This is a genomic window from Ralstonia sp. ASV6, from assembly GCF_016429285.1.
Taxonomy (GTDB): domain Bacteria; phylum Pseudomonadota; class Gammaproteobacteria; order Burkholderiales; family Burkholderiaceae; genus Ralstonia; species Ralstonia flaminis.
The window spans coordinates 1-45,868 of the sequence record NZ_JAELUI010000031.1 but is presented as its reverse complement, the minus strand read 5'-3'; the positions used below and the strand labels follow the sequence as shown (position 1 = coordinate 45,868).

General features: G+C 65.4%; 44 protein-coding genes. 17 read left to right on the top strand and 27 right to left on the bottom strand.

Translation table 11 applies throughout. The features are described from left to right. Together JHD73_RS08400 and JHD73_RS08395 are read left to right on the top strand one after the other, a co-directional pair. Positions 1–703 (top strand): 3-hydroxybutyryl-CoA dehydrogenase (locus JHD73_RS08400; RefSeq protein WP_199029672.1); only part of this gene is annotated, 703 nt, incomplete at its 5' end. A 151-nt stretch (positions 704–854) separates the two neighbouring features. Next, positions 855–1,712, top strand: coding sequence for a PhzF family phenazine biosynthesis protein (locus JHD73_RS08395; RefSeq protein WP_199029670.1), 858 nt, complete (start codon positions 855–857; stop codon positions 1,710–1,712). Here JHD73_RS08395 and JHD73_RS08390 read toward each other — a convergent pair. After that, on the bottom strand, positions 1,709–2,245 hold the full coding sequence (locus JHD73_RS08390; protein WP_199029668.1) for a GNAT family N-acetyltransferase: 537 nt from the start codon (positions 2,243–2,245) through the stop codon (positions 1,709–1,711). The genes JHD73_RS08395 and JHD73_RS08390 overlap by 4 nt on opposite strands. Continuing rightward, positions 2,242–2,829 (bottom strand): helix-turn-helix domain-containing protein, encoded by a 588-nt coding sequence (locus JHD73_RS08385; protein WP_199029666.1) that lies wholly within the window; start codon positions 2,827–2,829, stop codon positions 2,242–2,244. The genes JHD73_RS08390 and JHD73_RS08385 overlap by 4 nt, the downstream gene beginning before the upstream one ends. A gap of 188 nt (positions 2,830–3,017) precedes the next feature. On the opposite strand from JHD73_RS08385, the gene JHD73_RS08380 reads away from it, so the two are divergent. From JHD73_RS08380 to JHD73_RS08365, 4 genes are all read left to right on the top strand, one after another. Next, the gene (locus JHD73_RS08380) at positions 3,018–3,401 is read left to right on the top strand and encodes a BlaI/MecI/CopY family transcriptional regulator (protein ID WP_199029664.1); all 384 of its coding nucleotides are present in this window, start codon (positions 3,018–3,020) and stop codon (positions 3,399–3,401) included. Next, positions 3,398–5,176, top strand: a complete 1,779-nt coding sequence (locus JHD73_RS08375) for a M56 family metallopeptidase (protein ID WP_199029662.1) — start codon at positions 3,398–3,400, stop codon at positions 5,174–5,176. Before JHD73_RS08380 ends, JHD73_RS08375 begins: the two co-directional genes overlap by 4 nt. A gap of 191 nt (positions 5,177–5,367) precedes the next feature. Further along, on the top strand, positions 5,368–6,189 hold the full coding sequence (gene blaOXA / locus JHD73_RS08370; RefSeq protein WP_199029660.1) for a class D beta-lactamase: 822 nt from the start codon (positions 5,368–5,370) through the stop codon (positions 6,187–6,189). 7 nt (positions 6,190–6,196) lie between these two features. Then, complete coding sequence (locus JHD73_RS08365; RefSeq protein WP_199029657.1) at positions 6,197–7,339, top strand: acyltransferase; 1,143 nt, start codon at positions 6,197–6,199, stop codon at positions 7,337–7,339. A 54-nt stretch (positions 7,340–7,393) separates the two neighbouring features. On the opposite strand, the gene JHD73_RS08360 is transcribed toward JHD73_RS08365, so the two are convergent. Next, complete coding sequence (locus tag JHD73_RS08360; protein ID WP_199029655.1) at positions 7,394–8,296, bottom strand: LysR substrate-binding domain-containing protein; 903 nt, start codon at positions 8,294–8,296, stop codon at positions 7,394–7,396. Between the two features lie 97 nt (positions 8,297–8,393). Here JHD73_RS08360 and JHD73_RS08355 point away from each other — a divergent pair, with 97 nt between their 5' ends. Beyond that, positions 8,394–9,086 (top strand): hypothetical protein, encoded by a 693-nt coding sequence (locus tag JHD73_RS08355; protein ID WP_233176845.1) that lies wholly within the window; start codon positions 8,394–8,396, stop codon positions 9,084–9,086. Positions 9,087–9,099: 13 nt separating this feature from the next. Here the strand turns inward: JHD73_RS08355 and JHD73_RS08350 are convergent, their stop codons facing one another. Then, positions 9,100–10,542, bottom strand: a complete 1,443-nt coding sequence (locus tag JHD73_RS08350; RefSeq protein ID WP_199029653.1) for a DUF1254 domain-containing protein — start codon at positions 10,540–10,542, stop codon at positions 9,100–9,102. Positions 10,543–10,770: 228 nt separating this feature from the next. After that, positions 10,771–11,754, bottom strand: a complete 984-nt coding sequence (locus JHD73_RS08345; protein WP_199029651.1) for a nitronate monooxygenase family protein — start codon at positions 11,752–11,754, stop codon at positions 10,771–10,773. 153 nt (positions 11,755–11,907) lie between these two features. On the opposite strand from JHD73_RS08345, the gene JHD73_RS08340 reads away from it, so the two are divergent. Beyond that, a complete protein-coding gene (locus tag JHD73_RS08340) occupies positions 11,908–12,834 on the top strand; it encodes an alpha/beta fold hydrolase (protein ID WP_199029648.1) in 927 nt (308 codons plus the stop codon). 18 nt (positions 12,835–12,852) lie between these two features. Here JHD73_RS08340 and JHD73_RS08335 read toward each other — a convergent pair whose 3' ends face one another. Genes JHD73_RS08335 through JHD73_RS08325 form a run of 3 tightly spaced genes read right to left on the bottom strand, consistent with a single transcriptional unit; the run spans position 12,853 to position 16,558 of the window. Beyond that, a complete protein-coding gene (locus JHD73_RS08335; protein WP_199029646.1) occupies positions 12,853–13,536 on the bottom strand; it encodes a Fe2+-dependent dioxygenase in 684 nt (227 codons plus the stop codon). Beyond that, the gene (locus JHD73_RS08330; RefSeq protein WP_199029644.1) at positions 13,527–14,279 is read right to left on the bottom strand and encodes a tetratricopeptide repeat protein; all 753 of its coding nucleotides are present in this window, start codon (positions 14,277–14,279) and stop codon (positions 13,527–13,529) included. The genes JHD73_RS08335 and JHD73_RS08330 overlap by 10 nt, the downstream gene beginning before the upstream one ends. Beyond that, complete coding sequence (locus JHD73_RS08325; protein ID WP_199029642.1) at positions 14,279–16,558, bottom strand: TonB-dependent siderophore receptor; 2,280 nt, start codon at positions 16,556–16,558, stop codon at positions 14,279–14,281. The genes JHD73_RS08330 and JHD73_RS08325 overlap by 1 nt, the downstream gene beginning before the upstream one ends. A 274-nt stretch (positions 16,559–16,832) precedes the next feature. Between JHD73_RS08325 and JHD73_RS08320 the strand changes: the two genes are divergently transcribed. The 8 genes from JHD73_RS08320 to JHD73_RS08285 all read left to right on the top strand — a co-directional run bounded on the left by JHD73_RS08320 (position 16,833) and on the right by JHD73_RS08285 (position 27,943). After that, positions 16,833–17,612, top strand: a complete 780-nt coding sequence (locus JHD73_RS08320) for an enoyl-CoA hydratase/isomerase family protein (RefSeq protein WP_199029640.1) — start codon at positions 16,833–16,835, stop codon at positions 17,610–17,612. A 1-nt stretch (position 17,613) separates the two neighbouring features. After that, positions 17,614–19,386: an acyclic terpene utilization AtuA family protein gene (locus JHD73_RS08315; RefSeq protein WP_199029638.1), complete on the top strand. Its 1,773-nt coding sequence runs from the start codon at positions 17,614–17,616 to the stop codon at positions 19,384–19,386. A 14-nt stretch (positions 19,387–19,400) separates the two neighbouring features. Then, on the top strand, positions 19,401–20,555 hold the full coding sequence (locus tag JHD73_RS08310; protein WP_199029636.1) for an acyl-CoA dehydrogenase family protein: 1,155 nt from the start codon (positions 19,401–19,403) through the stop codon (positions 20,553–20,555). Positions 20,556–20,567: 12 nt separating this feature from the next. Further along, positions 20,568–21,461, top strand: coding sequence for an SDR family oxidoreductase (locus JHD73_RS08305; protein WP_199029634.1), 894 nt, complete (start codon positions 20,568–20,570; stop codon positions 21,459–21,461). Further along, positions 21,448–23,067: an acyl-CoA carboxylase subunit beta gene (locus JHD73_RS08300; RefSeq protein ID WP_199029632.1), complete on the top strand. Its 1,620-nt coding sequence runs from the start codon at positions 21,448–21,450 to the stop codon at positions 23,065–23,067. The genes JHD73_RS08305 and JHD73_RS08300 overlap by 14 nt, the downstream gene beginning before the upstream one ends. Positions 23,068–23,131: 64 nt before the next feature. Next, positions 23,132–24,289 (top strand): acyl-CoA dehydrogenase family protein, encoded by a 1,158-nt coding sequence (locus JHD73_RS08295; RefSeq protein WP_199029630.1) that lies wholly within the window; start codon positions 23,132–23,134, stop codon positions 24,287–24,289. A 3-nt stretch (positions 24,290–24,292) separates the two neighbouring features. Further along, complete coding sequence (locus tag JHD73_RS08290; RefSeq protein WP_199029628.1) at positions 24,293–26,287, top strand: biotin carboxylase N-terminal domain-containing protein; 1,995 nt, start codon at positions 24,293–24,295, stop codon at positions 26,285–26,287. 69 nt (positions 26,288–26,356) lie between these two features. Continuing rightward, the gene (locus JHD73_RS08285; RefSeq protein ID WP_199029626.1) at positions 26,357–27,943 is read left to right on the top strand and encodes an AMP-binding protein; all 1,587 of its coding nucleotides are present in this window, start codon (positions 26,357–26,359) and stop codon (positions 27,941–27,943) included. Positions 27,944–28,064: 121 nt separating this feature from the next. Here JHD73_RS08285 and JHD73_RS08280 read toward each other — a convergent pair whose 3' ends face one another. The 7 genes from JHD73_RS08280 to JHD73_RS08250 all read right to left on the bottom strand — a co-directional run bounded on the left by JHD73_RS08280 (position 28,065) and on the right by JHD73_RS08250 (position 34,561). After that, complete coding sequence (locus tag JHD73_RS08280) at positions 28,065–28,730, bottom strand: TetR/AcrR family transcriptional regulator (RefSeq protein WP_199029624.1); 666 nt, start codon at positions 28,728–28,730, stop codon at positions 28,065–28,067. 70 nt (positions 28,731–28,800) lie between these two features. Next, on the bottom strand, positions 28,801–29,754 hold the full coding sequence (locus tag JHD73_RS08275; RefSeq protein WP_199029621.1) for an MBL fold metallo-hydrolase: 954 nt from the start codon (positions 29,752–29,754) through the stop codon (positions 28,801–28,803). A 12-nt stretch (positions 29,755–29,766) separates the two neighbouring features. Next, positions 29,767–30,033, bottom strand: coding sequence for a DUF1289 domain-containing protein (locus tag JHD73_RS08270; protein WP_199029620.1), 267 nt, complete (start codon positions 30,031–30,033; stop codon positions 29,767–29,769). A gap of 10 nt (positions 30,034–30,043) precedes the next feature. Further along, positions 30,044–30,544 carry a YbaK/EbsC family protein gene (locus tag JHD73_RS08265; protein ID WP_199029618.1) on the bottom strand — a complete coding sequence of 167 codons (501 nt, stop codon included), beginning with the start codon at positions 30,542–30,544 and terminating at the stop codon, positions 30,044–30,046. A 22-nt stretch (positions 30,545–30,566) separates the two neighbouring features. Then, positions 30,567–31,496: a hydroxymethylglutaryl-CoA lyase gene (locus JHD73_RS08260; RefSeq protein WP_199029616.1), complete on the bottom strand. Its 930-nt coding sequence runs from the start codon at positions 31,494–31,496 to the stop codon at positions 30,567–30,569. A gap of 1 nt (position 31,497) precedes the next feature. Continuing rightward, entirely contained in the window at positions 31,498–32,439 is a 942-nt protein-coding gene (locus JHD73_RS08255) for a glyoxylate/hydroxypyruvate reductase A (protein ID WP_199029614.1), read from the bottom strand. A 97-nt stretch (positions 32,440–32,536) separates the two neighbouring features. Further along, positions 32,537–34,561, bottom strand: coding sequence for an acetyl/propionyl/methylcrotonyl-CoA carboxylase subunit alpha (locus JHD73_RS08250; RefSeq protein ID WP_199029612.1), 2,025 nt, complete (start codon positions 34,559–34,561; stop codon positions 32,537–32,539). A 474-nt stretch (positions 34,562–35,035) separates the two neighbouring features. Here JHD73_RS08250 and JHD73_RS08245 point away from each other — a divergent pair, with 474 nt between their 5' ends. Then, positions 35,036–35,200, top strand: a complete 165-nt coding sequence (locus JHD73_RS08245) for a hypothetical protein (protein WP_199029610.1) — start codon at positions 35,036–35,038, stop codon at positions 35,198–35,200. A gap of 237 nt (positions 35,201–35,437) precedes the next feature. On the opposite strand, the gene bioB is transcribed toward JHD73_RS08245, so the two are convergent. From bioB to JHD73_RS08185, 12 genes are read right to left on the bottom strand one after another with little or no spacing between them, the layout of a single operon-like run. Then, a complete protein-coding gene (bioB, locus tag JHD73_RS08240; protein ID WP_199029608.1) occupies positions 35,438–36,520 on the bottom strand; it encodes a biotin synthase BioB in 1,083 nt (360 codons plus the stop codon). Between the two features lie 42 nt (positions 36,521–36,562). Then, complete coding sequence (locus JHD73_RS08235) at positions 36,563–37,366, bottom strand: enoyl-CoA hydratase/isomerase family protein (protein WP_199029606.1); 804 nt, start codon at positions 37,364–37,366, stop codon at positions 36,563–36,565. Beyond that, positions 37,363–38,310: a prolyl oligopeptidase family serine peptidase gene (locus JHD73_RS08230; RefSeq protein ID WP_199029604.1), complete on the bottom strand. Its 948-nt coding sequence runs from the start codon at positions 38,308–38,310 to the stop codon at positions 37,363–37,365. Before JHD73_RS08230 ends, JHD73_RS08235 begins: the two co-directional genes overlap by 4 nt. Positions 38,311–38,339: 29 nt before the next feature. After that, on the bottom strand, positions 38,340–39,947 hold the full coding sequence (locus JHD73_RS08225; RefSeq protein WP_199029602.1) for a carboxyl transferase domain-containing protein: 1,608 nt from the start codon (positions 39,945–39,947) through the stop codon (positions 38,340–38,342). Between the two features lie 27 nt (positions 39,948–39,974). Further along, on the bottom strand, positions 39,975–40,412 hold the full coding sequence (locus JHD73_RS08220) for a YchJ family protein (RefSeq protein WP_199029600.1): 438 nt from the start codon (positions 40,410–40,412) through the stop codon (positions 39,975–39,977). Further along, positions 40,412–41,110, bottom strand: a complete 699-nt coding sequence (locus JHD73_RS08215) for an HAD family phosphatase (RefSeq protein WP_199029598.1) — start codon at positions 41,108–41,110, stop codon at positions 40,412–40,414. Before JHD73_RS08215 ends, JHD73_RS08220 begins: the two co-directional genes overlap by 1 nt. After that, positions 41,107–41,517 (bottom strand): rhodanese-like domain-containing protein, encoded by a 411-nt coding sequence (locus JHD73_RS08210; RefSeq protein ID WP_199029596.1) that lies wholly within the window; start codon positions 41,515–41,517, stop codon positions 41,107–41,109. Before JHD73_RS08210 ends, JHD73_RS08215 begins: the two co-directional genes overlap by 4 nt. Positions 41,518–41,535: 18 nt before the next feature. Continuing rightward, on the bottom strand, positions 41,536–42,141 hold the full coding sequence (locus JHD73_RS08205; RefSeq protein WP_199029594.1) for a 2-hydroxychromene-2-carboxylate isomerase: 606 nt from the start codon (positions 42,139–42,141) through the stop codon (positions 41,536–41,538). 41 nt (positions 42,142–42,182) lie between these two features. Then, positions 42,183–43,313, bottom strand: a complete 1,131-nt coding sequence (locus tag JHD73_RS08200; RefSeq protein WP_199029592.1) for an acyl-CoA dehydrogenase family protein — start codon at positions 43,311–43,313, stop codon at positions 42,183–42,185. Positions 43,314–43,319: 6 nt separating this feature from the next. Beyond that, entirely contained in the window at positions 43,320–43,556 is a 237-nt protein-coding gene (locus JHD73_RS08195) for a helix-hairpin-helix domain-containing protein (protein WP_233176844.1), read from the bottom strand. Beyond that, the gene (locus JHD73_RS08190; protein WP_199029590.1) at positions 43,550–44,263 is read right to left on the bottom strand and encodes an SDR family oxidoreductase; all 714 of its coding nucleotides are present in this window, start codon (positions 44,261–44,263) and stop codon (positions 43,550–43,552) included. Before JHD73_RS08190 ends, JHD73_RS08195 begins: the two co-directional genes overlap by 7 nt. A gap of 16 nt (positions 44,264–44,279) precedes the next feature. After that, positions 44,280–45,461, bottom strand: coding sequence for an acetyl-CoA C-acetyltransferase (locus JHD73_RS08185; protein WP_199029674.1), 1,182 nt, complete (start codon positions 45,459–45,461; stop codon positions 44,280–44,282). Positions 45,462–45,868: the final 407 nt, after the last annotated feature.

Below are 45,868 nucleotides of genomic sequence, written 5' to 3'. Positions count from 1 at the left end.
CCGCCTCATCAAGAAGGACAAGCTGACCGAAGCCGACAAGAACGCCGCACTCGCGCGCATCCAGGGTTCAACCAGCTATGACGACCTCAAGCGCGCCGATCTCGTCATCGAAGCCGCCACCGAGAACTTCGACCTGAAGGTCAAGATCCTCAAGCAGCTCGAAGCGGTGGCCGCACCGCACGCCATCGTCGCGTCGAACACGTCGTCCATCTCGATCACCAAGCTGGCTGCCGTGCTGCAGGATGCGAGCCGCTTCATCGGCATGCACTTCTTCAACCCGGTGCCGATGATGGCGCTGGTGGAAGTCATTCGTGGGCTGCAGACGAGCGATGCCACGCACGCGGCTGTCGAGGCCCTGTCGAGGCAGCTCGGCAAGACGCCGATCACGGTTAAGAACAGCCCGGGCTTTGTGGTCAACCGCATCCTGTGCCCGATGATCAACGAGGCGTTCTGCGTGCTGGGTGAGGGCCTGGCGAGCCCGGAAGAAATTGACGAAGGCATGAAGCTCGGCTGCAACCACCCGATCGGGCCGCTGGCGCTGGCCGACATGATCGGCCTGGATACCATGCTGGCCGTGATGGAAGTGCTGTACACCGAGTTTGGCGACCCGAAATATCGCCCCGCCATGCTGATGCGCGAGATGGTGGCTGCCGGCTACCTAGGCCGCAAGACCGGGCGCGGCGTGTACGACTACCGCAAGTAAGCGGCGAGCACCGACGGTTTTCGCGCTGTCCGCCAACTGTCCGGTCGGATTCGCGTGAAGTGTCCGCAAGTGTGCATGGAGACGGTGCGGCGGTGCGTTGATGATGACGCATCGCCACACCGCTTTTTTCTTTCACACACCGGACACCGCCATGCCGCGCTACGCCTTCCGCCTGCTCAACGTCTTTGCCGAATCCACCTTTGGCGGCAACCAGCTCGCCGTCTTTGAAGACGGGCGCGGCCTGGACGATGCCACCATGCAGGCCATCGGACGCCAGTTCAATCTGTCCGAGATCACCTTCATCTTTCCCGATGACACGGATGGCGCCACGGCGCGTTTCCGCATCTTCACGCCCGATTACGAGATGCCGTTTGCGGGGCACCCGTCGCTTGGCACCGCGCAGGTGGTGCGCGAACTCTATGGCCCCGGCAATGAGCTGACGCTGCGTTGTCAGTCGGGCATCGTCTCGCTGACGGCACAGGACGAAGGGTGGTCTCTGGTGCCGCCGCGCTCGGGCGGGGTCAGCACGCGGGAGGCGGACCCGGCCATCGCTGCCATGCTGGGCTTGGAAGCGGACGCGCTGGCCGGCCCGCCGCTGTGGGTCGACGTTGGCATCGAGCAACTGATGGTGCCGGTCAAGCGCCGTGCCGATGTGGAACGTGCGCGCCCGAATCCTTCCGCGTTCGATGCGTGGCCGCGCAGCAATAACGACGGGCGCAACGCTTACGTCTTCACCATGCCCGAACCCGGCAGCAATGATCCGGTGGTGTCGCGTTTCTTCTTCGAATACGGTGTCGGCTTGTGGGAAGACCCAGGCACCGGCTCGGCTTGCGCCAACCTGGGTGGGTGGCTGCGCGCGACAGGTCATACGCTGCCGGCGAGCTACCGCATCGAGCAGGGTGCGGCGGTGGGGCGGCCGTGTCACCTGACGCTGAAAGTCGATGCCGACGGCACGATCCACGTGGGTGGCCGTGTGATCGAAATCGGCCGCGGTACGCTCAACATTTAAGCGGCGTCCAACTGCTTGCAGAAGAACGTCGTCCCGCAGAAGGCGCCGTCGGGCATCAGCGCGTAGTTGGGCACCGTGCCCACGCGCTGCCACCCGGCACGGGCGTACAGGCGTTCGGCATCGCCGCCGGTGACGGTGTCGAGTACCAGCACGGTCTTGCCTTCGGCGCGGGCAGCTTCCTCTACCGCCGCCATCAGTCGCTGCGCCACGCCTTGCCGGCGAGCGCGGCGGTGCACGAGCATCTTGGCCACGTCTGCGCGGTGCGGCTGGTTTTCAGGCTGCGCTAGAACCAGCTGCACGGTGCCGAGCACGGCGCCGTTCGCATCTTCGGCGATCAGCAACGCGCGCTCGTGACGGGCGACGCCTTCAGCCACGTTGCGCCAGAACGCCTGCGCCTTGTCATGCGACAACGGCCACATGAAGCTGACTGACGCACCGCCCTCCACGCAATCGACCAACACATCGGCCAGCGCGGAGATGCAGGCGCTCGCTTCATTGGCGCCCACGCGGCGCACGATGACGGTGTCGATCATTTGGTTCTCCAGCCAACCGATGCGACGGTGGTGAGCGCCACGAGATAGCGCGCCGGCCGTTGCGTTGGGTTATGAAAGACGATGGGCCGGTCCAGCTGCATCGCCAGGCAATCGCCTGCGGCGAGGCGCCAGTGCGCGTCGCCCACGGTCATCTCCATCGTGCCTTCGACGATCCACACCTGTTGGTAGACCTCGGTATCGCGCACGCCAGTGTCGTAGGCCACGCGCTGGCCGGGCGGGAAGTGCACCTCCACCAACTGGATGGGCGAACGCGCGGCCGGTGAGAGGTTGCGGCGTACGTAGCCCGAGCCCGGGTCGGTCCACTCGGGCTGATCGGCTGCGCGTGCTACGGGCGAGGGCTCGGCAGCCGGCGCCGCACCTTCTTCGAACAGGGAGGCGAGCGTCACGCCCAGCGCAGAGCTGAGCCGGTCGAGTACGGCAGCCGTCGGGCTGCTCTGCCCGCGTTCGATCAGGGAGATGGCCGAGCGGCTGACCTGGCTGCGTTCTGCCAGGGCGTCGAGCGAGAGGCCCTGGGCGTCGCGCAGTTCGCGCAGTCTATGGGCGATACGGTGGTGGATATCCATGCTGCCAGTTTAATGGAAATTTCTATCCAGTAAACTGGAATTTGAGGGTGACCGGCTTCGCCTACGGCCGTCAATTGCCGTGAGGTTCTGTACGAGAAATCGTGCGGGAAGTAGACAGGATTTTCTAGACAAGTTTTTCTAGAAAAGTTAGTCTACGTGCCGATCTCCCGCAGAACCGACGTATCGTCATGACCAAGACCTCGCCGCGCATCAAGCCCACCACTGCCGAGTTGAACCTCCTGCGTGTGCTGTGGCAACTGGGGCCCGCCACGGTCAAGCAGGTCCATCAGGCGGTGCAGACCGAGAAACCGGAGACGACCTACGCTGCGGTGCTGCGCCAGTTGCAGATCATGCATGCCAAGGGGATGCTGGTACGCGACGAGCGTGAGCGTTCGCACGTGTACGCGCCGGCGCAGCGCCAGAACGTTCTGCAGAGCGGTCTGCTGAACGAGTTCATCAACAAGGCGTTTGCGGGCTCCGGCAAGGCGCTGGTTCTTGCGGCGTTGCGCGGGCATGTCACCAAGGAAGAGCGTGCCGAGATCGAAGCGTTGCTGCGCGAGGAAGACCTATGAGCACAACGCTTGCCATCCTGGTGCCGGCAGTGGGCTGGGCGCTGCTGCACTTTCTTTGGAAAGGCGCGCTGCTGAGTCTTGCTGCCGCACTGTTCCTGCGGTTGACGCGAGGCGGTCGTCCGCAGGTCCGGTACATCGTGTTGTGCACGGCGCTGGTGCTGTGCGTGCTGGTGCCCTTCGTCGACGGCTATCGCGAGTTCACGGCAATGACTGCCGCCACGGCCACCGTCGACCCGGTGCCGGTGATGCCCATCTGGGTGCCCCAGCCCGCAGCGCCCGCCTTGCTGGAAGACCCGATGCTTTGGGTGGTGGTGGCATGGCTGTTCGGTGTCGGCCTGATGATGGTGCGTGTGGTCGTGGGCCTGGCCTGGGTGCATCGGCTTGCGCATGCCTCGCAGGCCTGTGCCAACGATGCGTGGCAAGCCTGTGTGTCCGCGCTTGCGCAACGCTGTGGAATCCGTCGCCCGATCCGGGTTCGGGTGGTGCCACATCTGCCCAGTCCGGTCGCTGCCGGTTGGTGGCGGCCCGTCGTGCTGGTGCCGGCTTCACTGTTGACGCAGATGCCACCGGACCTGATCGAAGCGTTGCTGGCGCACGAGGTCGCGCACATCCGGCGTTTCGACTATCTCGTCAACCTCATGCAGCGGGCAATCGAGGCATTGCTCTTCTATCACCCTGGCGTGTGGTGGTTGTCCGGGCGCATCCGCGTGGAGCGGGAGCTGATTGCCGATGAGCTTGCCGCGAGCCTGACCGGCAACCCGCGGCACCTGGCGCTGGCGCTCAATCAACTGAGTCAGCAGCAGGGCGTGGAGGCTGTCCCTGCGGGCGCGGCAGTGTGGGCGCACGGCGGCGTGCTGTCCGAACGCATCCGCCGGCTCGTCAGGCCGCAACAGCCCGCCGGATGGGCTTCGGTTGGCTTGACCGTAGCGCTGGGTGCCGCGCTGGTCGTGTCGGCGGTTGTCGTGCCGCAGTACGTTGGCGCCGCCTTTGCCCGCGAGGCGCTGTCGGTGTCGGATGACGCGCAGCGCATGCTCGCCCATGCTTCGGCCATCGGCAAGGTCGAAGCGCTTGTCGGCCTGATCCAATCCAAGCATGTCTACGTGGTGGAGGACGGCAGCGGCAAGGTCTTGCTCCAGCGCGATGCAGACAGCGTTGTCCCGATCGCATCGTTGACCAAGCTGATGACCGCCATGGTGGTGCTGGATGCGCGGCCCGAGTTGAATCGCGTTGTGCAGATCGCCCCGGCCGATGCGGGCACGCCGGCGTTGCGTCGTGCTGGTGTGCCTGTCGGGACAAACCTGGCCCTGCGCGACGTCATGCAGCTTGCACTCATGTCATCGGACAACCGGGCTGCCTATGCCCTGGCGCGAACCTACCCCGGGGGCGTGCCCGCGTTCGAGCGGGCATTGCAGGCGAAGATTGCCGCACTGGGGCTGACGCATACCGTGTTGAACGAACCGACGGGCCTGTCGGCGCACAACCGATCGACGGCCAGCGACATCGCCATCATCGCCAAGGCGGCGGCGGACTATCCGGAGATCCGCCGCGATACCACCTACGCAAGCGAGACGCTCCAGATCAACGGCCAGCCGGTTGAGTACCGCAATACCAATCCGTTGGTGGGGGTGCGCGGCTGGGACATCCAGCTCTCCAAGACAGGCTTTACCGATGAGGCTGGCCGTTGCCTGATCATGCAGATCCGGTCTGCTGGCACCAGCATCACGATGGTTCTGCTCAATGGGCACCGGGCGGTGACCGTTCCCACCATGTCTTGATCTGCACCCTGAGCGCCGCAGCACCCGCCTGAGCAGGTCGGTGTGCGTCGCGTTGTTCCCGTGTTTGCTTTCCTGTCTGGCCGATTGCGTTCGGTCGGAGGGGAGGCGTTCGTCTGAAGTTCTGACTGGCAACCCCGCCTCGTCCTCGCTGAAACGGCAACCGGATTGAGGCACCCTCAAGAGAGAAACGCATGAAACGCTGGTGTATCGCGGCGGCCGTCCTGGCCGTCAACCTGATGAGCCCGACGGCTCACGCTCGAACCCTCTGCACCGTCATTGCGGATGCGGCCTCGGGCAATGTCCTGGTGCAGGAGGGCGATTGCGCGACGCGCGTGACGCCGGCGTCCACCTTCAAGATTGCACTCAGCCTGATGGGGTTCGATGCCGGCATCCTCAAAGATGAACACACCCCCACGCTGGCGTACCACGATGGCGATGTCGCGTGGGGCGGCGATGCGTGGCGGCAGCCTACGGACGCCGCGCGCTGGATCCAGTACTCGGTGGTCTGGTTCTCGCAGCGGGTGGCTCAGTCGCTGGGCGACGCCCGCTTTCAGCACTACGCAGACGTGTTCGACTACGGAAACCGGGATGTGTCCGGCGAGCCCGGCAAGCACAACGGCACCTCCGGTGCGTGGATCAACTCGTCGCTGCAGATATCGCCACTGGAACAGGTGGCCTTCCTGCGCAAGGTCGCCAACCGCACGCTTCCGGTGAGCGCCACCGCACTGGACATGACCTGGCGCGTGACGGAGATCGCTGCACACCCTGATGGATGGACGATTCACGGCAAGACGGGTACGGGCTCGCCGGGGGCGCCGATCACACACGAAGGCAATTACGACCGCGAGCACGCCTACGGCTGGTTCGTCGGCTGGGCAACGAAGGGGCCGCGCACGCTGGTGTTCGCACGCCTGACCCAGGACGCGCAGGTGCAGCCGACGCCAGCCGGCATGCGCACACGCGACACGCTGCTGAGCGACCTGCCATCGCTGGTCGATGGCGTGACGCGATAGGACAACCATGCCCGCTGACATGCGCAATAGGCGGATCGACCTGATCCGTGGGGTCGCCATCCTGCTGGTCCTGTTTCATCACTTCAACATCGCCTATCGCTTGAGCGATACGTCACTCGCTGCGGTCTTCGGGCCGGAGCTTGTGCAGGCGGTGGCGCGCAATGGCAACTACGGGGTGACCATGTTCTTTGTGGTCTCGGGTTACCTGATCACCTCGAATGCCCTGCGCCGCTGGGGCCAGCTTGGCCGTATCGACGCGTGGGCGTTCTACGGGCTGCGCATCGCGCGCATTGTGCCGTGTCTGCTGTTGCTCCTCACCATCGTGAACGTGCTCGCGCTTTACGGCGTGGCAATCTTCCAGAACCACGTCGCCACAGGCGAGCCCGTTCCGCTATGGCACGTCAATCTGGCGAGCCTGACCTTCACCATGAACTTGCTGATTGCCAGGGTCGGATGGGTCAACTATCCGTTGGGCGTCTTGTGGTCGCTCTCGGTGGAAGAGGTGTTCTACCTCACGTTCCCATTGCTGTGTCTCGTGCTTCGGCGCGAGTCGCTGCTCTGCCTGTTCTGGGCAACGATCATTGCCGTCGGCCCGTTGTACCGGCTGACCCACCAAGGGGATGAGGCCGGATTTCTTTACGCGTACTTCGCCAGCTTTGACGGCATTGCCATCGGTTGCGGCGCCGCCGTACTTTCCAGGCGGTTCGCCCTGGCCGGCATGACGACCCGGTTCGCACAAACCGCAGTCGTGGCCTTGATGACGTTTCTCTATCTGTGGTGGCCGATTGCACAGAGCAACGTCTTGGGTGTGACGGCGATGGCGCTTGGTACTGCCGCCCTGCTATGGCCAGTGCAGCGTTCAACGGCCGATGATGCGCGGCGCTTCAACCGTGTCGGTGCAGCGTTGGCATGGTGCGGCAAGAACAGCTATGAGCTGTATCTGTTTCACCTGATCCCGCTGGCGGTGCTCAAAACGGGATTTCCGCGCGCCACGGTTTTAGGTGACGAGAAACTCGTGCTGCTGGCGGCGTTCATGCTGTTTTCGTTCTTGCTGGCTGCGGGCATTGCGCGGTACTACGCAGAGCCGCTCAACCGTGCCCTACGGCAACGTCTTCTGCAGCCGCGGCGCACGCAGTCCACCATCGGCTGAAGGACGGCGCATCACCCCGGCAATTGCGGTAACCGGGGTGAGCGTGGCGCGGGACTACGCGGGGGCATGCGCGTGGCCGGCGCGCTCGAACAGCCATGCCAGCAAGATGTTGAGCGACCGGTCGTCCGCGTTATCCCGATACAGGCAGTGAAACGGTGGCCCTTCCAGCTTGACCTCCGGAAACAGCATGACTAGACGCCCGTGGTCGACATCGTCCTGAATCACGGCCCGCGGGGCCAGGCAGATCCCCAGTCCACTTATCGCAGCTTTCACCAGCAGGGCGAATTCGTCGTAGAAGGGGCCGCGCAGGGTTTCGCCGACGGGAACCTCTGCCTGGTGAAACCAGTACTGCCATGCCTGGGGCAAGCCGGCGTAATGCAGCAGCGGTGCATGGCGCAAGTCTGATGGCGCGTGCACAGCCGCCAGCGCGGGATGATGCGGCGCGCAGACCGGCACGGCTACGTTGGCCACCAGGGGCTTCGACACGAACCCCCGCCGCCGTAACTCCGGCGTGTAGCGGCGGATGACCACATCGCTCGATTCATCGATGCGCTCCACGTCTGTGTCAGGCGTGGACACCAACTCAATCTCGATGCCCGGGTGCCGCACATGAAAGTGCGCCAGTTGCGGAAGCAGCCAGCCGTGGGCGAACGAGGACGAAGTATTGATCCGGATCTGGCGCCGGTCAGGCGCCTCGAACATCTGCTCCGTGGCCTCGGTCAGGCGCCCGATGCAACTTGCGACGTCCACCAGGTAATGCCGCGCCCGCAAGGTCAGGCGCAGGGATCGTCCATCGCGCTCGAAGAGCTTCTGTCCAAAGAACGTTTCCAGCACGCGGATCTGCTGGGCGATCGCGCTCTGCGTGACATTCAACTCTTCGGCGGCAAGGGTCAGGCTGTTCAGGCGCCCGGCGGCTTCAAAGCTGCGCAGGGCATTGAGAGGGGGGAGTCGGCGCATGGCGCAATGTCAAAGAACAGCTAAAGCGTCGTGGAAAAAAACTCGTTTGTGGCAATGAAGGCGGCTTTCTATCATAGGCGCCACATTGGATTGGAAGATGATGATTGCATTACCCAGCCTACTCAAGACATCGGTGCAGCGCTCTGCGTGGCGTTCATTTCCGTTCGGTTGCTGGATGCCGCTGTGGATGTCCCGGTGGATACGTCAAGCCAGTCGATACCTGGCGCTGGCCGGCACCATCTTGATGCTGGTCGCCTGCTCAGGCCCACCACCCAACGAGCGTGAGACCGGCAGCGGTGGAACGCTGGTGCGATACAGCTCGCGCCAGGTGAGTGTGGATCTGACCGATGCGGAGCAGCAGAGCCTGCGCACCATGCGCGACCGTACGTACGCCAATACCGCACCGGAGCGTGCACTGAGCGCCGTGGCCAAGGCGTTGACCGAACTCGGCTACGCACCGGTGTCGGTCGACAACGAAACCGGCCTGGTGGAAGCGGGGCTGAGTGACACGCTGGTGCCCAAGTGGCGCCAACTGCTACGCGGCGCGCTCAAGAACTACACCGGCATGTTTCCGGCCAAGCCGGACCACGAGCGCGTGTCGGCGGTCATCGCGGTCAAGGCGGCCACCGGCAACCAGGCGACGCTGGTGCGCGCCCGGTTCGACAGCACGGTCTGGGACAGCAACGGCGATGCGCGCACGAAGACCGTGCTGCAGCGGGAGGTCTACGACGGCTTCTTCGCAGGTGTGGACAAGGTGTTGTGCTCGGCTGCCTGCAAGGGGCAGCCTTAAGCGAAGCGGTGCGCTATTCCCGCCGCTGCACAGCTGGCGGCAGCCACGTCCCGTCCAGCGCAGCTTCCTTCGGCCACGTCAGCTGCATGCGCAGCAGGAAGGGCCCCACGGGCGGCGGCAGCCAGTTGTTGCGCATGCCCTTGGGCGGCGCACGCTGGATCAGGATGTCGAGCGAGCCATCGCTGTTCAGGCGCGGGCGATCGGCCTCGCTCAGCACGTTGCGCAAGCCCGGGCGCTCGGCGGTGCGGCGCGGTTGCTGCACGGCGGCCACGGCCCAGCCGGCGTTCTCGGGCGGGAGCTGGTTGCGGTCGAAATGCAGCACGTAGCGGTGCGTGCTGTCCAGCGGCAGGCTGTTGGCGTCGGCCGTAGCGGTGGCGATCAGCATGTCTTGCGGCACGTCGGTGCCGCCACCAGACCATGAGACGATGGCGCGCTGCGCATAGTCCAGTCCGTACGCGCCAATCATGCGCGGGATAAACCACCCGTTCTGCGTGATGGGCGGCTGCTTGGCCGCCATGGAGAGCGTCTCGCGTGCGGCGGTCACGCCGGCATCCATCACCTTCAGGCTGGTCGAGTCCACGGCCTTGGCATCAAACGGCGCGCCGGGCACGATGCCGAGGTTGCGCAGTGACGCCACCATCGTGGAGTCTGCCGCGTGCGGCGGATTGTCCTTGAGCAGTTCGGCAAACCGGGTGAAGTAGGCGTTGGCATCAAGCGCGGTCACACGGCGGCGCGCAGCACTCAGGCTGACGTCGATGTCGGCGGCGCTGGTTGCGTCAGCCTTGGCTTCTGCCTCGGTTTCGCGCGCGCCGGGTTTGCCGAAGGCATCCAGCGCCGTGATGCGGTAGCGATCCTGCACGCGCCGCGCGGCAGCCTCGTCGCGCTGGCCGGCGACCTGCGTGCGGGCAACGACCCATACCAGGTTCGTCGGCGCGGCAATCTGCTTGACGCCTGCCGGCAGCGTGCCTTCCCAGCCCGGTGGCGTGATGGCGTAGTTGGCCGCACGTGCCCCTGTGGTGCGGTTGCCGATGGATTCGAACACGTCCGTCCAGGCGTCGTGCACGGCCACCCAGATGTGGCGGCGGCCGACATCGGGCACGCTCAGCACGACGGGCCCGTTGCGCAAATCAACGAAGGCGCTGCTGGCGAGCACGTCCACCCGGGCGCGCACACCGGCGGGCAGGGCTTCGTCTTCCAGCGTGCGCTGGTGCATGAAGCGCCCATCCGGCGCAATGGCGGAGGTGACCTGCATCAGCGCATCCGTCATCATCAACGGAAACGCATACACATAGGCGGAGCGGACTTGGGCCTCACCGGCTTGCGGCAGGCGCAGTTCGTTGGCGGCGGCAGGGTCGGGGTTCTGGGTGGCGCAGCCCGTCAGGGTCAGGGCCGCCGCGCTCAGCGCCACGGCCGCCAGCCTTGTGAGCTGGCGCACGGGCGCATGGCAGTGCGTCATGGTGTTCTCCATCTTGTCGGTACGCGGCAACAGGAAACCAGACGCCTGTCGAACATCCCCCCAAGGATGCTTGCGCATACGGTTGCGCGGTCGCCCGTCACGACGCCGCGCTTGTTGTTGAGCATCTTCTGAATTTAGAAGTGCCGCCCTCGCAAGTCAATCGAAGTGCGGTGGGGTGCGCATGGTGGGGTGCGTGCTAGGGTGCTCGGTAAGTGCGTGCGGATGCGCCTACAGCCGCAGGTGCAGGGCAAGGCGCAACTTGGCGGCGTCGTACTCGGCTTTGAGCCGCATGACGATCTCGCCGGCGGGTGGCAGGTCGGCAATCTGGCCCACCCCCTGCCCCGCGCCCCAGATGTCTTTCCATGCCTTGGCGCGGGAACTGCCGTCGCCAAAGTTCATCTTCGATTTGTCCGCCTCGGGCAGGGCTGCGGGGTCCAGGCCCGCCAGCTCGATGCTCTCGCGGATGTAGTTGCCGTGCACGCCTGTGAAGAGGTTCGTGTAGATGATGTCGGACGCTGCTGCACGCACGATGGCCTGCTTATAGCTTTCCGCCGCATGCGCCTCCTTGCTGGCGATGAAGCGCGTGCCGATGTAGGCGAGGTCGGCGCCCATGGCCTGCGCGGCGAGGATGGCATCCCCCGTGGCGATGGCCCCCGACAGCGCGATCGGCCCGTCAAAGATGCGCCGCACTTCCCCCACCAGCGCAAACGGCGACAGCGTGCCGGCGTGCCCGCCTGCGCCCGCCGCCACCAGGATCAGGCCATCGACCCCGGCTTCCAGCGCCTTCTCGGCATGGCGCAGGTTGATCACATCGTGCAGCACGATGCCGCCATAGCTGTGCACGGCATCCAGGATCTCCTTGACCGGCGCGCGCAGCGAGGTGATGAAGATCGGCACCTTGTGCTTGACGCAGGTGGCCACGTCCTGCTCCAGCCGCGCGTTGGAGTGGTGCACGATCTGGTTGACGGCCAGCGGCCCCACCACAGCGTGCGGATGCGCGGCTCGGTGAGCAGCGAGGTCTTCATGGATTTGCGTGAGCCATTCGTCCAGCACCTCGGCCGGGCGCGCGTTGAGCGCCGGAAACGCACCGACGATGCCGGCCTTGCACTGCGCCAGCACCAGTTCCGGATAGCTGACGATAAACATCGGCGAGCCGATCACCGGCAGGGTCAGGTGTTGCAGCGCGGGCGGCAGATGCTTGGCGGCGGGCATGGCGTCTCCTGATGAGAGGAAGGCTGACAGCGGGGCAGACAGCGTTGTTCGATTATAGGAAGCGGGCGCCACGTGTTGCCGCCGAATGTGCCGGTAGCTTCTGCGCTAGCATGCGGAGCATTCCTTGCGCATCACAAACCACCGGAGACCTGCATGACCACGCTGCTTCCCATCGACGCCGCCACCGCCGCCGCAGATGCCGCGCTGTTTCCCGGCTTTCGCCCGTTCCGCCAGGCGGTCAATGGGGTGGAGATCGCCGGGGTGATCGGTGGCAGCGGGCCGCCGTTGCTGTTGCTGCATGGCCATCCGCAAAGCCATGTGATCTGGCACAAGGTGGCGCAGGCGCTGGCGCGCGACTACACCGTCGTCGCCACCGATTTGCGCGGCTATGGCGCGTCGTCCAAGCCGGCCGGCAGCGCCCGGCACGCGGAATACAGCAAGCGCACGATGGCGCAGGATCAGGTGGAGGTGATGCGCGCACTCGGCTTCGGCCGCTTCCGGCTCTGCGCGCACGATCGCGGCGCGCGTGTGGCGCATCGCCTGTGCGTCGACCACCCCGTGCATGTGGAGCGCGCCATGCTGCTCGACATTGCCCCCACGCTGGCGATGTATGAAAACACCGACATGGCGTTTGCGTCCGCGTACTGGCACTGGTTCTTCCTGATCCAGCCCTCGCCGTTTCCTGAGACGCTCATCAACGCCACGCCGGATTTTTACATCAGCAAGCTGATGGGCCTGCGCCACGCCGGGCTCGAACCGTTCGCTCCGGAAGCCATGGCCACCTACGCCGCCGCCATGCGCGAGCCGGCCTGCGTACACGCCATGTGCGAGGACTACCGTGCTGCCGCCACCATCGACCTTGAACACGATCGCGCCGACCGTGCTGCTGGCAAGCGCGTGAGCGTGCCGCTGCGTGTGCTGTGGGGCGAGCATGGGGTGATCCAGCGGTGCTTCAAGCCGCTGGAACTGTGGCAAGCCGTGGCCGAGAACGTGAGCGGCGGCACGGTGCCGTGCGGGCACTATGTGCCGGAGGAGGCGCCGGACGCGTTGCTGACGGAGATGCGTAGCTTCTTCGCTTGAGTGTGACTCGGCGGCGGACTAAGCCTCCGCCCACTCCCGCAACAGGTTGTGATACGTCCCCGTCAACGCAATGACGGACGAATCCTCTTGCCCCAGCAGCCCCATCAGCCGCTGCAGTTCGTTATCCATCTGGAACAGCAGCGCGCGATGCGCGTCACTGCGCACCATGCTCTGCAGCCAGAAGAACGAGCACACCCGCGCGCCGCGCGTGACCGGCGTGACGCGGTGCAGGCTGCTGCTCGGGTAGAGCACCATGTCGCCCGCGGCGAGCTTGACGCGGTGCTCGCCGAAGGTGTCGTCGATGACGAGTTCACCACCGTCGTAGTCTTCCGGCTCGGTCAGGAACAGCGTGCAGGAGAGGTCGCTGCGGATGCGGAAGTCGGTGCCACGCAGGTGGCGCACAGCGTTGTCGACGTGGTTGCCGAAGGTCTGGCCGCCGGCATAGCGATTGAACAGCGGCGGAAACACCTTGAGCGGCAGTGCGGCTGAGAAGAACGGCGTGTTGGCAGCAAGCGCGTCCTGGATGAAGGTGCCGACTTCGCGCGCGGCGGGCGAGCCTTCGGGCAACTGCATGTTGTGCTTCACCTGGCCCGACTGCGCGCCGGCGGTGACTTTGCCGTCAACCCACTCAGCGGCATCGATGATGGCGCGGCAGTGCGCCACCTGATCCTTGGTGAGAACGGCGGGAATCTTCAACAGCATGGCGATTCGGTTTCGAGAGCGCTGGCCAACGTGCGCAGGCGCGCATCGGGGTGGCCGGCAAGAAAGTCATGCGCCTTGGCGAGGAAGGCGGGTGTCGCGCTGCGCGGCACGGCGCGCATCCACGTACGGGCTTCGTCGGCCCGATCGGTGAGGGCGAAGAGCCGTGCTGCGTTGAACTGGCCACGGAAGTCACCGCCCTCGGCGGCACGCAGGTAGCAGTACAGGGCCATTCCCAGGTCGGCCTCGACTTCCCAGCCGTCTTCATAGAAGCCGCCGACCACGTTGATCGACTTGGCGTGCCCCTGTGCAGCGGCTGCCTGGAAGAGGCCGAAGGCTTGGGCACGGTCCTGCGGCACGCCGCGCCCGAGCTGCAGGCTGGTGGCGAAGTTGTACTGGCCCCAGTCGAGGCCGGCATCCGCCGCGCGGGCATACCACTGCGCGGCGGTCTTGTCGCAGGCGGGTGCGCCCCAGCCGTGCTCGTAACAGCGGCCGAGCATGTTGGCCGCCATGGCGTGGCCGGACAGCGCGGCGGTCTTGAACCAGAAGAGCGCCTGGGTGTGATTGCGTTCGACACCGTGGCCATCGAGCAGCCATTGGCCGAGGATGGCCTGTGCCTCCGTATGACCGCGACGGGCGGCGCCGGCAAGCCAGTCCGCCGCGCGATCGGCCGGGCCGGTCAGTACGGCGTGGATGGCATCCACCACCGCAGCATCGGCAGCGGTGGTTTGGGCAAGTGCTGTCATCAGTACCGGATACCCAGCGTCAGGATCGCGGCGCGCCCTGGTGCCAGCGATGCGTAGTGCGATGCGTACGCCTGGTTGTAGTACTTCTTGTCGAACAGGTTCTGCACGTTCAACTGCAGGTGCATGTGCTTGTCGATGCGGTACGAGGCCATCGCGTCAAAGCGCCAATAGGCCGGCACCCACTTCGGGTTGGCGGGGTTGGCGCTGCCCCAGACCTTCGACACGTAGTACGCACCGCCGCCCAGCGTGAACTTCGGCATCGGCTGGTAGGTGGTCCACAGGCTGAAGCTGCTCTTGGGCGTGTTGGGGAATTCGGTGCCATTGGTGGCGCCAAAAGCCGAGCCCGAACCACCGTTGTTGCGCAGCTCGCTCTTCAGGTATGTGTAGCCACCAAACACTTGCCACTTGTTGGTGAGCGCGCCCGACCAACCCAGCTCGAAGCCGTCCACGCGCTTGTTGCCGGCCATGGCGGCGGTGCCGTCCTGCAGCACGATGCGCGCGTTGGTGGTTTCGATGCGGAAGACCGCAGCGGTGAGCGCCAGCTTGTTGTCCAGCACGTTCCACTTGGTGCCGAGTTCGTAGGCGCGGTTCTTCTCGGGGGCGAGCACGTCGCCGCGATTGCCCGAGCGGTCTGGCGTGAGCGCGCTGCCATCGGCACCCTGGCCGGCCACGGAGCCTGACGGCGTGGACGACGTGCCATACGCCACGTAGATGCTGCCGTTCTGCGCGGGCTTGAAGACCAGGCCGAGCTGATAGTTCAGCAGGTTGTCGTCACGCGAGAAGCTGGAGCGCACACCTTGCGCATTGGCCGAGGTGGTGGCCGATGCCGAGTAGCGGTCGAAGCGCAGGCCACCGTTGATCTGCCAGCGCGGCGACAGCTCAATGGTGTCGAACACGTACGCCGATTGCGTGCGTACGGTGGTCTCGGCCGGGTTGTTGGCCAGCGTGATGTTGCCCGTCCACGGGTCGTTCGGGTTCGGGTTGAACAGGCTCGTGCAGTTGTAGCCGCCGGCCGCGCCGATCCCGTTCGGGCAGCGGTTGCTGCCGGTGGGAACGTTGTAGGTGTCGTTGCTGCTGTGCTCGCGAGAGAACTCCAGGCCCGCCGCGTAGCTGTGCTTGAAGCCGCCGGTCTCGAACTTGCCGGTCGCTTCCGTCTGGTTGGCGACGGTGTTGGCGACCGAGTAGCGCGTGTTGGCACGGCGCCAGACCATGCCGTAGTAGATGTTGCCCTGGCTGTCGTCGGGCTGTGTCCAGACGTAGTCCTGGCTGGTGCGAGCGATGCGTGTGGTGTTGCGCAGCTTCAGCGCGGTCGACACATCGTGCTCGAGCGAGAACGTGCCCATGTCGACGCGGTCACGGCGGAAGTCGCGGCCCAGGCCGTAGTAGGTGTTGCGGCCGACATCCACCGGCGAGCCATCGCCGGGCGCGAACAACTGCGGGCGGCCATCGGCGCGGCGATTGAACGTGCCGTTGTTGTAGGGGATGCCGGTGTCGGGCGTATCGTTCGATTGCAGGTGGTAGTACGACAACGTGGCGCGTGTGGGCGTGCCCAGCCCGAAGGCGATGGACGGCGCGATGCCCCAGCGGCTGAAACTCGTCACGTCGCGGCCCGGCGTGCCGGCGTCGTGATACATCGCGTTCAGGCGGAAGGCCGCGTGTTCGCCGATCTGGTAGTTGCCGTCGGCCGTGGCGCGCTTGTACGCGGCATTGCCCACGGAGATCGTGCCCTCGGTGAAGTGCTCCAGCTTGGGCGTCTTCGAGACGATGTTGATTGCCCCGCCCGCCGAGCCGCGCCCTTCATACGCACCCGACGGCCCCTTGGTGACTTCCACCGAATCCACGTTGAACATCTCGCGCGATTGCGCGCCGATGTCGCGCAGCCCGTCGAGGAAGGTGCTGGCCTGCGCGTCATAACCGCGGATAAACGGGCGATCGCCCACGGGGTTGCCGCCTTCACCCGCGCCAAACGCAATGCCGGGCACCGTGCGCAGTGCTTCGGTGAGCGTGACGGAGCCGGTGTCCTGCAGCACTTCAGCGGGGATGACCGTGACGGACTTGGGCGTATCGACCAGCGGCGCGGTGAATTTGCCGCCCGAGGCCTCGTCGGTCTTGAAGCCACTGCTGCCGGTGACCGTGTGGGTCGGCAGGGTGGCCGTCACCGAATCCTTCTTGGTTTCCGCCACAGCCGGTGTGGCCGCCACGGCAAAGCTCATGGCCCCTGTCAGGTATCCCACCACCGAATGTTCGGCGCGCTTGCGTTCCGTCTGTGCTGCTTGCATGGCTTGGTGCCCGCTCCCCTGAAAAATCTTGTTACATGTTTGACGCAAATGAGAATTGTTATCGTTCGCATGTGAAGGAGTCAACGCAGAATCTGTTGATTTCCTTATCGGAGGAGGAAAACCTCCGATAAATCAACGTGTTATGTGCCACTGGCCGTGGGGTGCGGCAAAACGCTGCAGGTTTTGTGTTTGAAGACTTCCATTTATTCAAGCAGATGATTTATTATTATCGGGCAGGCTGTCCAACCGAATCTCTCTTGAAGGTGAGCATCGCGTGAGCACGGACCCCGAACTCCTCATCGAACAGCGCGGCCAGGCGCTGTGGTTGACCATTCAGCGCGAAGACCGCCGTAACGCGATCAACGGCGCGGTGCTCGAAGCACTGACGGCGGCGCTGGCCGATGCCAGTCGCAACACCGCTGTGCGCGCCGTGGTGCTGACCGGCGCCGGCACGCGGGCGTTCTGTGCCGGGGCCGATCTGCAGAGCGGCCAATCTTTCCGTTTCGACTACGCCCAACCGCACCAGGGCCTGGCTGATCTGTTCCGCCAGGCGCGCCGCTGCACGGTGCCGCTGATCGCACGAGTGAACGGCGCGTGCATGGCCGGCGGCATGGGCTTGCTGGCGATGTGCGACATGGCCGTGGCCAGCCGCAGCGCCGTGTTTGGGTTGCCCGAGGTGAAGGTGGGGCTGTTTCCCGCGCAAGTGCTGGCCGTGCTGCAGCATCAGTTACCGCGTCGCGTGCTCAACGAGATGTGCCTGACCGGCGAGCCGATGAGCGCAGACCGTGCGCTGGCCGCCGGGCTCGTCAACGAAGTGGCTGAGCCCGAAGCGCTCGATGCCGCCATCGATGCGCTGCTCGCGCGGCTGCTCGACAAATCGCCCTCGGCCATCCGGCGTGGGCTGTACACGCTCAAGCAGGTCGAGCATTTGAGCTTCGAGCAGGCAATGGCCTTTACGGAAAGCCAGATCGGTTTGTTCGCGTTGACCGAAGACGCGCAGGAGGGGCAGGCCGCCTTTCGCGAGAAGCGCGCCCCCAACTGGACGGGCCGCTGATATGCGCAAAGACACGATTTCCATTGGCGGCGCTAGCGGGTTCTGGGGCGACAGCGTGACCGGGCCGATACAGTTGGTGGCCTCGGGTCGTATCGACTTTCTCGTTTTCGATTACCTGGCCGAGCTGACCATGTCGCTGCTGGCCAGCGCGCGCATGAAGAACCCTGAACTGGGCTACGCCACCGACTTCGTCAGCGTGGCGATGCGTGCAGTGCTCAAGGATGCGCTGGCGCAGAACATCCGCATCATCGCCAACGCGGGCGGCGTGAACTCGCGCGGTTGCGCTGCCGCGCTGCAGGCCTTTGCCGACGAACTGGGTGTGAGCGTGCGCATTGCCGTGGTGGAAGGTGACGACGTCATGCCGCTGCTACCCGTGCTGCGTGATGAAGGTGTGCGCGAGCTGCAAAGCGCCCGCCCGCTACCGGACAGGGTGGTCAGCGCCAATGCGTACCTGGGTGCGCTGCCGATCAAGGCGGCGCTTGATGCGGGTGCGCAAGTCGTGATCACCGGCCGATGCGTGGACAGCGCGGTCACGCTCGGCGCGTTGATGCACACCTTCGATTGGCGCGCGGATGACTACGACCGCCTCGCGGCCGGCAGCCTTGCGGGGCACATCCTCGAATGCGGTTGTCAGGGCGCGGGCGGTTTGCATACCGACTGGGAAGCCGTGCCGGACTGGGCGCACAGCGGCTACCCCATCGTCGAGTGTCGCGCCGATGGTGGCTTCATCGTCACCAAGCCGGAGGGCACAGGTGGATTGGTGACGCCCGCCACGGTGGGCGAACAGTTGCTCTATGAAATCGGCGATCCGGCACGCTATGTGTTGCCCGATGTCGTGTGCGATTTCACGCGGGTGACGATGACGCAGGCGAGTGAGCATTGCGTGGAAGTGCGCGGCGCACGCGGTTTCGCGCCCACACCGGACTACAAAGTGAGCGCCACGTATGCCGACGGCTATCGCGCCACCGGACAACTCACCGTGGTTGGCGTCGATGCAGACCGCAAAGCGCACCGCACGGCGGAAGCGATTCTGGAGCGCACGCGCGGGCTCTTCCGCAAGCTCGGCCTGCCGGACTACAGCGCCACGCACATCGAAACATTGGGCTCGGCGTATCTGTTCGGGCCGCATCAGCCGAGTGCGCCGCGCTTTGAATCGGTGATGTGGTTGGCGGTGGCGCATCCGAGCAAGCCGGCGCTCGAACTGTTTGCGCGTGAGATTGCACCGGCCGGCACATCCTGGGCACCCGGCACGACAGGCGCGGGCGGGCGGCCGAGCATCGTGCCCGCCGTCAAGCAATACGCTTTCCTGATCGACAAGGCCCGCGTGCAGCCGCGCGTGACCTTGCTGGGCGGCGAGAGCTTCGATGTGGCCGTGCCGACAGGCGGCGTGCCGTTGGAAGCCTCAACCGCTGCGACGATGGCGGATGCGCTGCCGTCTGGTCCAACACGTGAGGTCCCGCTCATCGCACTCGCCTATGCACGCAGCGGCGACAAGGGCGACACGTCCAACATCGGCGTCATCGCACGCCGGCCGGAAGACCTGCCGCTGCTGCGCGCACAGCTGACCGAAGATGCCGTCGCCGCCTACCTCGCGCATGTCGTGCGTGGCCGCGTGACGCGCTACGACCTGCCCGGTATCCATGCGCTCAACTTCGTCTGCGAGCAGGCGCTGGGCGGTGGTGGCATGGCTTCGCTGCGCAACGACCCGCTGGGCAAAGGCATGGCGCAGGTGCTGTTGACGATGCCGGTGCGCGTGCCGGTCAATCACCCATAACCGACGAGGCGACCATGGTTGCAGGCCTGCTGACGTCCGTGCGCTTCAATGCCGAGCACGACACCTTTCGCGAAACCGTGCGCCGCTTTGTCGACAAGGCGGTGCTGCCGCACATCGATGCCTGGGAAGAGGCGGAAACCTTCCCGCGTGCGCTGTATCGCGAAGCGGCCGATATTGGTCTGCTAGGCATCGGCTTTCCCGAGGAATACGGCGGTACGCCCGGCGATTTGTTTCTCGAGCTCGCGATGATTGAGGAGCTGACGCGCGCGGCCAGCGGTGGTCTGCTCGCGTCACTGTTCAGCCACACCATCGGGGCGCCGCCCATTGTGGCGGGCGGCTCTGCAGAATTGAAAGCGCGCGTGCTGCCGGACATTCTTTCGGGCGAGAAGATCAGCGCGCTGGCCATCACCGAGCCCTCGGGCGGGTCGGACGTCGCCAACCTCACCACGCGCGCGGTGCGTGATGGCGATCACTACATCGTCAACGGCAGCAAGATCTTCATCACCTCCGGCATGCGCGCCGACTACCTGACCGTGGCGGTGCGCACGGGCGGGTCAGGCGCGGGCGGCATCTCCGTGCTGCTGTTGGGTGGCGACACGCCGGGCCTGTCGCGCACGCCGCTCAAGAAGATGGGCTGGTGGTGCTCTGACACGGCACAGCTGCATTTCGACAACTGCCGCGTGCCCGTGGGCAATCTGCTTGGCTTAGAGAACCGTGGCTTTGAGTTGGTGATGCGCAATTTCAACCACGAGCGCCTTGCGCTGGCCATGCAGGCCTACGGGCTGGCGCGCACATGCCTGGCGGAAGCGGTGGAATGGGCCAGCCAGCGTGAGACCTTTGGCAAGCGCCTCGTGCAGCATCAAGTGGCGCGGCAGAAGCTGGTGGCGATGGCCACGCGCATCGAAGCCACACGCGCGCTGCTCGAAGACCTGATGCGCCGCATGCAGGCGGGCGATTCACCGGTCGCACAACTGTGCATGCTGAAGAACTTCGCCACGCAGAGCCTGCAGTTCTGTGCGGACACGGCGGTGCAACTGCTCGGCGGCATGGGCTTCATGCGCGGCACCAAGTCGGAGCGCATTTATCGCGAAGTGAAGGTCTACATGATCGGCGGCGGCGCGGAGGAGGTCCTGAGCGATCTCGCCGCCCGTCAGCTCGGTTGGGTTTGAGGAGGCAGAACCATGTATCGCTCAGTCTTTCGACCGGGGCTGTTCCTCGGGCAGGTCGCTGTCGTGACCGGCGGCGGCAGCGGCATCGGCCGGTGTACCGCGCATGAGCTGGCATCGCTCGGCGCGGCGGTGGCGCTGGTGGGGCGCAGTGCGGAAAAGCTCGCTGCCGTGCGCACGGAGATTGTTGAAGCCGGCGGCACCGCGCACGCCTACGTCTGCAACATCCGCGACGAGGCTGCCGTGCAGGCGACGATCGCGCAGATCATTGGCGAGCACGGCCGCATCGATGCGCTGGTCAACAACGCGGGCGGGCAGTTCCCGTCACCGCTCAAGGATATCTCCGTCAAAGGGTGGGAGGCTGTCGTACAGACCAACCTGACCGGCGGTTTCCTGATGGCGCGCGAGTGCCTGAACCAGGCGATGCAGCAACTCGGTGGCGCCATCGTCAACATCGTCGCCGACATGTGGGGCGGCATGCCGAACATGGGGCACTCCGGTGCGGCGCGCGCGGGCATGATCAACTTGACGGAGACGGCCGCGTTCGAGTGGGCGCAGTACGGCGTACGCGTGAACGCGGTGGCGCCGGGTTACGTGGCGTCGTCGGGCATGGACGCGTATCCGCCGTGGATGGCCGAGACCATCCGCAGCATGCCGAGTACTGTGCCCGCCGGGCGCTTTGCCACCGAGGCGGAGGTGTCGTCGGCCATCGTCTACCTGTTGTCGGAAGCGGCGGCGTTCATCACGGGCACCACGCTGCGCGTGGACGGCGGACGCCCCAACGTGCGGCCCGGCTCGCCCATGCCGGCACCGCGTCATGGCGCCGTGCCCTTCAACGGCTTCCACCTGGCGGTGACGCCCAAGGTGCTGCAGGACAAAGCCCAGGAGGACAGCAATGCCGGTGCTTGAATCGCGCATCGTCCCGCAAAGCGACGCGTACCGGCAGAACCACGCCGCGCTCTCGGAACTCGTCGGCCAACTGCGCTCGCTGGAGAACCGCACGCGCGACAAGTCCGAAGCCTCGCGCGCGCGCTTCGAGCAGCGCGGGCAACTGCTGCCGCGTGACCGGCTCGGCCGTCTGCTCGATGCCGGTGCGCCGTTTCTGGAGCTGTCTTCGCTGGCTGGCTTCTGCCTGGACCACGCAGACCCGGTGCGCTCGATTCCCGGCGGCGGCTTCATCGCCGGCATCGGTTGGGTGAGCGGCGTGCGCGCGATGATCATCGTGGACGACGCGGGCATCGACGCCGGTGCCGTGCAGCCGATGGGCATCGAGAAGTTCCAGCGCGCGCAGGCCATCGCGCTGGAACAGAAGCTGCCGTTCATCCACCTGGTCGAGTCGGCCGGCGCCAACCTGCTGACCTATCGCGTGGAGACCTTCATCCACGGCGGCAGCGGCTTCTACTGGCTCGCAAGGCTGTCGGCGGCGGGAATTCCCGTGATCAGTGTGGTGCATGGGTCGAGCACGGCGGGTGGCGCCTACATGCCGGGTCTGTCGGACTACGTGGTGATGGTGCGGGATCGCGCGCGTGCTTTCCTCGCGGGCCCGCCGTTGCTGAAAGCGGCTACCGGCGAGGTCGCCACCGAAGAAGAGCTGGGCGGCGCAGAGATGCATGCCACGACCTCGGGCCTCGCTGAATATTTGGCCGAAGACGATGCCGATGCGCTGCGCATCGCACGCGAACTCGTGGCTGCGCTGGATTGGAACCGCGATGTGCCAGCAGTCGATCGGCCCTACGCGCCGCCGCGTTTCGATGCGGACGAACTGCTGGGCATTGCGCTCACCGATCACCGCAAGCCGCTCGACATGCGCGAGGTGATTGCGCGTATTGCCGATGGCTCGGATTTCCTTGAGTTCAAGCCAGACTATGGCCCGGCGACCCTTACGGGGCACGCCGCCGTCTGCGGCATGCACGTTGGCATCATCACGAACAACGGGCCACTGGACCCGGCGGGTGCCACGAAGGTCGTCCACTTCATACAGGCGTGCTGTCAGTCCGATACGCCGCTGCTGTATCTGCAAAACACCACCGGCTTCATCGTCGGCAAGCAGTCCGAGCAGGCGGGCATGATCAAGCACGGCTCGAAGATGATCCAGGCGATGGCCAACGCCACCGTGCCGCGCATCACCGTGCATTGCGGTGCGTCGTTCGGGGCGGGCAACTATGGCATGTCAGGGCGTGGCTTCTTCCCGGATTTCTGCTTCAGCTGGCCCAATGCCAAGACTGCCGTGATGGGCGCCGAGCAGGCAGCCGGCACGATGGCGACGGTCATGGCCGCAAGCATGCAGCGCAAGACGCAGACCGTCGACCACGAAGCCATCGAGGCCATGCGCGCCAAGGTGATCGACACCTTCGAGCGGCAATCCGGTGCGTTCACCGTGTCGGGCCGTCTACTGGATGACGGCGTGATCGACCCGCGCGATACGCGCAAGGTGCTGGCCAGCGTGCTGGCCGTCTGCGACGAGGCGCGCAGGCGCGCGCTGCACCCCATTCAGTTTGGCGTTGCACGACCGTAGCGCCATCCATCCGAATCGCAGTCACGAACACACGAACAGCCCAAGGCCACCGGAGCGAGACACCATGCACTTCACCCACGAACATCAGGAACTGCAGCGCAACCTCAAACGCTTCATCGACAGCGACATCAACCCGCACGTGGATGAATGGGAGGCGGCCGAGATGTTCCCCGCCAAGGCGCTCTTCAAGAAGATGGGCGAACTGGGCTTTCTCGGCATCGCCAAGCCGACGGAGTTCGGCGGCCTGGGCCTGGATTATTCGTATGCGATGGCGATGGCGGAGACGCTCGGCCACATCCACTGCGGCGGCGTGCCGATGGCGATTGGCGTGCAGACCGACATGGCGACACCCGCACTCGCGCGCTTCGGTTCGGACGAGTTGCGCGCACAGTTTCTCGCCCCCGCCATCAGCGGCGATGCGGTGGCGTGCGTGGGCGTATCGGAGCCGAGCGCCGGTTCCGACGTGGCTGGCATCAAGACCACCGCGCGCAAGGACGGCGATGACTACATCATCAACGGCAGCAAGATGTGGATCACCAACAGCCTGCAGGCCGACTGGATGTGCCTGTTGGCCAATACGTCGGATGATCCAGCCCACCGCAACAAGTCGCTCATCATCGTGCCGATGAACACGAAGGGCGTGTCGGTCGGCAAGAAGATCCGCAAGATCGGCATGAACTCGTCGGACACGGGCCTCATCTACTTTGACGACGTGCGTGTGCCGCAGCGCTACCGCATTGGCGAAGAGGGCAAGGGCTTCATGTACCAGATGCTGCAGTTTCAGGAAGAGCGCATGTGGGCCGCCGCCAGCAGCCTGGCAACGATGACGATGTGCATCGAGTCGACCGTTGACTACGCGCGCGAGCGCAAACTGTTCGGTGCCAACCTGCTCGACAACCAGTGGGTGCACTTCAAGCTGGCCGAACTCAAGACCGAGGTGGAGGCCCTGCGCGCGCTCACGTACCGCGCGTGCGATCTCTACATCAACGGGCAGGATGTGACGGAGCTGGCCTCGATGGCCAAGCTCAAGGCCGGGCGCCTGGCGCGCATCGTGCCCGATGCCTGCCTGCAGTTCTGGGGGGGCATGGGCTTCACGTGGGACAACCCGGTCTCGCGCTACTACCGTGACGGGCGCCTGGGCTCCATCGGCGGCGGTGCGGACGAGGTGATGCTCGGCATCATCTGCAAATACATGAACACGCTGCCGGGCAAGAAGGGCTGAGCGATGGGCACGCCGCACGCTGCTTTTCGCACGGTCCTGATCGCCAACCGGGGCGAGATCGCGCTGCGCATCCAACGCACCGCGCAGCGCCTCGGTATGCGTACCGTTGCCGTGTATTCCGAGGCCGACCGCGATGCGCCGCATTGCCGCGCGGCGGACCTTGCCTTGCCGATTGGCGCATCGCAACCGCAGGCGTCGTACCTGAACATCGCCGCATTGCTGGAGGCGGCGCGCATGTCCGGCGCCGAAGCGGTGCACCCCGGCTACGGTTTTCTCGCCGAAAGCGATGCCTTTGCTACGGCGTGCGCGGAAGCAGGCCTCGTCTTCATCGGCCCACCCGCGGATGCCATCCTTGCGATGGGCAACAAGGCTGGCGCCAAGCGCTTGATGGAAGCTGCTGGCGTGCCATGCGTGCCTGGCTACCAAGGCGAAGACCAGTCCGATGCGCGCATGTCCCAGGAGGCGGACCGCATCGGCTATCCGGTCATGATCAAGGCCGCTGCCGGCGGTGGCGGACGCGGCATGCGGCGTGTGGATCGGGCAGAAGATTTCGCCGCAGCATTACAGTCTGCGCGCTCCGAAGCGGAGAACGCCTTTGCGTCCGGCGAGCTGATTCTCGAAAAGGCGATCGTCGAACCGCGGCATATCGAGATCCAAGTCTTTGCCGATGCGCATGGCAACGTCGTCTACCTGGGTGAGCGTGATTGCTCGGTGCAGCGCCGGCACCAGAAGCTGATTGAGGAATCGCCGTCACCTGCTGTGTCACCGGAGCTGCGCGCGCGCATGGGCGCCGTGTCGGTGGCTGCAGCGCGTGCCATCGGCTACGTGGGCGCGGGTACGCTGGAATTCCTGCTCGCCCCGGATGGCGCGTTCTACTTCATGGAGATGAACACGCGCCTGCAGGTCGAGCACGCCGTGACAGAGGCGGTGGTTGGTGTCGATCTGGTCGAGTGGCAGTTGCGCGTGGCGCTGGGCGAACCGTTGCCGCTCACGCAAGACGAGATTGATGTGCGCCGCACGCAGGGCGGCCACGCCATCGAGGTGCGCCTGTGTGCGGAAGACCCGCAGCAGAACTTCCTGCCGCAAAGCGGCACCGTCGCCCGCTGGCGTGCGCCACGAGAGGTGCGCACTGACCATGCGCTGACCGATGGTCTGGTCGTTTCGCCGTACTACGACTCGATGCTCGCCAAGATCGTTGCACACGGCACCGACCGCGCAGATGCATGTCGGCGGCTGGCGCGTGCGTTGGACGATTGCTTGCTGCTCGGCTTGCCGACCAACCGCGCGTTTCTGCGTCAATGCGTGACGCATCCGGCGTTCCTCGCTGGCGACGTCTCTACCGCGTTCATCGACCGGCATTTTCCAGCGGCGATGCGTCAAGCGGCCGTACCCGATGCAGCGGTCTGCCAGGCGGCAGCCGTGCTGCTCACGCACTTGTGCAAGGACACCACGCGTCGCTATCCCGCCGAGTTGCAAGGCTGGGCCAGCAGCCGCACGTATCCCACGCTGTGCCGCGTCACGCTCGACGGTGAAGCCATCGAAATGCGCGTGCGTGCGCTTGCCGCGCAACGCTGGGAGGTGAGTTGGGACGGTGGCATCGCGCAAGCGGAGATTGTGTCCCAAGCCGATGGCCGCATGACGCTTGCTCTGGGCGAGAGGCTGTATCCGCTCGAATACGCCATCACCGGAACCACGTGCCACTTCGTGATGGATGGCGTGGAGCACACCGCCATCGACACCACCTATGCCAAGGCCGAGCGCAACGGCGCGCAGGCCGGTAGCGGCCGCATCAGCGCACCGATGAATGGCCGCGTCGTCGCCGTCCACGTGGCTGAGGGCGAAGCCGTCTGCGCCGGCCAGGTGCTGCTGGTGGTCGAGGCCATGAAGATGGAGCACAGCATTGCCGCGCCGCTTGCCGGCGAGGTGAAGGGCCTGTTCACCCAGGTCGGCGCGCAGGTGGCGCCGGGCGGGTTGCTGATGGAGATTGCCGCGGCCTGAGGGCTGCATCGTCGTTGTTGTCATCCATCGTTTCGTCGTGCAGTTCATGCGGTCCACAGGAGACGTCCCATGTCCGAAGCCACGCCAGACACCACGCTTGAAGCCAATCTGTTGAACCGGGTGGCGCTGGGCGATACGTTGCATCGCAGTGCTCGCAAGTTCGGCGCGAAGGTCGCGCTGGTGGACGGCCCGCGCCGCATGACCCATGCCGAGCTCAATGCGGACAGCAATCGCTACGCCCATCACCTGCTGGCCAGCGGTCTCAAGCCCGGTGACAAGGTCGCCATGCTTTGCGGCAACTCGGCGCAGTTCCTGGTGGCGGCCTACGGCATCCTCAAGGCGGGGCTGGTGTGGGTGCCCATCAACGCGATGCTTGGGCCGGACGATGTGCGCTACATCCTTGAGCATGCCGAGGCGCGGCACGTGGTGATCGATGCCGCGCTGTACCCGGTGCTGCGTCAAACGCTGGCAGCGCTAGGGCTACCCGCACACCAGTGCTTTGGCGAACCGGTTGCCGGCGGCCCGCAAACTGTCGAGCAGGCGCTGCAAGGCCACGCCGACACGCTGCCCGCCGTGGTGATCGACGACCGCGATCTCGCGCTCATCATGTACACCAGCGGCACCACAGGCCGGCCCAAGGGAGCGATGCACTCGCACCGCTCCGTGCACGCGGCGCTGATGTCCAACATCGCTGGCCTGAACCTGAACGAGAAAGACGTGTTCTCGTGCATCCTGCCGATGTTCCATTGCGCGCAGTTCTCGACGGCGGCGTCGGCGATGACGGTGGGCGCCACGCTCGTCATCCAGCGTGGCTTTGATCCGACTGCGCTGCTCGACGCGATTGCCAACGAACGCATCACACAGCTGTTCGGCCTGCCGCTCATGTACGCCGCGTTGCTGCACCATCCGCTGCGCGCGCAGCGCGATCTCTCCAGCCTGCGCCTGTGTCTGTACGCGATGGCGCCGATGGCCAAGCCGTTGCTTGAACGCCTGATTGCCGAGGTGTGCCCGAACTTTGCACTCGGCTCCGGGCAGACGGAAATCTTCCCGATGACGATGTACTTCGCGCCCGACCAGCAACTGCGGCGCACCGGCAACTACTGGGGCCAGCCCTGCATGGTCAACGAGGCGGCGGTGATGGACGACCAGGGCAATCTGCTCGGCCCCGGCCAGTTGGGCGAGATCGTGCATCGCGGCCCCAACGTTATGCTCGGCTACTACAAGGACCCGCAGGCCACCGCCAACGCACGCCGCTTCGGCTGGCACCACACGGGCGACCTCGGCATGTGGGACGCCGACGGCCAGCTCCAGTTCAAGGACCGTATCAAGGACATGATCAAGACCGGCGGCGAGAATGTGCCGTCGCTCAAGGTGGAAGAGGTGCTGCTGCGACATCCGGCTGTCGCCAATGCAGCAGTGGTTGGACTGCCGCACGCGCATTGGATCGAGGCCGTGGCGGCTTTCGTCTGCCTCAAGCCCGAGGCACAGGCCGATGCGGCGGCGTTGCAGGCGCACTGCCGCGAGCATCTTGGTGCATTTGAGGTTCCCAAGCACATCGCCGTGGTCGACAAGCTGCCCATGACAGCCACCGGCAAGATCCAGAAGCACGTGCTGCGCAGCGCCAATCAGATGCTGTTCGAGAGCGATGCCCGTTAACGGCGACTAAGAGCCGCTAACAAAACCCTCCTGGCGTCGTTACGCCTCCTTGCCGTACTTCTTGTACTGTCTGCGTCGGCGCGCCTAGCCAGGACCGCTACGCTGGGTTTTGTTAGCGGCTCTAAGCCGCCGGCTCGGGCGGCGTGCGCAGGATGAAGCGCACCGCCTGATCCGCCAGTGCATCGATGCTGATGCCCGCGCCGGCCTGGTACCACTGCGCCGTCCAGTTGAGCGCGCCGAACATCAGCAGGCGGTCCACCGGCGTTGGTTGCGCCCATTCGCCTGACGCATGCAGGCGGTCAATGACGCGGTTCCAGATGCCCTCATAGCGATCCTTGAGCGCGATGATGCGTTCCTGCGCCTGCGCATCGAGCGAACGCCACTCATACAGCATCACCGGGATGAAGTCCTGATTGGGCGCCAGGATGGTGTAGAGGTGCGCGCGCACCAACTGGCGCATGGCCTCGCGTGGCGCCAGGCCATCGATATCGATGGCCTCGATGTCGGCCAGTGCCACCGTCAGGCCGTGCTCGATCACGGCCTGCAGGATGTCCTGCTTGCTCTTGAAGTGGTAGAACCAGCTACCCGCATGCACGCCTGTTGCGGCGGCAATGTCGCGCACCGTGGTGTTGCCATAGCCCTTCTCGCGGAACAGCCTGGCCGATTGCTCGATCAGTGCGCGGCGCAGGCCTTCGTTGGCATCCTGTGCAGGGCGGCCGCGCTTGCGGCGCGGTGCATCGGTTTGCGTGGTGGATTCGGGCGGGGTGGGTGTGGCGGGTTTTGGCATGCCCTGGCGAAGAGAAGAGGCTTCGCTGCATTGTAGCGGCCGACCGGTCAGTCAGGCACCGCGCGGCGCGTCAATCGCGGTTGAGGATGCGGCCGTCTTCAACCGTGGCAGCGTCTGCCTTGACCAGGGCAGCAATGGCCGCGTCCAGCAACACCGTCATCGATTGGTTGGCGAAGAAGCGCGCCTGCAAGCGCGGCATCAGGCTGGTCTGCGTGAACCAGGCGAGCAGCGCATCGTGCGTCAGTGCTTGCTGCTCCAGCAGCTTGAATTTCACCAGCACACGAATGGCGTGCAAAGCGTTGCGCTCGGGGTCCGCACGCAGATACGCAAGCCGCCCAAGTGACACCTCAATGGCGGCGCTGACGTCGGTGAACGGTCGGCCATGTCCCGGAATCACCACGCGCGCATCGAGTTGTGCGATGCGTTCGAGGATGGCCTGCTGTTCCGCAAAGCCACTCTCACCCTCCAGCTCGGGAAAGATGATGCCGAAACCGCGTTCCCACAGCGCATCGGCCGAGAGCAGCACGCGCGACTCCGGGCTGTAGAGGATGACGGCGTTGGGATCATGTCCCGGCGCGCTGATGACCTGCCAGTCGAAGCCGCCCAGGTGCACGGTCATGCCGTCGGCCAGGCCCGCATCGGCATCGCTGTCGGGCAGCGTGAAGCGGGCGCACTCCTGGCCGGTGGGGCCATAGCTGAGGGCGTCGGTGTCCCAGCGGCGCACATCGTCGACCTGTGCGGCGGGTACGCGGGTGTGGCAGCTGTAGTGCGCTTGCAGCGCCGCGTTGCCGCCGCAGTGATCGGAGTGCAGGTGCGTGTTCAGCAGACGGCGCAGCGGCTTGCCTTGCAGCGCGTGCTGGACCAGCGCCACGGTCTGCGGCGCATGCGTTAGATAGCCGGAGTCGACCAGTGCACAGCCGCCGTGCGCGTCGTCATCGAAGAAGAGGATGTTGTTGGACGACAGCCAGCCGCGCTCGAACACGCGCATCGAATTGGGGAGAGTGATGATGTCGTGTTCGGCCATGTTGGTGTGGAGTCAGGCGCGGGGTATGTCGTTGAGCCAAGCGCAGGCGCGTTCGGGCAGCGTCTGCCAGACGGCGAGTCGCGCAGCATCGCTCATGGTCGACCAAGCGGCAATCTCGTCGATCGTGCGCATGCAGCCAAGGCAAAGCCCGCGTGCGTCATCCATCTTGCACACGCTGATGCACGGCGAGGTGACCGGCTGTGCGCGCTCAGCCTGCGCGCGACTGTTGCGCAGCTTCGCGCTTGAGAGCTTCAGTTGCGCGCGGGTGCAGCTGTCCATGGACGTTCGATCAATCACGCTGGGCGATGTCGGCCACCGGCGCGCCGGTCATCGCTTCCAGCTCTGCGGGCGTGAGGTTGAACACCGCGTGCGGATGGCCGGCGGCAGCCCACACGCTGGCGTACTGGAACAGGTCCTGGTCGAGCAGCATCACGGGTTTGACCGCATGGCCGACCGGGCACACGCCACCAATCGCATAACCCGTTTTCTCGCGCACGAACTTGGCGTCGGCCTTGGCCAGTGCCCCCACGTGCGCGGAAACCTTTGCCTCGTCGACACGATTGGTGCCGCTGGCAATCACCAGCACCGGCACGTCGTCTTTGGCGCGGCGGAAGATGATCGACTTGGCAATCTCTGCCACTGAGCAGCCCAGGCCGGCAGCGGCTTCGGCGGAGGTCTTGCCGGTGGCGGGCAGCATCACGATGTCTTTTTCGTAGCCGAGCGTGCGCAGGTGGTCGGCCACGCGCTGGGCAGATTCGGGCAGGGGGGCGTTGGTGTCGGTCGCAGTCATCGTCGTTGTGCGTGGTGATGGGTCAGATGCAGGCCTGGGCGATCTGGTCTTGCAGCTTGAGCAGCAGCGCGCGGCCGGCGCGCGAAGCGGTCGGGCGGCCGATGGCTTGCGAGATGAAGTCGCCCGCCAGCACCACCTTGTCGAGGTCGATGCCGGTGCGGATGCCCAGCCCGTGCAGCATATACAGCACGTCTTCGGTCGCCACGTTGCCGGTCGCACCCTTGGCGTACGGGCAACCGCCCAGCCCCGCCACCGACGCGTGGAAGATGTGGATACCGACTTCCAGGCTCGCGAGGATGTTGGCCAACGCTTGGCCATACGTGTCGTGGAAGTGGCCGGAGAGGCGATCGATCGGGAAGGTCGCCGCTGCGGCTTCCATCACGGCCTTCACGCGGCCCGCGGTGCCCACGCCGATGGTGTCGGCAACGTCGATCTCATCGCAGCCCAGATCGGCCATGCGCTTGATCACATCCACCACCGACGACACCGGCACCTCGCCTTGGTACGGGCACCCCAGGGAGCACGAGATCGATCCGCGCACGCGAATGCCCGCGTTCTTGGCCGCCTTGGCCACGGGCTCGAAGCGCTCGATTGATTCCGCGATCGAGCAGTTGATGTTCTTCTGCGCAAACGCCTCGCTGGCGGCGCTGAAGATCACGACCTCGTCTGCCGCCGCCGCCGCCGCGCCTTCAAAGCCCTTCATGTTGGGCGTAAGCACCGAATACAGCGTGCCTGGCCGGCGCTGGATGCGCGCCATCACCTCGGCGCCGTCGGCCATGGCCGGCACCCACTTGGGCGACACGAACGATGCAGCTTCCACGTTGACGAAGCCAGCGTCGGACAGGCGGTTCACCAGTTCGACCTTGGTGTCGGTGGAGACGGGGACCTTCTCGTTCTGAAGACCGTCGCGCGGGCCGACTTCGACCACCTTCACGAATTGCGGGAATGTCATGTCAGTAACCTCGTTGCAGGTCGACGATGCCGACGATGGGCTCGCCGGCTTCCAGCGCGCGGATCTTGCGCGCGATCTGGGCAATGCTGACCTCGCGCAGCGTCAACGCCGAAATGTGCGGCGTGATGTGGATGCGTGGTTCGGTCCAGAAAGGGTGATCGGCGGGCAGTGGTTCTTTGCGGAACACGTCGAGCGCGGCGCCGGCAATGTGCCCGCTGCGCACGGCGGCCAGCAAATCCTCTTCCACCACATGCTTGCCACGCGCCACGTTGACGAGGAACGCGCCCGGCGCGAGCTGGTTGAGCAGCTTGGCGTCGATCACGTTCTCGGTGTCAGCGGTGAGCGGCAGCACGTTCACCAGCACACGGGTGCCGGACAGGAATTCCGGCAGTGCATCGGCACCGGCGCGGCAATCGATGCCGTCGATGGTCTTGGCCGAACGGCTCCACCCGCGCACCGGAAAACCGAAGCCCGCCAGCGTCTTGGCGATATGCGTACCTAGCACGCCAAGCCCCAGCACGCTGACAACGAATTCATCACGATTGAACGGCTTGAGAAAGCGCCACATCTTGGCGTGCTGCTGGCGCTCGTATTCGTCCAACCGGCGGAAGAAGCGCAGCACGGCGTGCGTGACGTACTCGCCCATCTGCGCGGCCATGCCGGCGTCGTCCAGGCGCACGATCGGCAGGCCGTCGGGAATGGCATCGGGCGATTGTGCGCGCAAGCCGAGGATGGCATCGACGCCCGCGCCCAGGTTGAACACCGCACGCAAATCCTGGCGCCCGCGCAGCATGTCGGCGGGCGGCTGCCAGACCACGGCGTAATCAGCGTCCTGCGCCGCGCCTTGTTCCCACACCGACAGGCGCGCGTCCGGCAGCGCCTGCGCAAAACCATCGAGCCAGGGTTGGGGCTTGCCGTCGGGCGTGTAGATCTGGATGTGCATGTGGGGCGACTTCGAGGTGCGTGGTTGACGCACGGTTGACGTATACGTCAAGCAGTGTAGCAGGGGCCGCCGTGGCGCGTGGCGGCCCGCTTTGGCGTCACTCTGCGGGCTTGAACGCCAGCAGTTGCACGCCTTCCGTCACCTGATCGCCTACGGCATACAGCACGGATTCGACCACGCCATCCGCCGGGGCGGTGAGCGTGTGTTCCATCTTCATCGCCTCCATGACGACCAGCGGCGCGCCCTTGGTGACGCTCTGGCCCGGTGTGGCAAGCACAGCGATCACCTTGCCGGGCATCGGCGCGGTCAGCTTGCCGCCTTCGTCATCGGCCTCGCCCGCGTGGGCGAGCGGGTCGTGGCGCTCCAGCGTCCAGTGCGCGCCGCCGGTGAACACGTGGAACGTGTCGCCATCGGTATGCACTTGGCCGGTGGCCTTGTGCGAGCCTAGTGCGACGGTGAAGGTCTCGGCGTGGCGATGCGTGGTGAAGGGGGCCTCAGCGCCGTTGGTCTTCAGGCGCGAGCCGTCGCGGCCATAGATGAGCGTGGCGTCGATGGCCTGCTCGCCGTGCGTGAAACGCAGCGTGCGCTCGGCTGCGCCGTTCAGGCGCCAGCCGCTGCCGCGTGCCCACGGCGAATGCGGGTCGCGCGTGTCGGTGCGCAGGCTGCGCGCCTCGCGTGCCAGCAGCGCGGCCACGGCCAGGGCGATGGCGTCTTGCGGCACGTCGGGTGCAGCGGGGAACAGCGTGTCGTGATTGCGCGCGATCAGGCCGGTATCGAGATCAGCGGTCGCAAACGGCTTCGATGCCACCAGCCTGCGCAGGAACGCCACGTTGGACGACAGCCCGACGAGGTGGAAGCTGCCCAGCGCCTGCAGCATGCGCGCGAGCGCTTCTTCACGGTCGCGGCCCCAGACGATCAGCTTGGCGATCATCGGGTCGTAGTAGGGGCTGATGGCGTCGCCCTCGCGCACACCGGCGTCGATACGCACAGCGGCCGGTTCGCCATTGGCTTGCGCGCCGACGGTGAACTCCACTGCCGCAGGCGTGCGCAGCACCTTCAGCGTGCCGATGGAGGGCAGGAAATCGCGGTCGGGGTTTTCTGCGTAGATACGCGCTTCCAGCGCATGGCCGTGGATGCGCAGTTCGTCCTGCGCGCGCGGCAGCGGCTCGCCGGAGGCCACGCGCAATTGCCATTCGACGAGGTCTTCGCCCGTGATCATCTCGGTGACGGGGTGCTCGACCTGCAGGCGCGTGTTCATCTCCATGAAGTAGAACGTGCCGTCTTCATCGACGATGAACTCGACCGTGCCGGCGCCCACGTAGCCCACCGCGCGCGCGGCGGCCACAGCGGCCTCACCCATTGCGCGGCGGCGGTCCAGCGTCATGCCGGGGGCGGGGGCTTCCTCCAGCACCTTCTGGTGGCGGCGCTGCACCGAGCAGTCGCGCTCGAACAAGTAGACGGCATCGCCAAAGCTGTCGGCGAAGACCTGGATTTCAATGTGGCGCGGGCGCGTGAGGTACTTCTCGATCAGCACGCGGTCATCGCCAAAGCTGCTGGAGGCTTCGCGCTTGACGGACGCCAGCGAGGCTTCGAATGCATCGCCCGATTCCACCACGCGCATGCCCTTGCCGCCGCCGCCCGCGCTGGCCTTGATGAGTACGGGGTAGCCGATGCGATCAGCCTGCGTGCGCAGGAAGGCGGCGTCTTGATTGTCACCGTGGTAACCGGGCACGAGCGGCACGCCGGCCTTTTCCATCAGCGCCTTGGCCGCGCTCTTGCTGCCCATCGCTTCGATGGCTGAGGCCGGCGGGCCGACGAAGATGATGCCGGCGTCCGCGCAGGCTTTGGCGAAGGCTTCGTTTTCCGACAAGAAGCCGTAGCCGGGGTGGACGGCTTGGGCGCCCGTGGCGCGTGCAGCTTCGAGGATGCGGTCGGCGCGCAGGTAGCTGTCGCGGGCCGCGGGTTCGCCAATGTGGATGGCTTCGTCGCAGGCGGCGACGTGGCGGGCGTTGGCGTCGGCATCCGAATAGACGGCGACCGTGCGGATGCCCAGCTTGCGGCAGGTGGCGGCGACTCGGCAGGCGATTTCGCCTCGGTTGGCGATGAGGAGCTTAGTGATCATGGTGTTGTTACGTCTCCTAGTTTTTGGCTTTTGCACTTTTGGTGCATCCCTTGTTTCATCCCCTGCCGGGGCTGACTCACTTTTCTTTGTCTTGCCAAAGAAAAGTAAGCAAAAGAAAGGCGCGCCCGAGATGGCGACACCCTCCTTGAATTTGTGTAACCAGGCGGAGACGGGGAAAACTCGCTGCGCTCAGACAGTTCCCCGTCTTTTTTCCGCCCGCTTACACAAATTCAAGGCGCCATCTAGGGCGGGGACGGCCAAACCGGCCGGGCGCCGCCCGTGGCGCTGTGTTCTTGCTCCTGCGGAGCGCAAAGCCCCGAGGTTGAGGTTCAGAACTCCAAACTTGGGGTGCAGAACCTCGACGTCGGAGTTTCGGAACCCCACAGTCGAAGTTCGGAACCTCAGCGTCGAAGCTCGGAACCGCTCAGTCGGCGTTCAGAACCTCAACGCTGGGGTTCCGGAACGTCAAAGTCGGTGTTCAGAACTCCAACGTTCGAGTTCGGCACCTCGAAGCAGGAGTTCCAGAACCTCGGCGTCGAAGTCCAGAACTTCAATACCGCCACAAAGAGCGTGGCGCGCGAATCGATTCACTCCAACGCTAACGCCAGTGCCACGACGGTGTGGCCGTTCCTGCCCTAGGTGGCGCCTTGAATTTCTGTTGCAAGGAGGAAAAAGAGGGGAGGCTGTTTGAGCGAAGCGAGTTTGCCTCTCCCCCCTCCCTGCGACATAAATTCAAGGAGTGTTTCGCCATCTCGGGCGCGCCTTTCTTTGCTTACTTTTTTTTGGCAAGACAAAGAAAGTGAGTCGGCCCCGGCAGGGGGCGAAAGGGAGGCAGACCACCAACACAGAAACAAAAACCGCCTCCCATAAAACGCATCAGTCCGCAGGCGTAATGTCGATATGGCAATGCGACGAATGCGAGTGCGAAGCATCAGCGCTTTGGTGCATGTGATCTTGCACCTCAACCCGCATCCCCAGCCGCGCCAGCAGCTTACGATCCGCATCCGCCTCAGGGTTATCCGTCGTCAGCAGCTTCTCTCCATAGAAGATCGAGTTAGCCCCAGCCACAAAGCACATCGCCTGCAACGCATCATCCATCGCCTCGCGGCCAGCGGAGAGCCGCACCATCGCCTTGGGCATCGTGATCCGCGCCACGGCAATCGTGCGCACAAAATCAAACGGGTCGAGTTCTTCATTGCCCGCCAGCGGCGTGCCTTCCACCTTCACGAGGTTGTTGATGGGCACCGAATCCGGATACGGCTCCATGTTCGCCAGCTCGGCGATCAGGCCCGCACGCTCGTGCACCGATTCCCCCAGCCCGACGATGCCGCCGCAGCACACATTGATGCCCGCCTCACGCACGTGTTCCAGCGTGTCGAGCCGGTCTTGATACGTGCGCGTGGTGATGATCTCGCCGTAAAACTCCGGCGCGGTATCGAGGTTGTGGTTGTAGTAGTCCAGCCCCGCGTCTTTCAGTTGCGCAGCCTGCTCCTGCTTGAGCATGCCGAGCGTCACGCAGGTCTCCAGCCCCATCGCCTTCACGCCACGCACCATGTCGGCCACGGCATCGAGCTGATGCGGCTTGGGGTTGCGCCACGCAGCGCCCATGCAGAAGCGGCTGGCGCCGTTTTGCTTGGCGCGTGATGCGGCTTCCAGCACTTCGTCGATGGGCATCAGCTTTTCAGCCTCCACACCCGTGTCGTAGCGCGCCGATTGCGGGCAGTACGAGCAGTCCTCCGGGCAGCCGCCGGTCTTGATGGACAGTAGCGTCGAGAGCTGCACTGCGTTCGCATCAAAGTTGGCGCGGTGCACTTGCTGGGCCTGGAACAGCAGGTCGTTGAACGGCAGCGCGAACAGCGCTTCGATGGCTTCGCGGCTCCAGCGCGCGTCGGGTGCCTGACCCGGCGTGACAGGCGCTTTGGCGGCGTTCGGAACGAAGTTGAGCGGAGTGGATTGCATGAGGACTTCCTTCAAGTAATGCGTGGTTTCTAGTTATGCGGGTCAGGCCGGCAGCAGCCAGTTCGGCTTGCGCTTGCCCAGAAAACTCTGCACGCCTTCGCGGCCTTCTTCCGAGGCGCGGATGGCGGCGATGCGGTCTGCGGTATCGGCCAGCAGCGCGTCGTTGACGGCGGCGCCAGCCACTTCACGCACGAGGCGCTTGCTCTCGCGCACGGCGTTCGGGCTGTTGGCGACGAGCGCGGCGGTGATGTCGCTGACCTTGCCGTCGAGCGTGTCTGCGTTGACAAGCTCATGTACAAGGCCCAGCCGATGCGCCTCAGCAGCGGAGAAGCGTTCGGCGGTGATGAAGTAGCGGCGCGACGCCTGCTCACCCAACGCGCGGATCACGTACGGGCTGATGGTGGCCGGAATCAGCCCGAGCTTGGCTTCCGACAGGCAGAAGTTGGCGGTGTCGACGGCGACCACGATGTCGCACGCGGCGACCAGGCCAACGCCACCGGCATACGTATCACCCTGCACACGTGCGATCACCGGCTTCGGGCAGGTATAGATGGCGCGCAGCATTTCGGCCAGGCGCAGGGCATCAGCGCGGTTCTCGTCATCCGAGTAGCCGGCCATCTTCTTCATCCAGTTCAGGTCTGCGCCCGCGCAGAAGGCGGGGCCGTTGCCGGCCAGGACGATGGCGCGCACGCTGGGCTCTTGCGCCAGCGCGCGGAAGGCACCGGTCAGCTCGGCAATGACGGTCTCGTTGAAGGCGTTGCGCACATCAGGCCGGTTGAGCGTGAGCGTGGCGACGGCGCCGTGCTGGCTGAACGTCAATGTGGCGAAGGTCTCGAAAGTGTTCATTCGGCGTCCTTGTTGGTGCCGGCCCTCGGGTTGTCCGCCCCCGAGGCTTCTGCGGCGGTGGGTGCGGCGCTGACTGGGCCCGCGGGCAGGCCAAGTTCGCGCAGGAAGGCATCGACCTGCGGCAGCCAGATGCTCAACCCTGCTTGGCTGGCAAACATGCCGTGCGAGTCGCTCTTGAAGTCGCCGTAGTCCACCAGCCGCGCCTTACCGCCGGCGCCAGTGTACGCAGCAAACATCTTTTCCGGCATGGGCTTGGGCCAGTAGCTGTCGTTATCGCCGTAGAACCAGAGCGACGGATAGCGCGACTGCCGGCCGTATGTCTCAAAGGCGCGCACGAGGTTGTTTTCCCAGGCGACGCAGGTGTCGTTGCGCAGGCCGCCCGCGAAATTCACCAGGCCACGCACGCCGGGGTAGTTCAGCGTGCCGAAAGCCATCGTGGTCAGGCCGCCGTGCGACTGCCCCATGACGACGATGCGGCTGCGGTCCACATACGGCTGCGCGGTCATGTAGTCGAGCGCGGCCACCACGTCTTCGGCCTGGATGAGGCCGTTCGATTCCACATTGCAGCCGCTACCGATATAGGCGCCGCCCGACTTGGAGAAGCCCTGGCGCATCGGGATGGCTACCACGTAGCCGCGCGCGACCAGCGCCGCCGCCTGCTCGCTGTAACGGGCACGCGACTGGAAGGCCGCGTTACCGCGTGACTTGCCGTGGTTGAGCACGATGAGCGGGAAAGGGCCGGTGCCCGCTGGCTTGTAGACGGTGGTCTCCAGCTTGATGGTGAAGATGCCCGCTGACTTGGGCACCTCCACGATCTCTTCGCTGATGCCCGATGTGCTCGTTGGGCTGGACGGTTTGTCCTGCGCATGCGCGGCGGCAAGTAGCAGCGCACAGCCGATGGCTGCCCAGGCGCTGCGCCACGTTCGCGCGGTGTTGCTGTTCACTGCAAGTTCCTTGTTCGATGGCGGTCCGCTTACATGCGGAATACGCCGAAGTTCATATCGCCAATCGGCGCGTTCAGGCTGGCCGACAAGCCCAGCCCCAGCACGCTGCGCGTGTCGGCGGGGTCGATCACGCCGTCGTCCCACAGGCGCGCGCTGGCATAGTACGGATGGCCTTGGCGCTCGTACTGGTCGCGGATCGGCGCCTTGAAAGCCGCTTCTTCCTCGGCGCTCCACTGGCCGCCTTTGGCCTCAATGCCGTCGCGGCGCACGGTGGCGAGCACGCTGGCGGCCTGCTCACCGCCCATTACCGAGATGCGCGCGTTCGGCCACATCCACAGGAAGCGCGGTGAATACGCCCGCCCGCACATGCCGTAGTTACCCGCCCCAAACGAGCCGCCGATGATGACCGTGAACTTGGGCACCTGCGCCGTGGCGACCGCTGTCACCATCTTCGCGCCGTTCTTGGCGATGCCCTCGTTCTCGTACTTGCGGCCCACCATGAAGCCCGTGATGTTCTGCAGGAACACCAGCGGAATCTTGCGCTGGCAGCACAGCTCGATAAAGTGCGCGCCCTTGAGCGCCGCTTCCGAAAACAAAATGCCGTTGTTGGCGATGATGCCGACCGGGTAGCCCCAGATGCGCGCAAAACCGCAGACCAGCGTGGTGCCGTAGCGTGCCTTGAATTCATCGAAGGCTGAGTCGTCGACGATGCGGGCGATGACCTCGCGCACATCGAACGGCTTGCGTGTGTCGGTCGGGATCACGCCGTAGAGTTCTTCGGCCGGATAGCGCGGCTCGATCGGCGCATGCACCTGCACCTGCTCCGGCTTGCGGCGGTTCAGGTGCGCGACGATGCTGCGGGCCTGGGCCAGCGCGTGCGCGTCGTTGTTGGCGAAGTAATCCGCCACGCCGGACAGGCGCGTGTGCACGTCGGCGCCGCCCAGGTCTTCGGCGCTCACCACCTCACCGGTGGCGGCCTTCACTAGCGGCGGGCCGGCCAGGAAGATCGTGCCCTGTTCCTTCACGATGATCGACTCGTCGCTCATGGCCGGCACATACGCGCCACCGGCCGTGCACGAGCCCATCACCACTGCAATCTGCGGAATGCCCTTGGACGACAAATTGGCCTGGTTGTAGAAGATGCGGCCGAAGTGGTCGCGGTCGGGGAACACGTCGTCCTGGTTCGGCAGGTTGGCGCCGCCCGAGTCGACCAGGTAGACGCAGGGCAGGTGGTTCTGCTCGGCAATCTCCTGCGCGCGCAGGTGTTTCTTCACCGTCATCGGGTAGTAGGTGCCGCCCTTGACCGTGGCATCGTTGCAGACGATCACGCACTCCTGCCCCGAGATGCGCCCGATACCGGTGATGATGCCGGCGCCCGGTGCCGCGTCGTCGTACATGCCGTACGCCGCCAGTTGCGAGAACTCCAGGAACGGCGTGCCGGGGTCGAGCAGTTGCTGCACGCGGTCCCGCGGCAGCAGCTTGCCGCGGGCGAGGTGCTTGGCGCGGGCGTCTTCACCGCCGCCTTGCGCAATGCGGGCGACCTTGTCGCGCAAGTCGGCGACGAGGGTGCGCATGGCATCGGCGTTGGCCTTGAAGTCTTCGGCACGGGGGTTGAGCTTGGTGTCTAGCGTCGGCATGGCAGCGGTGCAGGAAGTGCGGTGCGGTTATTCAGGGAAGGTGCCGTCGACGTACAGCCAACGGCCTTCGGCGGATTCGGCGCCGCTCGCGTCCAGGCGAACGAAGCGGCTGGTTTCATGCAGGCGATGCGCGCGGCCGCCCACCTTGTAGCGCGCGACGAATTCCACCGTCGCGTGCGTAGCGTCTTGCAGTGTGTGGCGCCTCATGTCCAGGCCGAGCCAGCGGGTGGCGGCGGCATCTGCCTCACTCGTTTCCAGATCAGCGGGGCAAGTGGACGGATGCCACGTGCGGCGCAGATACGCCGTGTCACCCAGCACATACGCGCTGTAGCGCGAGCGCATGAGTTGCTCGGCCGTGGCCGGCGCGGCGTCACCGGCGTGGAACGGGCCGCAACAGCGCGCGTACGCAACACCGCCGCAGGGGCAGGCGTCGGCCGGGCCGATGGGCTTGGCTTGGGTGCCCATCAGGCCAGCAGCTCCGGCAGGTCGCGCATGTCGGTAAAGGTGCGCGTGGCACCGGCGGCGATCAGCGGGCCCGGTGCGTTGCGACCGGCGTAGGCCAGCACCGTCATGCCCGCAGCATGGCCGGCAGTCACGCCCGTGGGGCTGTCTTCAATCACCAGGCAACGCGATGGCGCGACCCCCAGACTGCTGGCCGCCAGCAGGTACACATCGGGCGCGGGCTTGCTGCGCGCGACCTCGGTGGCCGAAAAGATGCGCACATCCGTCGGCTGGAAGTGCTCGATCAAGCCGGTGCGATTGAGTTGCAGTTCCACCTTCACACGATCGGCGCCAGAGGCCACGGCCATTGGCAGGCCAAGCTTGGAGAGCACATCAATGGCGTGCGCAATGTGCGGCACCGCTTCGACCTCGGCTTCGAGCAGCGCGTTGCGCCGTGCGTGGAAGGTGGACAGCCAGTTTGGCGGCAACGGTGCGCCGCGCATCTCGGCAATCGCATCCAGCTCTTCGCGGATGGCCTTGCCGAGAAAGCGCGTGATGGAGTCTTCCTGGCTGATCTCGATGCCGAGTTCATTCAGCATCTGCCAGATCAGTTTGTTGACGAGGGGTTCGCTGTCCACCAGCACGCCGTCGCAATCGAAGAGGATCGCGTCAAAGCGTGGGTGGCGAGTTTCTGTTGAGGCGGATTGAGAGACTGCAGTCATGCTTTCTTCGTTGGTTTTTCGTAAGCGGTGACCGGCGCACCGGCCGCCTTCCAGGCGGTGAATCCACCTTCGATATGTGCAACGCGCTCCAATCCCATGTCCTGCACGGTCTTGGTGGCCAGCGCGCTGCGCCAGCCGGCCGCGCAGAAGAAGACGAAGGTCTTGTCTGCTGCAAAGGCCGGCTTGTAATACGGGGAGTCCGGATCAACCCAGAACTCCAGCATGCCGCGCGGGGCGTGCAGCGCGTTCGGAATCACGCCTTCGCGCGTCAGCTCCTGGATCTCGCGCACATCGACAAACTGCACGTGCGGGGCATCGAGCAGGGCGCGCGCCTCGTCCACGGAGAGCGTTTGTACCTGCGCCATGGCTTCGTCCACCAGCGCGCGGAATCCCTTCTTCATGGCCATGGCGTTCTCCTGTTCGGTTCAGATGCGGCCGTCGCGAAGCAGGGCTTCGATCTGGTCGAAACGATCGAAGCCCCAGAACGCCTCGCCGTCGACGATCACGTAAGGCGAGCCGAACACGCCACGCGACATCGCCAGGTCGATTTCGGCCTTGAGCTGGTCCTTGATCTGCTGCGTGCTTGCGCCGGCATTGAGTGCCGCGCCGTCGATACCCATCGCGTCGGCAATCTTCATCACCTCGACCGGCTCACCAATATTGATGTCATCGACAAACAGTGCGCGGTAGATGGCACGGGCGAAGTCGATGGCGCGATCGCCGCCGTGGTGGTCGTGCACCCACAGCGTGGCGCGCGCCGCGTATTGCGTGGGCAGTGGGAAGTGCGTCGGCTTGCGGTATTCGATACCGTTGAAGCGCGCGGTGCGCTCGAAGTCACGCCATGCGTAGTCGCCCTTGAGCGGCACTTGTGGCAGCGGGGAGCCGCCGGTGGTCTTAAATACGACCCCCAGCAGGATCGGGTGCCACGCCGTCGCGCGGTTGTACCGCTGGGCGAGTTCTTCCACGCGCGTGCTGGCGAAGTAGCCGTACGGCGATGAGAAGTCGAAGTAGAAATCGATGGCCCCGTTCATGATGTGCTCCCCTTGTTGTGCTGCGGCTTCCCCAAAAATGCCTACGCCAAGGCGCGGGCGATCAAGATTTTCTGGATATCGCTGGTGCCTTCGTAGATCTGGCACACGCGTACGTCGCGGTAGATGCGCTCGACCGGGAAGTCGTTCACGTAGCCGTAGCCGCCGAAGACCTGGATGGCATCGGAGCACACGCGCTCGGCCATCTCGCTGGCATTGAGCTTGGCCATGGCTGCCTCTTTCAGGCACGGCAGCCCCGCGTCTTTCAGGCTGGCAGCGTGCCAGACCATCTGCCGCGCCACGTCGATGCGCGTGGCCATCTCGGCCAGGCGGAACTGCACGGCCTGGTGCGCAAACAGTGGCTGGCCGAAGCTCTCGCGCTCCTTGGCATACGCCAGTGCTGCCTCAAAGGCTGCACGCGCCATGCCCACGCTCTGTGCCGCAATGCCGATGCGCCCGCCTTCCAATCCGGACAACGCCATCTTGTAGCCCGCGCCTTCTTCCCCTAACAGGCAATCGGCGGGGATGCGACAGTCTTCCAACACGATCTGCGCCGTGTCGGAGGAGTGCTGGCCGAGCTTGTCTTCGAGCCGCGCGACGACGTAGCCCGGCGTCTTGGTCGGCACCAGGAATGCACTGATGCCGCGCTTGCCCGCAGCCTTGTCGGTGACGGCCATGACGATCGCCACGTCGGCATGCTTGCCGCTGGTGATGAACTGCTTCACGCCGTTGAGTACCCAGTGGTCGCCATCCCGCGTGGCAGTGGTGCGCAGGGCCGAGGCATCGGAGCCGACGTGCGGCTCGGTCAGGCAGAACGCGCCGAGCATCTCGCCGCGCGCCAGTGGCACGAGCCATTGCTGCTTTTGTGCGTCGTTCGCAAACGCCATCAACATGCTGCACACCGGGCAGTTGTTCACGCTGATGACAGTGGAGGTGCCGCCATCGCCAGCGGCAATCTCTTCCAGGATCAGCGCGAGCGACAGATAGTCGAGCCCGGCGCCGCCCAGCTCTTCCGGCACGGCCACACCATAGGCGCCCAGCTCACCGAGTTGGCGGTGTACGTCTTTCGGGAACGTTGCATCGCGATCCCACGCGGCGGCGTGCGGGGTGATTGCCTCGCGCACGAAGGTGCGGATGGCATCGCGGATCATTTCCTGTTCGGGGTTCAGCAGCATGGCGGTCTACCAGGTTTGGGCCAATGCCACGACGGCACCGATGGCGCTGCGTGCCTGCGGGCTGTTGCGCCAGCAGGTTGAGCCAGTGAGGGCTGCGCCAGTGCGCACGATTTCGTCCACACTGGCCTCGCGTAGTTGCTTGAGGTGGCAGTAGCCCATTTGCTCAAGACGCGCGACGATCGTCGGCCCCACGCCCTTGAGTGCAAGCATGGCCGCGCGCTGGTCGGTCGGGAAGCTCACCATTCAATGACGCTCCCATCGTAATTGCGGAACGCGCCGTTGTCGGCGCGCGTGGCGGATGCGATCACGCTGCGGATGCCAGCCACACTTTGCTGCGGTGTGATGGCGGCTCCGGCGCCACCCATGTCGGTTTGCACCCAGCCTGGGTGGAAGGTCAGGCATGTGGCGTTCTTGGCGTCGAACGACAGCGCATGCAGCACCGCATTCACCGCGGCCTTGCTGGTGCGATACAGCCAGCCGCCGTTGCCTTCCATATCGCCAATGCTGCCCATGCGGCTGGAGATGACGGCCAACACGCCGCCCACTTCATTTGCACCGTTGCGTCCGGCCTCCACCATCGGCAGCACGGCCGGCAACACGTTCATCGGCGCCCACACGTTCGTGTGCATCACGGCATCAAAGTCGGCCTGGCTGACCGGCGTGGCGCCCTGCGTGCGCGGGCCATAGATGCCCGCCACGTAGATCGCTACATCCAGCGCCTCGCCGTCGAGCTTCCAGGCGAGGCCGGCGATGGCATTGGCGTCGGTCAGGTCCAGCACATGCGTTTCGGCGCCCAGGGCCTGCAGATCTTGCGCAGCCTGCTGCGTACGCACGGTGGCGATCACACGCCAGCCGTCCGCACGGTACTGCTTCACGGTTTCCAGGCCGATGCCGCGCGATGCACCCAGAATGAGTGCGGTGCGCGTGCGGCGGGAGGTTGCGTTCGTCATCGTGCTGGCCTTTCGCTCAATAGAGTTCGATGCCCACAGCGGTGGCCTCGCCGCCACCGATGCACAAACTCGCCACGCCGCGCTTGCCGCCGCGGTGTTGCAGCGCGCCCAGCAGTGTGGCGATCACGCGAGCGCCTGAGGCGCCGATCGGGTGGCCCAGCGCGCATGCACCGCCGTTCACGTTCACCTTCTCGTGCGGGATGTGCAGGTCGTGCATGGCGGCCATCGGCACCACGGCAAAGGCTTCGTTGATCTCGAACAGATCGACGTTGCTGCTGTTCCAGTCGAGCTTCTTGAACAGCTTGTCGATGGCCGTGACCGGTGCGGTGGTGAACCAGCCCGGCGCCTGCGCATGCGTGGTGTGCCCCAGCATTACCGCCAGCGGCGTGATGCCGAGCTGCTTGGCGGTCGACTCGCGCATCATCACCAGGGCCGCAGCACCGTCGTTGATCGACGACGAGGACGCGGCCGTCACCGTGCCATCTTTCTTGAACGCGGGCTTGAGCGTGGGGATCTTGTCGACCTTGATGCGGCGCGGGCCTTCGTCGGTGTCGATGACGGTGTCACCGGCTTTGCTCGACACGGTCACGGGCGCGATTTCCCAGCGGAATGCGCCGGATTCGGTGGCTTCCTGCGCGCGGCGCACGGACGTCATCGCAAAGTGGTCTTGTGCCTCGCGTGTGAAGCCGTACTTCTCGGCGCAGTCTTCACCGAAGGTGCCCATGGCGCGGCCTTTGTCATACGCGTCTTCCAGGCCGTCGAGCATCATGTGGTCGTAGATCATGCCGTGGCCGATGCGGTAGCCGCCGCGGCCTTTCGGGATCAGGTACGGCGCGTTGGTCATGCTTTCCATGCCGCCTGCAACGACGACATCGACCGAGCCCGCGAGCAGTGCGTCATACGCGTTCATGGCTGCGCGCATGCCTGAGCCGCACATCTTGTTGACCGTGGTGCAGCCAACCGACAGCGGCAGGCCCGCGCCCAATGCGGCCTGGCGGGCCGGTGCCTGGCCTTGGCCGGCGGGCAGCACGCAACCCATGATGACTTCTTCGATCTGCTCCGGCTTCAGGCCCGCTCGCTCGACTGCCGCACGGATGGCAGCGGCGCCCAGTTGCGGGGCGGTGAGGCTGGCGAGTTCGCCTTGGAATGCGCCCATCGGGGTGCGGGCCGCTGAGGCGATGATGATGCGGTCGGACATGGTGATCTCCTGGTGTGCTGTCGACATGGTTCTGCACTTGTGGCGCAGGGGCTGCGTGTCTCTTGCTTTGGGGTTTGTGTTTTGTGGTGCATCCCCCGTTTCACCCCCTGCCGGGGGCGACTCACTTTCTTTGTCTTGCCAAAGAAAGTAAGCAAAGAAAGGCGCGCCCAAGATGGCGACACCCTCCTTGAATTTGTGTAACCGGGCGGAGACGGGAAAAACTCGCTGCGCTCAAACAGTCTGTCTCTTATACACATCTGACGCTGCCGACGAAGGCCGTAAAAAAGGGTGTGTGGGGGGGGGGGGGGGGGGGGGGGGGGGGGGGGGGGGGGGGGGGGGGGGGGGGGGGGGGGGGGGGGGGGGGGGGGGGGGGGGGGGGGGGGGGGGGGGGGGGGGGGGGGGGGGGG

Bases quoted from the DNA above. Each gene is read 5' to 3' on its own strand.
- JHD73_RS08250 (WP_199029612.1), bottom strand. From the start codon at position 34,561: ATGATCACTAAGCTCCTCATCGCCAACCGAGGCGAAATCGCCTGCCGA.
- JHD73_RS08265 (WP_199029618.1), bottom strand. From the start codon at position 30,544: ATGACTGCGACCGACACCAACGCCCCCCTGCCCGAATCTGCCCAGCGC.
- blaOXA (WP_199029660.1), top strand. From the start codon at position 5,368: ATGAAACGCTGGTGTATCGCGGCGGCCGTCCTGGCCGTCAACCTGATG.
- JHD73_RS08350 (WP_199029653.1), bottom strand. From the start codon at position 10,542: ATGACGCACTGCCATGCGCCCGTGCGCCAGCTCACAAGGCTGGCGGCC.
- JHD73_RS08390 (WP_199029668.1), bottom strand. From the start codon at position 2,245: ATGATCGACACCGTCATCGTGCGCCGCGTGGGCGCCAATGAAGCGAGC.
- JHD73_RS08215 (WP_199029598.1), bottom strand. From the start codon at position 41,110: ATGACTGCAGTCTCTCAATCCGCCTCAACAGAAACTCGCCACCCACGC.
- JHD73_RS08380 (WP_199029664.1), top strand. From the start codon at position 3,018: ATGACCAAGACCTCGCCGCGCATCAAGCCCACCACTGCCGAGTTGAAC.
- JHD73_RS08260 (WP_199029616.1), bottom strand. From the start codon at position 31,496: ATGACATTCCCGCAATTCGTGAAGGTGGTCGAAGTCGGCCCGCGCGAC.
- JHD73_RS08220 (WP_199029600.1), bottom strand. From the start codon at position 40,412: ATGGGCACCCAAGCCAAGCCCATCGGCCCGGCCGACGCCTGCCCCTGC.
- JHD73_RS08315 (WP_199029638.1), top strand. From the start codon at position 17,614: ATGCGCAAAGACACGATTTCCATTGGCGGCGCTAGCGGGTTCTGGGGC.
- JHD73_RS08330 (WP_199029644.1), bottom strand. From the start codon at position 14,279: ATGACAGCACTTGCCCAAACCACCGCTGCCGATGCTGCGGTGGTGGAT.
- JHD73_RS08355 (WP_233176845.1), top strand. From the start codon at position 8,394: ATGATGATTGCATTACCCAGCCTACTCAAGACATCGGTGCAGCGCTCT.
- JHD73_RS08280 (WP_199029624.1), bottom strand. From the start codon at position 28,730: ATGCCAAAACCCGCCACACCCACCCCGCCCGAATCCACCACGCAAACC.
- JHD73_RS08375 (WP_199029662.1), top strand. From the start codon at position 3,398: ATGAGCACAACGCTTGCCATCCTGGTGCCGGCAGTGGGCTGGGCGCTG.
- JHD73_RS08290 (WP_199029628.1), top strand. From the start codon at position 24,293: ATGGGCACGCCGCACGCTGCTTTTCGCACGGTCCTGATCGCCAACCGG.
- JHD73_RS08200 (WP_199029592.1), bottom strand. From the start codon at position 43,313: ATGCTGCTGAACCCCGAACAGGAAATGATCCGCGATGCCATCCGCACC.
- JHD73_RS08360 (WP_199029655.1), bottom strand. From the start codon at position 8,296: ATGCGCCGACTCCCCCCTCTCAATGCCCTGCGCAGCTTTGAAGCCGCC.
- JHD73_RS08305 (WP_199029634.1), top strand. From the start codon at position 20,568: ATGTATCGCTCAGTCTTTCGACCGGGGCTGTTCCTCGGGCAGGTCGCT.
- JHD73_RS08285 (WP_199029626.1), top strand. From the start codon at position 26,357: ATGTCCGAAGCCACGCCAGACACCACGCTTGAAGCCAATCTGTTGAAC.
- JHD73_RS08295 (WP_199029630.1), top strand. From the start codon at position 23,132: ATGCACTTCACCCACGAACATCAGGAACTGCAGCGCAACCTCAAACGC.
- JHD73_RS08345 (WP_199029651.1), bottom strand. From the start codon at position 11,754: ATGCCCGCCGCCAAGCATCTGCCGCCCGCGCTGCAACACCTGACCCTG.
- JHD73_RS08275 (WP_199029621.1), bottom strand. From the start codon at position 29,754: ATGGCCGAACACGACATCATCACTCTCCCCAATTCGATGCGCGTGTTC.
- JHD73_RS08300 (WP_199029632.1), top strand. From the start codon at position 21,448: ATGCCGGTGCTTGAATCGCGCATCGTCCCGCAAAGCGACGCGTACCGG.
- JHD73_RS08310 (WP_199029636.1), top strand. From the start codon at position 19,401: ATGGTTGCAGGCCTGCTGACGTCCGTGCGCTTCAATGCCGAGCACGAC.
- JHD73_RS08365 (WP_199029657.1), top strand. From the start codon at position 6,197: ATGCCCGCTGACATGCGCAATAGGCGGATCGACCTGATCCGTGGGGTC.
- JHD73_RS08255 (WP_199029614.1), bottom strand. From the start codon at position 32,439: ATGCACATCCAGATCTACACGCCCGACGGCAAGCCCCAACCCTGGCTC.
- JHD73_RS08270 (WP_199029620.1), bottom strand. From the start codon at position 30,033: ATGGACAGCTGCACCCGCGCGCAACTGAAGCTCTCAAGCGCGAAGCTG.
- JHD73_RS08340 (WP_199029648.1), top strand. From the start codon at position 11,908: ATGACCACGCTGCTTCCCATCGACGCCGCCACCGCCGCCGCAGATGCC.
- bioB (WP_199029608.1), bottom strand. From the start codon at position 36,520: ATGCAATCCACTCCGCTCAACTTCGTTCCGAACGCCGCCAAAGCGCCT.
- JHD73_RS08210 (WP_199029596.1), bottom strand. From the start codon at position 41,517: ATGGCCATGAAGAAGGGATTCCGCGCGCTGGTGGACGAAGCCATGGCG.
- JHD73_RS08185 (WP_199029674.1), bottom strand. From the start codon at position 45,461: ATGTCCGACCGCATCATCATCGCCTCAGCGGCCCGCACCCCGATGGGC.
- JHD73_RS08385 (WP_199029666.1), bottom strand. From the start codon at position 2,829: ATGGATATCCACCACCGTATCGCCCATAGACTGCGCGAACTGCGCGAC.
- JHD73_RS08325 (WP_199029642.1), bottom strand. From the start codon at position 16,558: ATGCAAGCAGCACAGACGGAACGCAAGCGCGCCGAACATTCGGTGGTG.
- JHD73_RS08235 (WP_199029606.1), bottom strand. From the start codon at position 37,366: ATGAACACTTTCGAGACCTTCGCCACATTGACGTTCAGCCAGCACGGC.
- JHD73_RS08195 (WP_233176844.1), bottom strand. From the start codon at position 43,556: ATGGTGAGCTTCCCGACCGACCAGCGCGCGGCCATGCTTGCACTCAAG.
- JHD73_RS08395 (WP_199029670.1), top strand. From the start codon at position 855: ATGCCGCGCTACGCCTTCCGCCTGCTCAACGTCTTTGCCGAATCCACC.
- JHD73_RS08335 (WP_199029646.1), bottom strand. From the start codon at position 13,536: ATGCTGTTGAAGATTCCCGCCGTTCTCACCAAGGATCAGGTGGCGCAC.
- JHD73_RS08190 (WP_199029590.1), bottom strand. From the start codon at position 44,263: ATGACGAACGCAACCTCCCGCCGCACGCGCACCGCACTCATTCTGGGT.
- JHD73_RS08225 (WP_199029602.1), bottom strand. From the start codon at position 39,947: ATGCCGACGCTAGACACCAAGCTCAACCCCCGTGCCGAAGACTTCAAG.
- JHD73_RS08205 (WP_199029594.1), bottom strand. From the start codon at position 42,141: ATGAACGGGGCCATCGATTTCTACTTCGACTTCTCATCGCCGTACGGC.